Genomic DNA, 52374 nt, shown 5'->3' on the forward strand with positions numbered 1-52374 from the left:
GAGCATATTATTAAGGATTTACATGCTATTTTAATGGAGAATATTATGATTGGAGGAATATATCGGAATGTAGATGTTTATATTTCTGGTGCCTCCCATACTCCGCCGAGCCCTAACGAAATGTATCGTCAGGTAAAAGCATTTTATATGGATTTGCAGGATAGAGCAATAGAAAATGTAATTGAGCTTGCAGCCTGGACCCATGCTGAGTTTGTGAGAATTCATCCGTTTGCTGATGGAAACGGAAGAACATCCAGATTGATTATGAACTATCAGCTGATGGCTCATGGCTTTTTGCCAATATCTATCGCGAAGGAAAACCGTCTGGAATATTTTAATGTTTTGGAAGCTTATGCAGTTGAACGGGATATTACACCATTTACAAATATGATTGCATCCCTAGAGGAAGAGCAGCTTGACCGCTATCTTGGAATGGCAATTTCACAGGAACAAACACAGCAACAACAACTTTAACTAGAAAGACTTCCAGTAATGGGGGTCTTTCTCTTTACCAATTTAATATTCGGCAACCGCAATCCGTCACTTTTTAGTGGCGGTTTTTTTGATTTAAATGAAACGAAAGGAGTTTGCCCATGTCGAAAAAAAGCAATCCTGATAGTATATCGCAAAAGGATATTCGAATTCAGGAGTTTCTTGATATGATTGCGCCCTCGGTAATCAAGTTTAATACTGATCACTTTATATGCGGCAATACCTACCGATGTGTGTGGGCACTTCGCGAGTATCCAACCGCTACTGATGAACAGGCTATCCTGCGTCATCTTGGTGAAAAGGACGGCGTGACGCTGCACCTCTATACCCGTCATGTTACCCCGGTAGAGGAAAAGAAGATCATCTCAAATGCTGCAAATAAAAACCGTATGCAAAGTACCAGTACGCAGGATTTACGGCAGACGGTCACAGCGGAAAGTAATCTGCAGGATGTTGCAACTATCGTGGCGCAGATGCATCGGAGCCGGGAACCACTGCTTCATGTTGCTGTGTATATAGAGCTGACTTCCCATGACTATGACCAGCTGAAGCTCTTACAGACGGAGGTTTTAACCGAACTCATACGGAGCAAGCTCAACGTAGACCACCTGATGCTGCGCCAGCAGCAGGGATTCCAGTGTGCCATGCCATCTGGTTATAACGTGTTCGGAGATCAGTTTGAACGGGTGCTTCCTGCCAGCTCGGTCGCAAACCTGTATCCCTTTAATTACTCCGGCAAGACCGATCCCAACGGCTTCTACCTTGGTAGAGATAAATTCGGAAGTAACATTCTGGCGGATTTTAACCGCCGTGCTGATGATAAAACCAATGCTAATATCCTCATTCTTGGAAATTCCGGTCAAGGCAAGAGCTACCTTCTTAAGCTCATTTTATGTAACCTGCGGGAATCCGGCATGCATATCATTGGACTAGATCCCGAAATGGAGTATGAGGAACTGACCCTCAATCTCGGTGGCTGCTTCATTGACCTCATGTCCGGCGAATTCATTATCAATGTATTGGAGCCAAAAAGCTGGGATGAAACCGGCGACCCGAAGGATACAGAGGCACCCCAGGCATTCCGGCAGAGTAGCAAGCTCAGTCAGCACATCAGTTTTTTAAAGGATTTTTTTCGTACCTATAAGGACTTTACCGACAGAGAAATTGACACGATTGAAATCATGCTGGGTAGGCTTTATGAGAAATGGGGTATCACCGACCGAAGTAATTTTGACCGTTTAAAGCATACGGATTACCCCATTCTTTCTGATTTGTACGACTTTATCGAGACAGAATACAAGAATTTCGATGAAAGTCACCGACAGCTCTATACAGCAGATTCTCTGCGGGAAATTTGTCTTGGACTCCATTCCATGTGCAAAGGAGCAGAGTCTAAGTTTTTCAACGGCCATACCAACATCACCAGCAATGATTTTATAACCTTTGGTATTAAGGGTGTGTTAAATGCCAGTAAAAATCTGCGAAACACCTTACTGTTCAACGTATTGTCCTATATGAGCAATGAGCTTTTAACTACGGGGAACACCGCTGCCAGCATTGATGAACTGTATCTGTTCCTGACGAACCTGACCGCAATTGAATATATCCGCAACTTCATGAAACGTGTACGTAAAAAGGAAAGTGCAGTCATTCTTGCCTCGCAGAATTTGGAGGATTTTAATGTAGAGCATATTCGAGAACTGACCAAACCACTGTTCTCCATCCCGACTCATCAGTTCCTATTTAATGCAGGCTCCATTGATGCAAAATTCTACATGGATACCCTTCAGCTGGAGAGATCTGAATTTGAGCTTATCCGTTATCCCCAGCAGGGTGTGTGCCTTTATAAATGTGGCAATGAACGCTATAACCTGATGGTTCATGCACCGGAGCATAAGGCAAAGCTGTTCGGAAATGCAGGCGGTCGCTGATGACCGTCCGGAATATATGGCGAAGGGAGTATAACTCATGGACATGAAGGAACAGCGGTTTGGCATTGAAATTGAGATGACCGGCGTGACTCGTGAACAGGCAGCAAAGGTTGCCGCCGAATATTTTGGAACTGCCAGCCATTACGACGGCACTTGTTATGATACCTATTCTGCGTTGGATTCTCAGGGGCGTAAATGGAAGTTTATGAGTGATTCCAGTATTACTGCACAGAAAAAATCCGGACGTCAAATCGTTTCCGCGCCAAGTGAATACAAAACCGAGATGGTTAGCCCTATCTGTCGCTGGGAGGACATCGAAACGGTACAGGAGCTAATTCGCAAGCTTCGGGAGGCTGGTGCAATTACCAACAGCTCCTGTGGCATTCATGTGCATGTGGACGCATCACCTTTTGACGCAAACACGCTGCGCAATATCACCAATATTATGGCAGCCAAAGAGGATATGATTTATAAGGCTCTGCAGGTGACTGTCGACAGACAGCACCGATGGTGTAAGCCGGTAGAAAGCCGCTTTCTGGAGGAACTAAACCGTAGAAGACCCAAAACGCTGGATCAGGTCAGCAGCATCTGGTATAACGGCACGGATGGCAGCCATGAGCATTACCATGACAGCCGCTACCACTGCTTAAATCTGCACAGTGTATTCCAGAAGGGTACGGTGGAGTTCCGTTTATTCAACAGCACTACCCATGCCGGCAAGATTAAAGCGTACATTCAGCTATGTATGGCGATTTCGGCACAGGCCCTTAATCAGCGCTGTGCCAGCCGAACCAAGACACAGACCACCAACGAAAAATATACGTTCCGTACTTGGCTGCTGCGCCTTGGTCTTATCGGAGATGAATTCAAAACCGCAAGGCTGCATCTGTTGGAACATCTGGAGGGCTGTATTGCCTGGCGTGACCCGGCACAGGCCCAGCAGCAGAAAGAACGATTACGGCAGAAAAAAGAAAGGCATTTAGAGGAGGCGGAGCAGAGTATTTCGGCGCAGCCGGAGTCAGTAACAGAATACGAAACAAATCAGGCCGGGGAAGACGAGCAAAACCACGGTCTTACTATGTCCATGTAGAAGGAGGAATTCCTAAATGAAAAAAGAAACCTTGTATATTGCCTATGGCAGTAATTTAAACCTTACTCAAATGGCATATCGATGCCCTACTGCCGAGGTGATAGGCACTAGTGAAATGAAAGATTATGAGATGCTGTTCCGGGGGAGTCGCAGTAGTGCTGTTGCAACTGTGGAGCCTCTTATTGGTGCAAGAGTTCCGGTTCTCTTGTGGAAAATTCGTCCCCAGGACGAGCTTGCTCTTGATAGGTATGAAGGATATCCAAATTTTTACCGAAAGGAGCTGTTTCCTGTGGAGTTGGGCGGCAGATCAGTAAATGCCATGGTGTATATCATGAATGATGGGCGTCCGTTTGGAGCCCCTTCGGATTATTATCTTAAAACCATTCTGGAGGGTTATCGTTTGGCTGGTTTTGATACGGACTTTCTGGAACAGGCAGTGGAAAAATCGATCCAGTTAGCACAGAGTCAGGAACAGTATGAGCCGCAGCAAGGGAATCTGTTCGGACAGAAATGGTGGTGAAAAATAAGTTTTACTGCCCTTTGAGGATAATCCGTGTGTAAGTTTACGAAAAGGAGGTGCAGCCATGGCTGATCCCGTAACAATTACCCTAGTGGCAAAGGCAGCAATTATGGCAGCTGCAGATAAACGAACCTGGAAGGCGGTGGGTGTTCTCATTGCCGCGATTTTAACACCTTTTATCCTGATTATTGTCATGATTTCCAGTCTTTTGTCTGGAACTGCGAACCATAACAACGCCGCTGTTCAGTTATCCTTTCATGACGGAGTTATTTCAGGTCAGGTACCGGAGGATTATCAAGAATATATTGAGGACATGCGTAAAAGTTTTTCAGAGCTGGATGTGATTATTGCTGAAATCTTATTGATAATTGAGGAAGGAAGTCTTGACCCTGTACAGGTTAAGGCTATTTTTTATTCTCTGTATTTCGGCGCTGAATCTTTGCGAGGGATTGATTATCAGTCATTTACTGACTGCTTCGTTCGCTACGAGGAACGCACTCGTATTTGTTCTGATGAGGACGGAGTGGAGCATGAGGAGACCTACACTGCAGCGGTGCCGCTTACTTCCCTTCCAGTAATTTATAGAAATCTGGAAAGTACGCTCGGGCGCAGGATTTCTTACGAAAATCAGGCAAATGCTTCAGAAATTTATTACCGGGCCTTGTATGGAACCGGCGCAGCAGGCGAAGGAGACCGTTTTGATCAGTGGTCGGATTGGCTGCCGGAACAGTTTGTCAATCCGACCACTGATCTGATGGCAGGAGAAACTGGTTCCCAGGCTGTTCAGCTTGCGCTGTCCCGTCTGGGAGATCCCTACTCACAGGAGCTTCGCGGTCAGGCAGGTTATACCGACTGTAGTTATCTTGTACAGTGGATATACCGTCAGCTTCGGGTAAATCTTCCTGGTACCGCCGCCGAGCAGGGAAAATATTGTGTCAACAATGGTCTGACCGTTTCGAAAGCCAATCTTGCTCCAGGTGATCTTGTGTTTTGGAGTCACAAAGTAAACGGACGTTATCTCAATATTACTCATGTGGGTATCTATGCCGGCAATGGCAAGGTGGTGGACGCCTCATATTCCAGAGGCCGGGTTGTGTACCGGGACCTGTTTGATGCAGACAAACAGGTGCTGTATGCAAGACCTTATGCGAAAAATACGGCACAGTAAAGGCCGTATTTGCCGGAAATAGAAATTAAATTATAGGAGGAAAAGCAATGAGCATGTCAGAACTAAAGGTATCTTTTCCGTCGGAAAAACTGGAAGCACTTCGTTTTTTCATGGACAAAAAGGAACTTACCATTGAACAGGAGCTGAAGGATTATTTGGAAAAAACCTATGAAAAAGTAGTTCCTGCGCAAGTGCGGGAATATGTGGAGAGCCGCATGGAGCAGGTGTCTGCGCCGCAGGAAGGCCAGGATACATCCTCTGCAAGAGAACGACCAGAACGACCTGTCCGTCAAAATCGCCGCCAGAGGGAGCAGGCAGCTGCAGAGACACAGTCAGAACACGTACCATCCGAAACACCATCTGAGGATTCTCAGGAGGAAACTCCTGGTATGACAATGGGGATGTAACCATAAACGCAGAAAAAGAAAAAGGAGGTTCCTGCCATGATCAAGCTTGGAATAGACAATGGAAACTACAATACAAAATCCTCAGACGGGATGCTTTATGCTTCTGGTTTTACTGCAAGTGACCGGGAGTTTTTAACACCAGAGCTTCAGCTGTCCTATGAAGGTAGCTATTACGCCATCGGAGAGCGGCGCCTGCGTTTTCAACAGGATAAGACAATGGAGCAGGACACTTTTATTCTCACCCTGCCAGCCATTGCCGAAGCTATGAAACGTGTTGGTGTAACTGATGCAGATATTATGCTTGGTGTGGGGCTTCCCATCGACAGTTACGGTACACAAAAAGATGCGTTTCGGCAATATTTTCTACAAAATGTGTCCTTTGAATTCGAAGGAACAGCATACCGATGTCGTATTTCTGACTGTAAAGTGTTCGCCCAGGGACATGCGGCACTATGCCGGTATTATCCTCGTTTGCAGGAATACAGAAGCATTACCCTCGTTGACATCGGCGGTTATACGGTGGATGTTCTCACAGTCCATAATTTCAAGCTGGAGCGTGCAAGCTGTGTTAGTTTGCGTTTGGGAACTATCATCCTCTATAGCCGCATTCAGGACGCTCTGCAGAAAAGTGGCATTCTGCTTTCGGATGCTTTGATCACTGACGCAATCCGAGAGAAAATTCAACACACTGATCGTAAGAAAATTGAAGAAACAGTGGAGTATGAAGTGTCTGCCTACTGCAAGGAACTGCTGAACGCTCTGCGGGAACGAGGCTTGGATTTAAGGCTCCCTACTGTGTTTGCAGGCGGCGGAGCGGAGCTGCTGGAATCCCGGCTGCGAGGAAATGAGATTAATATTGTTGCTGTGCTGAACCGGTTTGCCAATGCGGACGGGTACAAGCTCCTGCTGGGATAAGACTATGCGAAAACGATACTATCTGTCTTTTGATATGGACGATCCCAGACACCAGGAAGCCGAGCGGTTGTTCACGCAGCAGGCCAGCCGTCACCGAACCGAATTTGTGGTGTCCAGTATTCTATCCGCTAAACAAAACGGTCATATTGAACAAATTGTTCGGCAGGCTGTTCGAGAAGAAATAAATCAGCTCTCATTGAGAGTTCCTCCTCCACAAGAGGTACAGGCTGTGGCACAACAGTTGGAGGATGTTCCTGGCAGTTTGATACATGCACTTGAAGATTTATAGCATCCTGATGTTTAACCCGGAAGAAAGGTTGCACCAACTTGGCTCAAATTCATAGCCAGTTATTTAAAATAAATGCACCAACTTGGCTTAATTAAATGGAGGTTAATTATGAAAACAACTAGAATCCAAATATATTACGAACTGGAGAAATTGGAAGCTCTGCGACAGTATCGAAATGACGCAGAACTAAAGGCAGATCTGGAGGCTGTGCTTCAGGCTCTCTATGAAAAGAATGTTCCTGCAGAGGTTCGGGAACGTATTGAATCAGCAGGCAACATATAGGAATTTATGCTTTAATCCCTAAAATATTGAAAGTGGTCAGAACCGTCAAAGCTGTGAAACGTAAAAACTACAAAAAACAGGAGGATTTGCACAATGGAATATAAAGAATTTATGGAAGAAGTAGAACGGCATATCAAGGAATATCTGCCTGAGGAATGGAAAAATGAAGAGGTATCGGTTCGTCAGCAGCTAAAAAATAATGGCATTCAGTTATATGGAATGAGTATACGGATACCCGGAAGTGATCTTACTCCGCAGATATACTTAGATAGTGCCTACCAATCTTACAGCATGGGTGTCAGTATGGAGGAAATCCTAAAGAAACTTGCGGAACAATACCTGGAGTCAGTGGAAGCAGCACCGAAGTTTGGCATACATAACTTTGACTACGAAAATTGGAAAGACAGCCTGTTTATGTGTGCGATAAATGCTGATAAGAATCGGGAACTGCTTTCCTCTGTCCCCCATCAGATAGTAGAGGATCTGGCTGTTGTATACCGCTATTTAATTGAAGAGGATGGAGGCATTTTTGGTACGGTACTAGTCAATAATGATCATTTAAAGTTGTGGAATATTGATTCAGAGATGCTGCATGAACAAGCTGAAAAAAGTATGAAGCAGCTTATGCCATATGAGTTCCATAGTATGGACTATGTAATTGCGGATATGATGGGGTGTCCCATAGAAGAGAGTCAGCTCAGCATGGAAAACAGCTTTATGTTTGTATTGAGTAATAGCAAAAAGTGGCAGGGGGCGTCTTATCTGTTCTGCCCGGATGTATTGGAATCAGTCTCAAAGGAGATTGGCGGAAACTATCTGATTCTTCCCTCATCGATCCATGAGTTAGTTTTGATTCGTGAAGAAAAGGAAAGAGGAATTGAGTATTTAAAGGATATTGTATGTGATATTAATCAAAGCCAGGTTGATGAGGAAGAACGTCTTTCTAATGAAGTTTATCGGTATGATGCGGAAACAGGAAGTATATCAATGGTATCTGACGGAGATATGCAGCAGGGTATGCATCTGGAGATGTAATGGTAAAAATAATATTTTACCCACTCAGTAAAGCATGTAACAACATGGAGAAAAGATTCCCCCTGTTGCCGCCTGTATGCCCCTGTGCCGCCTTTATCTATCAGGAGCGGAGTATTGCGCCATAAGTCAGTAAAAGCCCCCGTTGCCGCCGTTAACACCAAAATACTGGCAGTGGTAAGAACTGCCAAAACTGGGGTGAATCATGGGGGTGAAAATGATGCTGGTTAAAGGCAGGTGGTCGCTTCGCGCCCACCTGCCGCAAAACATCGCCCCGCAACGCGGGTCGTGGGCATTTTTAAGGTGCACCTAAATGGGAGAGTGGTCACCTCTTAGGTGGTCAAAACCTTCTAAAATCTGCTGCATAGCTTAGAAAACAAAGCGTTTCCCGAGGTACACCTGTCAGGTGGTTCCGGGACTTTTTAAGACAAGGAGACCAATCATGAGTGAAGAAATCAAAACACGCATCCCGCTCTGGCTCTATCCAAGCACCTTAGAAGGGCTGGATGCAATTATTCAAAAAGATAACTGTAAAAGCCGAAGTGAATTTATAGAAAATGCAATCCGTTTTTACAGGGGATATATTTCTGCAGAGGACGGTATGAAGTATCTGCCGACCTCTATCACTTCCGCCATGTCGGGAATTGTCAGCTCATCTGAAAAGCGCATGGCTAGACTGATGTTCAAGCTGTCGGTCGAAATGTCAATGATGATGAATATCCTTGCCACCACTGCAGATGTGGATGAAAATACCCTGCGCAGGCTTCGGGGCAAATGTGTGAATGATGTGAAAAAATCCGTCGGTTCTGTGACTTTCGAGGATGTTGTAAAATTCCAGAAGGGTGATTAACCATGCCGCGGATTATCTTTAAATGCGGTTATATAAAAAACGACCCGGAGCATGTAAAGAACCTGGTCGGGTACATAGGGACACGGGAGGGTGTTGAAAAGCTCCCGCTTTACCGGAAAAACCAGCCTGCCACACCTAAGCAGTCCGAGCGTATAAAGGATATTCTCAGACAGTTTCCCGATTCCAAAAGCCTATTTGAATATGAAGACTATAAAAATAAGCCGACACTTGAAAATGCCTCTGAATTCCTTACTGCCGCCATAGATCATAATCTGGATCAATTGTCGCACCAGGAGGTCTATGTCAATTACATCGCCACCCGCCCTCGTGTTGAAAAACTAAGCAGCCACGGATTGTTTACCGATGATGATCAGCCGTTGGTTCTATCTCAGGCAGCCGAAACTGTTGCCAAACATACCGGAAATATCTGGACACCTATCATATCCATGCGCCGGGAGGATGCCGCCCGGCTTGGTTATGATAATGCCTCTGCCTGGATTGCGCTCATACGTCAGCAGCGAAATATTTTTGCGGAACAGATGAAAATCGCACCGGATAACATGAGATGGTATGCAGCTTTTCATAACGAAAGCCATCATCCGCACTGCCATATGATCATTTACTCTGTCAATCCTCGTGATGGATACGTTACGAAGCAGGCTATAGAAAAAATGCGAAGCGGCTTGGCAAGAGAAATTTTTCAGCAGGACTTACTGCAGATTTACTCAGAGCAAACCATCCGGCGAAACGCACTGACAGAAGAGAGCCGGAATATCCTTCGGGAGCTTTTGAATCGGATGCAGACAGGAACCTGTGACAATCCAGTGATTGGAGAATATATGTCAAGATTGGCGGAACGTCTGAAACAGACAACTAAAAGAAAGAAATATGGCTACCTGCCGGTATCGCTTAAAGAGCTGGTGAATCAGATTGTAGATGAGCTGACAAAAGATGAGCGTGTCGCAGCGGCCTATGCATATTGGTATGAGATGCGAAATGAGGTTCTGCATACTTACAAGGACAAGCTGCCTGAACCGCTCCCTCTATCCCAGCAGAAAGAGTTCAAGCATATTAAAAATGTAGTAATTGACGAGGCTGTAAACCTTGGAAATATGATCTTTACTTTTGAAGGGGATGAAAACGCTGAGCCTCCCTTCCAAGAAGAAAGTTTTGCGGGGGAGATCCAGGAGGAGCCAGCAGTAATATGGGAACCGGTATTACTGGCAGAGGATTACGATGACAGCTTTTCCGATCCTCCGGATAGAAGTTTTGGGGCTGGTGCCAGGCAGCCGGAGTCAGGAAAACCGTACATTGCCTGGAATAACCGGTATAAGAAAGCTTGTACCTACCTATACGGCAGTGACATAACGGAACCGGATTTTGAGCAGGCACTGATCCTGTTCCAGGAGGAAGCTGTGGCCGGAAACGCCCTTGCCATGCATGACATGGGACGGATGTATACGGACGGGCTGGGCGTCGTGATAGATGGTGAAGCAGCGTTTGAATGGTATCATAAGGCTCTTTCGGCATTTATGTATATCGAGGCAGAAAAAGAAAATCGATACATAGAGTACCGGATTGGTAAAATGCATGCTGTAGGACTTGGTACGGTTCAGGACTACGAGAAAGCGGTCGGCTGGTTTGACACAGCCGTATCTAAGAATCACAAGTATGCCCAGTATTCCCTTGCCGGTCTGTATTACCGTGGGCAGGGTGTTGAGCAGGACTTTCAGAGATCCTTTGATTTATATTGCCAGGCAGCAGCACAACATGTTCCCTATGCAAGCTATGAATTGGCTAAAATGTACCGTGATGGTATTGGAACCGAAAGGAATGCAGAAAACTCAGAGCTGTACTTTGAAGAGGCTTTTTATGGATTTAAAAATCTGGAGGAACAGAGCCACGACGATAAGCTCCAGTACCGCCTGGGGCAGATGCTCTATACCGGAACCGGAACGGAAAAGAATATAGAGAAAGCTATTGGTTACTTTGAAAAATCGGCCCGACTTGGAAATGTTCACGCTCAGTACATGCTCGGAAAGCTCTATTTGGATGAAAACAATGGATATACCAATATAGAGCAGGCAATTGAGTGGCTGACCAAGGCCTCGGAAGGCGGCAATGATTTGGCGCAGTACGCCCTTGGCAAGCTCTTCCGGGACGGAAACCATGTAGAAAAGGATACACAGAAAGCAATCTCTTTGTTTACCCTTTCCGCCGAACAGGATAATTCCTGTGCCGTATATGCCCTTGGTAAGCTGTATCTTGACGGAGAAGATGTACCCTTGGATATTTTTAAGGCAGTAAATCTGTTCAGGAAAGCAGCAGAACAGAATAATTCATTCGCTCAGTATCAGCTTGGTAAGCTCTACTTGCTTGGTGAACATGTCCACAAAAATGTGGAGGATGCTGACAAATGGCTGAATGCATCTGCCGGGCAGGGAAACCAGTACGCACAATACGCCCTTGGTAAACTATATTTACTGGGCAAGGAAGTACCCTGCGACAGGGAAGCAGCCATCCAATGGCTCACCCGTTCAGCCGAGCAAGGCAATATCTATGCACAGTTTTTCCTTGACCATCTGGACTCCTTCCGTGACCCTTCCCTGTTTCTTAGCGCAACAAGGCTTTTGCGCCATTTAAGCCAGTTATTTCGAGAGGAAGAACGAAAGTTCCCAGGCGGACCGGGTATGCAGGTGGAAAGCAAGCTGCGCCGGAAAATCAGGGAGAAAAAGATTGCTCAGGGGCACGCCCGAGACGATCACGAACAGAGACTCACGACATATTAACAAAAGGAGGACGCTCATGAAGAAAAAGTATCCGATCAGGCAGAAGATAAAAGTACTGCCTGATAGAAAACCCAGCCGTCTCAAATTCAAACCACCTGCAAAACAGCGGGTGTTTTTTTTACCGCTGTGGAAAGTGCAGGCATTAAAAAGGAGGTGCCCGGGAGATGGCATATATTCATTTTACTAATGAGCAAAAACATCGTGCAAATTCGGTTGACCTGGTGGATTTCCTCGAACGCCAGGGAGAAAAGCTCACACGCTCCGGCAGGGAATGGCGCTGGAAGCGGCATGATAGTGTAACGGTACGCGGAAGCGAATGGTTCCGTCATAGCCGTAAGGAAGGCGGTCATGCTATTGATTTTGTACAAGAGTTTTATAATCTCAGTTTTCCTGAAGCTGTACAATGGCTTCTCGGTGGTGAAGCAGGCGTGGAGTGGAATCAAACTTCTAAAAGTGCACCAGCACCGAAAAAAGAATTTAAGGTACCGAGGATGAATCCTGATATGCGTCGAGTGTTTGCCTATCTGATCAAGCAGCGATTTATAGATCGTAATGTGCTGACACATTTTGCCCGTAAAAAACTTATTTTTGAGGATGCAGAATATCATAATGCTGTTTTTGTAGGGCTGGATGAAAAGGGTATCACCCGGCATGCTCATAAACGCGGTACATATACCCAGGGTGAACCCTATAAAGGCAACGTTGTAGGCAGTGATCCCAGATACAGCTTTCACTGGAACGGTAAAAGTAACAGGCTCTATGTTTTTGAAGCTCCGGTGGATATGCTGTCTTTTATCACACTGTATCCAAAGAACTGGCAGGAATACAGCTATGTCACCCTGGATGGCGTTGCAGAACATGCCATGCTTCATCAGCTCCGGCATAATTCCCATCTGCAGGAAGTCATCCTTTGCCTGGATCACGACGAAGCCGGGATCGAAGCAAACTCACGATTAAAGGACATCCTTTCAGAAAATGGATACTCAAACACAACAGTAATGCAATCCATCTACAAGGACTGGAATGAGGAGCTAAAAGAGAGACATGGAATAAATCCCATTCCCTCCAAGGAACACCCAAAGCTGATATTGCTGCCACAGATGTGTGCCATACTGCCCGGTTTGTGTGAGATTCTTGCAGTACAGTGGGATGTCAGAAAGTTTTTAACTGATTGCCTTAAGGAACTGGAGCCGCTTGTAAGAACTGAAAAGATTGTACCGGAAAAAGTGAATGTTGTCAGAGAATGTCTGCAGTGCATGGCGGCTGGTTCCCTGCTATTGGCAAAGGAACTGTGCCGCCAGATGGAGCGTTCGGTGACAGTCGATCAGCTTATCAAAAAGCTCCAGATGAATTACCGCATTCATGAGGACAGGGGCTGGATGCGAACCCGGATGGAGAATATCCGGTGGGATCTGGCTGAGATAGACCAGATGACAAATACGCCCGGCATCCGCACAGAAGCTGATCAGCAGCGGCTTGGCAGTTTATATCTTCGGTTGGCACTGGACTGTGTTAGAACGGGAATGTTTGTAGAACTGGAGCATCAAGTCATAATGCCAAAACAAGAGCAGACTGCTAATATGTTAATGCGTATGTAAGAGATGACTTTCTTTTATATATTGTATTTTGTGCTAAAATAATATATAATATTAGCATTAAATATAAAATAAGGAGGTACTCCTGTATGCATACGGAAACCTTAGAGGCGCTTCTGGAAAAAAGTGACGGTGTGCTATTTGCCAAGGATATCGCTAAAGCCGGAGTGCCAAATATTTATGTGGCAAAATTTGTGAAGGAAGGAAGGCTGGAGCGGGTGGATCACGGTGTGTACATCACACCGGATGTGCTGGAGGATCGGATGTTCATCCTGCAGAGCTGTAAAAGCCGGATTATTTACTCCCATGACACTGCCTTGTATCTTCATGATCTGACCGACCGTGATCCTCTGACATACAGCGTGACAGTCCCCACCGGCTACAACACCAAGCGCCTGGTGGAGGAAGGTCTCGTGGTGTTTTCCATTAAACAGGATTTATACGAAATCGGGGTTGAGGAAGTCAGGACGCAGTTCGGAAGAACGGTACGGACATATAATCCGGAACGAACCCTCTGTGACATGATCCGCAGCCGGAATCAGATGGACAGCGCCTTGCTTCCCGACGCAATCAAACGCTATGTACGCCGTAAGAACAAAAATATCCCGCTGCTGATGCAGTATGCCAATCAATTGCGCGTGGCAAAGCTGCTGCGGCAGTATTTGGAGGTGCTGCTATGAAAACATCAAGACAGCTCAATGCACTTATACGAAATATGTCTAAGCAAAAAAATATCAATTCGCAGATTATTTTACGAAATTATATGCTGGAACGTTTGCTGGAACGGATATCTCTGTCACCCTATAAGGAAAATCTGATATTAAAGGGCGGAATGCTGGTTGCTGCCATGGTAGGGCTGGATACCCGGACAACTATGGATATGGACACGACGCTCCATGGCTATCCAATGACAGAAGACGCTATCCGCTCCGTTTTTACAGATATACTGTCTGTTCCGGTAGATGACAGCATAACCCTGACACTGAAAAAGCTGGAGGAAATACACGACGATGCCGAGTATTCAGGGCTGCGTGTAACACTGGAAATGCTCCTCGATGAAACAAGACAGACTCTGAAGGTAGACATCACTACCGGCGATCCCATTACGCCTCGTGCAGTCAACTATGCTTTTCAACTGCTTTTTGAAGATAGAACCATAGAAATTAAGGCATATACACTGGAAACCGTACTTGCCGAAAAGCTGGAGACTATCTTTTCACGGGGGACTGCAAACACCCGGATGAGGGACTTCTACGATGTGTATATTCTTACCCATTCCAGAAAATCTGATATCAGCGATTTCGTTTTAGAAAGTGCATTTGCACGAACCGTACAGAAAAGAGGCAGTGATTTTTTACTGCGTGAGAATCTCGGACAAGCTGTCCAGATTATAAAGGACAGCCCGGAGATGCACAAGCTGTGGGAGCGGTATCAAAAAAAGTATGCCTATGCAGGCGATATCCCGTGGCAGGATGCAGTTGATTCCGTTTTGGAGCTTACCAACGGAATTTCGATGACTGAACAGCAAGATATGGATATGAAAATGGAATTTTAAATAACCCTAAATCTCTAAAGCCGTCAAGGAGTATGAAACGCTCCCTGGCGGTTTTTATTTACCCAAATATAAATTGGAGGCAGACTATGCAGGCATCTCAACTTATCACGCTGATTGTCGCAGGTGCGACAATGTTTGGCGTAATCGGCTTTTTATCCTTGCTGGCCCATTATTACACCCTTAATGGCATCAAATCAAAGACTGTGGGGGATGGACAGCATGGGACGGCAAGATGGGCCTCAAAGCAGGAAATCAAGCATACCTATACGGAAGTCCGTTTTGAGCCGGAGAAATGGCGTAAAGGTGAAAGCCTTCCAAAGGTACAGGGGCTGGTCGTTGGCTGGCAGCGGGCATCACTTTTTGATAAGACGGCTCCCAACGGCTATGCATTGATTGATGACGATGACATCCATTGTCTGATGATCGGTGCTGCTGGTGTCGGTAAGACAGCCAATTTCCTCTATCCGAATCTGGAATATTCCTGCGCCTGCGGCATGAGTTTTGTCACGACTGACACAAAAGGTGATCTCTACCGTAACTATGGCAGTATTGCAAAAGATTACTACGGCTACCATGTAGCAGTCATTGATCTTCGTAACCCCACCCGGTCGGACGGCAATAACCTTCTGCACCTGGTAAACCGATATATGGATTTATATCTTGCCAATCCTCACAGCCTGGTATATAAGGCCAGAGCAGAAAAATATGCCAAGATTACCGCTAAAACAATCATCAACTCCGGTGGTTTTGATACGGCTTCCGCAGGACAAAATGCTTTTTTTTATGACGCCGCAGAAGGACTGCTGACCTCCGTGATTTTACTTATTGCGGAATACTGTGAGCCAAAGCAGCGGCACATCGTATCTGTGTTTAAGCTAATACAAGATCTGCTGGCGCCCAGTGGAGTCAAGGGACGAACCCTGTTCCAGCTGCTGCTGTCGCATCTGCCGGATGAGCATAAGACCAAATGGTTCGCTGGTGCGGCTCTTAACAGTGCAGAGCAGGCCATGCAGAGCGTCCTCTCCACGGCACTGTCCAGACTAAATGCATTCCTGGATTCTGAGCTGGAGCAGATTCTGTGCTTTGATACTGCCATCGATGCAGAAAAATTCTGTACAGAGAAAAGTGCTATTTTCCTCGTTATGCCAGAGGAAGACAGTACCAAATATTTCATCATCAGCCTTATTGTCCAGCAGCTCTACCGGGAAATCCTCTCCGTAGCCGATGAGCATGGCGGCAGGCTTCCGAACCGGGTGATGATGTTTCTGGATGAAATCGGTACGATTCCCAAGATTGAATCTGCTGAGATGATGTTCTCTGCCAGCCGTTCCCGCCGTATGTCCATCGTCGCAATCATCCAGTCCTTTGCCCAGCTAGAGAAAAACTACGGTCGGGAGGGCTCTGCCATTATCATTGACAACTGTCAGGGTGCGAAACGTTCCTAACTGAAAAGGTTAGGCACAAGCACAAAATATAAAGGAAACTGAGAGAAGTTTCCAAAATAATGCTTGGAGAACTGATATTCCAACAGGTGAAATAAGAGGGTAACGCCTTGAAGCGCCGCCATAATACTACGATATGCGGTTTTGCCTGTATCGGCAAAACGGTATAAAGCTCGTTGAAGTCGGCTGAAAACTGCCGTATTGCAGGTTGCAACGAAAGCTGGTTAGAGGTAACCGGTGCAGTTGATAGGTCGGTGGTCTACAAAATATCTATGGTGAGAATGTGTTTGCAAAAACACTGACGAACGCTCGAATGAAAGGGTCTATAAGTTGATTGCATAGAAATGTGCAAGTGCCTTCATTGGCAGTATGCGAGGTTTAGTAAGACATTGGCTATGAAAAACCTTATACCGTTACAGGCGGTATCGTGCATACAGGCTCATAGAGAACACCTACGGATATATGTATAGATAGGAATATCGGAACGTTGTAAGGTTAGAATGCAGAGCTGATACAGGCGATGAAGCATTGGCAGGAAAGACATAACCTGTCTTAATCTAACCGAAAGTGATGGCACAGTACCGATGAAGCTATGGAAACATAGTCGAGGGAAAGCCATTAGTCGTCAAAATATTAATACGCATAACTACACAAATTCAAAGGTTCGAGTATGACTAAGAAAAGCGAAATCCATAAGGAGAGTAGCAAACTTTGACAAAAGTTAAAAAGCCAAAGAAACAAAAACTGCGCAATGCCGAATATTATAATTTCACAGTGATATTTGATGGCTTGTATTCCAAAAGTAAGGAAAAGAAAAATTTCTATGACCTCATGACAATCATTACCCATGAGGACAATATCAAGCTTGCATACAGGAATATTAAGAAAAATCATGGCAGTAAAACGGCAGGAGCAGACAACAAGACGATACTTGATTTGCAAAAATGGGAAACAGAAAAATTGGTAGAGCATGTGCAAAAGAGATTTTCACATTACACCGCCAATAAGGTTAGACGGGTGGAAATCCCAAAAGGAAATGGGAAAATGCGGCCGCTCGGCATTCCTACTATCGTGGATAGGTTAATACAGCAGGCTGTTCTACAGGTTTTAGAGCCTATATGCGAAGCGAAGTTTCATGAACGAAGCAATGGGTTCAGACCAAATCGAAGTGTGGAAAACGCACTGGCTCAGGTCTATAAAGCGATACAGCTTCAAGGTTTACATTTTGTGGTGGACATTGACATCAAAGGATTTTTCGACAATGTCAATCACGGCAAGCTTATAAAGCAAATGTGGGCAATGGGCATACGAGATAAAAAGCTGTTAAAAATCATATCAGTAATGCTAAAAGCCGAGGTTGCAGGAATTGGATTTCCTGAAAAAGGCACTCCGCAAGGAGGAATTATTTCACCGCTACTGTCCAACATTGTGCTAAATGAGTTGGATTGGTGGATAGCCTCACAATGGGAAAACATGAAGACACGCTACCCATATGTCCAAACGGTAAACAAAAACGGCTCTATCAATAAAGGCAGTACCTTCCTCGCACTCAAAAAAACAAATTTAAAAGAGTGTTTCATTATCAGGTATGCCGATGATTTCAAAATATTTTGCCGCAATAGAAAAGATGCTGATAATCTATTCATAGCTACGCAGAAGTGGCTGAAAGAACGGCTGGGATTGGAAATTAGTCCTGAAAAGTCCAAGGTTGTGAATCTGAAAAAGAAGTATTCGGATTTTCTGGGATTTCAAATCAAAGCCGTGGAAAAGAGCGGAAAATATGTTGTGGCGAGCAGATTAACTCCCAAAGCTAAATCAAAAGTATCAGAAAAGCTAAGCAATCAGATAAAGAAAATACAAAACCCTAAAAATGTAAACGATGAAAATCATGAAGTTCACATCTACAATTCCATAGTGATAGGAGTGCAGAACTATTATCGCTATGCGACTAATGTGAACATTGACCTACAAAAAATAGCTTTTCTTGTTGACCGAACCTTTAAACTCAGATTGCGAAGCAGAATAAAACGAAAATGCGAAAATCCCACAGTTGGCTTTGTCTACAATCATTACAAGCACAGCAAGCAAATACGTTTCATTAAAAATCAAGCTGTTGCGCCTATTGGTGCAGTCGTACATCGAAACCCGATGTACAAGCCTGTCAAGGTTAATAAATACACGGAAGAAGGGCGTGCACTTATCCATAAGTCACTCGAAAAGGTAAATATGGGTATTCTGCATTACCTAATGGCACACCCTGTTAAAAATCGAAGTGTGGAATATAACGATAACAGATTAGCGTTGTATTGCGCACAAACTGGGAAATGTGCTGTAACGGGAAAAATTCTTGAACTTGACAGAATACATCTTCATCATAAAACTACCATTCGAGACGGCGGTACGGACGAGTATCGTAATCTTATCATGCTTGATATTGATGTGCACAGACTTATTCATGCAACCAAAAGTGATATTGTAGAGAAATATGTTCAACTGATACAGCCTAATTACAATCAAAGGGATAAAATCAACAGGCTTCGCAACAGGCTCAATTTAGAGCCGATAACCATGTAAATGGCAGATTAACATTTGTTGTGTAGATTATGATTTCTAATATTAGACGATGGGGCGCCGTGTGAGGTGAAAGTCTCGTGCACGGTGCTAAGCGGGGGAAAAGCTGGAGATTATATCAAAGGTTTACCTATCGCAATATACGGTGTTCGGCGGTTTTGCCCCCAACAGCGAATCGGCACAGATATTATCCAAAGCTCTCGGAAGCAAGACGATCATGAGCGGTTCCGTCAGCCTTGGGAAAAACGACCCAAGCCAGTCTCTGCAGATGATTGAGCGGCCGCTTATGACACCTGATGAATTGAAGTCAATGCCAAAAGGTCATTTTGTCGTAACTAAGACAGGAGCCTATCCCATGAGAACCAGGTTGAAGTTGTTTCTCGAATGGGGAATTGTTTTCGGCAAACCTTATGAAATCATGGAGAAGTCAGCCAGAAAGGTGGACTATGCCGACCGATTCACCTTGGAGGAAGAAATTATCCGGCGTCATGCTGTCTGTGAGGAAATGCCGGAAAAGCCAGCAGCAACTGAGGCTGCATCAGAAGGAAATACGCATTCATCAGCATTCATCAATCTTGATCCATTTGTTCAAAAACAGGAATCCAAAAAGGGGTGACGCTATGGGTTACTTTACCTCGCTTTATTCCTCTGAACTGCCGCACCGTGCAAGAACTGTCTATATGTATCTTTCTGACCGGTCTGATAAGGAGGGCAGATGCTATCCGGCGATTGGCACTATCGCCAGGGAACTTAAACTGTCCCGGAGTACCGTTAAACGTGCTATTGTTGATTTAGAAAAAAATGGATATCTTACGAAAGAGCAGCGGTGGAGGGAGAGCGGCGGCAAGAGCAGCAACATGTTTTATCTGAAAAAATCGGATACCAGATAAAAGCCTGAAATATGATTCTCACACCAAGGGTAAAGTCTGCTTTTTTAGTGGACCATGGTATGGTTCACCATGGACCATGTAGGGGAACTTCTCACTTTAAGAATATTTAACAGCAGAAAAAGAACAAGGATTGGGGGGAGAGAATGGCAGAGGTATCGGGGGTAGTTAATCCTTGATTCCTCTGTTTTGCTATTAAGTACTGAAAGGATTTAAAGATTTGGATCAGTTTTTAATTCTGTGTATAGAGCTAACTCTGGTTTAGATTTCCGCCAAGATTGCAGTTGAGTTGACATAATATTACCAAAAATTACATGTAGCAGGTTAAATGTTACATGAAGCACAAATTTGACGATTTATGGTATATAATGTAACATTAGAATAGTATTACATATTGATTAATAAAAAAGTCCAAACAGATGCGAGAGGTGCTATTTTATGAATGCAGTAACATCAGGGAATCTAATAATCAGCAGCGATCTGAACATCAGTGAAATTCAGGAATTTGATATGAAAATAGAGAAAAACTGCCATACCGCTGCCAGGATCACAGGATCTGTACCGGATGAGACAGGAGAGTCTCCGGTCTTCCAGAAGCTGGAGGGAAGCAGTGTAACAATCTCAGCTGCAGATGAAAAGGGTAATAAATCCAACCCACCTATCTTTTGCGGTTTCATAAAAAATGTTGAGATATGGCAGGAAGGAAATGGGTATAAAGCAAGGATTGAGGCAATATCGCCTACGGAGTTGCTGGACCTAAAAGAGAGAAGCAGGTCATTTCAAAAGATTGATATGACTTATAAGGAATTGGTGAGAAGTGTATTATCGGACACAGAAAATGCGGATGTAATCTTTCATATCGAAGACCGGAAAATCGGCAGACCAATCTATCAATACAGAGAAACAGACTGGGATTTTTTAAAACGGATTGCAAGCCAATTAGGAACTTCTCTGCTTCCAGGAGGAGCTTCCCTAAAGCCGGAGCTGCATTTTGGCCTGCCTCTAGGAGATTCGGCAGAAGAGAAAGGAATCCTGCCTGAAAGAACGTGGTTTGATAAGACTTACTATACATTTGACCAGGATCAGTACCATTTTGCAAAACATCAGTTTATTTGTTATAAAATAAGCAGCTATGAAAACTGGAAGCCCGGAGACCATATATCTATGTCCAATGACCGGGAAATGGTGGTGCTATCAAAAAAGTGCAGGCTGGAAAATGGCCTGCTGGTTTACCATTATACGGTAGGTTCCCCAAAAGTATTCGGGACGGCGGGATATGATAATCCCAAAATGATCGGAGTTTCCCTGGCAGGAACGGTGCTGGAAACGAAACAGGAATCTGTGCGGGTTAAGCTGGACATTGACGGGGAGCAGTCAATCCGAGAAGGGTATTGGTATCCATGGATGCCGGAAACGGGTAATTTAATGTATTGTATGCCGGAGGTTGGAGAGCGAATCACGATAACATTTGATGACGGAGAAGGCACTGCCAGGGCCATCAGGAGTATCCGGAAAAACGGAGCTGGAAATGGAGAGATGGGAGATCCGTCCAAACGGTATTTTACAACAGCAAAGGATAAACGGTTGTTTCTATTGCCGGATAGTCTGGGATTTGTGGATTTAAAGCAAAAGGTTCCGTTAAAGGTAGAAATTCATGACAGGACGGGAGCGGACATTGAGAGCAGCCGGGAGGTGACAGTCCTGGCTAAAAAAGGAGTATGGCTGAAAGGCAGCCGGGTATCTTTTCAGGCTCCTCAGGAAATTTCGATTGTAAGAAGAAATAGCATGTCTCCAACGGTGATCAATATGTGCAATGGATTTGATTCCATTGGTAAATTTGGAAAAGTAAAAATGGAAGGAAGCAAAGATGCCGGATTTCCTGTTTTTGAATCTTCAGATACCAAAGGATATGATATCGGTGGGGCGGAGAATGCTGTAATGGCTTCCACTCCGAGCTCAGCCGGCTCTACCGGGTTGGAGCGACAGATAACAGGAACAAAGGTAGATATGGTAAAGATCAGATAGGAATAGTTCCTAAGGGAGGTAAAAAGATGGGTAAGACCATAAAAATCGGCGGCGTGGGGAAAAGTCCTGCAATTGAAAAGGTCAATCGATTGAATGCAATCAGCAGCAGTCTGGAGGCAGCAGCCGTGCTTGAAAAGAAGGTATTCCAGTCGGAACAGGCTAAGGCGCAGGAACGCTTGAACAAAAGAAAGCAGATCATTGAGGATTTTGCCATCAGCTTTCAGGATAAGAATGGGTAAGGTGTAGGAATGATGAACATATTGTATGATCCAGACACAGAAGGGTGTCTTCAGGAGCAGGTCATTATGGAACGGATTACATTGGCTGATGCAATGTTATCAGCAGAGATCCCGAAAGAGCTTAAGCAAATGCCTGAAAGCATGAAAGACATGCTTTACCCATATGAAGAACGCCCGGAAATGATCTTTTCAGATGCGGATGGAAAAAATCAGATGACATTCCAGTTGATTCATAAAAACCTGGGACAGGAAGAAACAAGAAAAGCAGCAGAAGCGGTCAGGGAATACATAAGCAGCAGATATCCAAGAAGTGAGCTGTCACCAGTTCATTTACATGCAGGCGGACAGTATCCGGCAAGCTGGTTCACTATGGAATTGGAGGACGCCGGAGAAATGCAGCAACATGTAAAGGCAGTCCTGTCAGTCCGCAGCCAAATGTTTCTTGCAACAGCGACTTACCCGGAGCAGGACCGCATGAAATGGGAAGTGCTGTTGAAACACTTCTTTAATACGCTGAGCGAAACAACTTAGTATATCAGGTAATGTTGGGAGGAAAACCAGATGGAAGAGGTTCAGGATGATGATATAGATAAAGTATTCCTTCAAATACAGAAGGAACTGCAAAAGATAGAACCGGATACGAAGAAGCCGGGAGGAGAACCGTCTGGCTGGTCAGAGTTTAATGGTCCTGGTTTTACAATCAAGATTCCTGGTGGTTTTGAAGAGGTAGGAAGGGAAAAAGCAGCGTCGGTTTTCTTCTCCAAGAACCGTCCGGAATTGATTTTTGTCAATCCACATGAACACGCAGGACTCACGTTCCAGAATGCGATATTGGAATGTGAAGAAACCGATACAGATCTGGAAGCTGAGAGGGAACGAATCCGCCATATACTAAAACAGGCAGACGGAAAGAACGTTTTCTATGACCAGGGAAAAGTATCTGTCACTGTCCTTGTCTTGTGGTTTGACTACAAAAGCTTTGCTGCCGATGAACGAGTCTATAACATGATGTTCCTGTTCCTTTCGGAGGGAAAATTAATCATAGGAACCTTTTACTGCATATTTAAGGATTACGACAGATGGAAGCCTAAAATCCTTACCATGCTTGGTACCATACAGACAGAGGAGGAAGAGTGTGAAAGAATACAATCTTAAAACAGAACCGTTACAGTTTATAGAGATCAGAGAACTTAAGGTAAGCAAAGAAATTAATGAACATGGTACTGCTGTGATAAGCGGATACATTGAAGATAAGGATGAAGATAGTTATATAAATCAGCTGACCGGAGACGTATGGGAGAAAATAGAAGCAATAGGAAAAGATGGTGAAGCACAGACACTTTTCTGGGGCATTGTCACTGGTTTTTCCATTGAAAGCATGATGGACCAGAAAAAGATGACCCTGGAAATAACTACGGGTACGTGTTTTATGGATTTAAAACCGCATTTCAGAACCTTTCAGGACAGTACAGTTACATATGAGATGATCTTTAAACAGATTACCGGTACGTATGAGAACTCAGGGCTCATCAAAACACGGCCTCTTACAGACTCAACAGGAAAACTGGTGCTGCAGTACAGAGAGACCGATTGGGAATTTTTAAAGCGGATGGCAGCAAGATTTCACAGCTTCCTCGTACCAAGCACCAGAACATGGGGAGTTAAATATTTTTATGATCTGCCAAAGGGGGAACGTTATGAACTTGCAGATCACATGAAATATGCAGTGAAAAAAGATCTGGGAGACTACCGCAGGAAACGGAATCAGGGGCTTTCGAAAATGCCGGAAGGAGCCTGTCTGGAATACATCCTGCAGAGTCGGGAGGAATATCAGATCGGGGATCAGCTGACAGTAAACGGACTGCAGCTTTTTGTCTGGAAAATGGAAAGCAGCTATGAGAGAGGAGAAATGCTTCATACATGCCATTTAAAATCCAGATCTGGCATGGACTTTCCAGAAACATTTCAGGAAGACAGGACCGGATGTTCCTACCGGGCAGAGGTTCTGCAGGTGAAAGAAGATAAAGTGATGGTAAAGGTCTTAAAGGATGAAAACCAGGAGCAGAATATCAATTTGTGGTATCCATACTCTACGGTTTATTCTACTCCTGACGGGACCGGCTGGTACTGTATGCCGGAAATTGGTGATGCGGTAAGGCTGCATATACCGGAACAAAGGGAAGAAGAGGCTTATGTGATCAGCTCCGTCCATCTGGATACGGAAAGCCAGGACCGGAAAAATCCGGAACACAAGATCATCAAGAATAAATACCAGAAGGAAATCCGTTTTACCCCGGATTCCATTGTAATTACCAATAACCAGGGGACGAAAATAGAACTCAACGATTCAAAAGGGGTGCAGATTGTCAGCCAGCATGACATCGTGATAAAAGCGAAGGACGACTTAACGATTTCCAGTGAGACCGGTTCTCTCATAGCGGCCGGGACTGCATCTGTAAATTTAAAACAGAAGACAACCAGCATTGACATTGATCAGGGCATCTCATTTACCGGGGGAGAACTGAAAGTACAATAGGCAGGAGGATCATGATGGACCGGTTAAAAGAATTGGAGAGAGCCGCCCAAAATGCTGAAGAAGAATTATTTGCTTCCCAGTGTAGGAGACTGGAGAGTGAATACCGGAAAAAGGAGTACAGAAAAGAAGCGGTAGATTCTTTTGCACAATTATTCAGCCAGGCAGTAGATGAGAAGAAAGAAGTATCATGGCTGGGAATCTGCTATCTCCACACCAGCCTTCAGACCGGAAGCCATGAATTCCGGTTGTCCCTGTATGACGAAGAATTCTTTTTTGATCCGGCTCCGGCAGAACTGTACTGGCGTCCTTCCTGCTTTTTTGAATGCTTTGAGGAAGACATGGAATCCGTGATGACAGTCTTACGGAGACAGTACCCCAGGATCTGGAGGTATGAGGAAGAGGCTGTCCGCAGGATATGTGTGGAATATTACTATGCGGCTGTCCGTCAGCTGTGCTTTGACCTGACAGAAGAGATCATGGAGACGGAAGCTTTTCAAAAGGCAGTAAAGGCAGAAAATTTTACTGCCTTTTTCGGAAGATATCAGGGGGAGGGGGAGATTCTTTGGCGTATGAAGGAAAGATGAAATATTTTATATTGACCAATGGAGATAAAAATCCTTTTCCGAAGATCATAAACTGGAGCCAGACCATTGATGTAAGAAAATTAACACGGGACGAGTACCAGAAGATGCCGCCTTTCATTCAGTTTAACGCGAAACTTGGAATGGACGGGATATTCCCGGATATCATTGATAAGCCATTTTTTTTGCTTTCCAGGGAAGCTATGGAGGTGACGGCTTTATATGATTTAAATATTCCATTTTTGTTTTTTGTACTATTTGATACAGAAAAAGGGGAATGTGCCTCCTATTACTGTCCTGTGCTGGAAGAAGAGGCGTGTCTGGTGAAGCAGCCCGGTCCCGGACAGAGGGAGATAATACTTGACAGAGAAAAATTTAGTGGAGCTCCTCTATTTCGTGTCAGGACAGGAACAGAAAGTACAGTAGTAATTCGTATGGATTTAGCGGAAAGTCTGCTGGAACGGGGGGTTATCGGTATGAAGCTTAAGGAGGTAAGTTTATCTGACGGAAGCATCTTGAAATATTGAAATAGGGGAAAGAGAGGATAAAAAGCAATGAGTGAGACAGGTAAATTGAATTTAGGTCTGGGAACCGGAATGCAGCTTAATCAGGCCCAGAAAGCAGCAGATAGTAAGGAGTATTTGGTAGAGGGAGCAAAGCTTTTCTGTGTTAACGGAAGCAATATTACCCAGCTTAAACTTCAAACCGGTCATGGATATACCAGTGGTGGAAAGAAAAAGGTGAACTGTAAGGATTGCAAGGCCTGTGAGAATATCCCATACTTTGGGGAGTGCCGAAAGAATGAGAAGGACCACAAGTGCGAAGGCTTCATGGATCTGGTTGATAAATGGGAAAACACGGCAGTAGGAACCGGAAAGGCGGAAACCGTAGGAGGAGAAGAGGCTATCAGCATGAGCTCTGTCCTGCTCTGCAAAAAGGGAGGAATCATTATTCCGGTCACATCCGGTCAGGGGTATGATGGAAGAATTAATTGGGATGCCTTCCTGAAGCGTTATCAGAACGTAGTTCGCTGGGCCTCAGGGAAAAATATACTTTGCCATGTTTTTGGTAAGGATCCAATCAATATGAATACGGGTAATTATATTTATGAAAAAGAAGATCTTATTATTAAAGGAATTATGCCCTTAAGTTTTAAACTGTTTTATAATGCAATGGAATGCGGAAATCAGGGAAATCTGGCAGAGGGCTGGAGCCATAATTACGGAGTGCATTTGATAAAAATTGCAGGAGAAGATTTATTAGGTATTGTTCTGGAGGATGGAAGGGAGGTCCCATACCGCCGTAAACTGGGGGGAGAGTACGCCCCGGTAATGGGTGATGGAGGAAGTCTTAAGAAATCAGAAAACGGGTATTTTTATGAGCAGGAGGATGGGACTGTTTATGAGTTCGACTGTGATGGCAGGCTGTGTACCCAAAGAGACAAAAACGGCAATCTCCGAATATTTACGTATAATGAGGCTGGCTTTCTGGAGAGTGTGGGGAACGGAACAGGCGGTCAGTTAAAATATACATATAACAAAGAAAAGAATCTGATTTATGTGGAGGACCATACCGGGCGGAAGGTGAGTTTAAGATATCAGTATGGTAAACTTCGCTGGTTTATCAATTCAAGCGGCTGTACCTATACATATGATTATAACGAGAATGGAAGGCTCAATGAGGTTGTGACACCTCGAAATATCGCGGGTGTAAAAAATGAATATGACGGGGCTGACCGTGTGGTGAAGCAGACACTCCCGGATGGGGGCGTGGTGGAACTGCGATATGATGATAAGAATAACCGCACATACATGAAAGAGCAAAATGGGAACCTGATTATATATGAGAGTGATAAGAAACTGCGTAATATCCGTACCATCTATAAAGATGGAGAGGAAACATTTGAATATAATGACAGAAATCAGTTGATTAGGCGTGTTGATAAGAACGGAAATATGATAAAATCATCTTATGATGATAAAGGAAATTTGTCTCAGATTATCTATCAAGATGGTTGTAAATATAACATGACATATGATGCGAATAACCGCTTACTGATATTATCCGTAAATGGCGTTAAGAAAATAAAACGCACATATGATAGCAAAGGTAATCTACTCCATACAGAGGATGCATTGGGAAGAGGACAGGAATTTATTTATGATACCCAAGGAAGAGTAAAGGAGATGGTTCAAACAGATAAAAGCCATATCTATATAGAATATGATGAGCATAGTAATATTTCTAAAATCATAGATGGGTCTAAGAACACAATCAGCTATGATTATGATGTATTAAACAGGGTAGTGAAAATCGTTGATGGGAATGGGAACAGGACAAATTATGAATATGATACTGGTGACAGGATAACAGGTATCATCAACGCGCAAGGGAAACGGCGAAGCTATGAATATACAAAAAGCGGTAAGGTAACAAAGGTTATAGATTTTAATGGGGCTGTTACTTGTCTGGAGTATAATAATATGAATCAGGTAAGTTCTGTCGTTACTCCAGATGGAGGAAAGGAAATATTAGAATATGACCAGATGCAGAACGTTGCCAAACGAATTACTCCTACCGGGGCAGCGTATTTATATAAATATAATAGTTTAAATAGACTAGAAAAATTAACTCTTCCGACCGGAGGATCAATTTATTATGAATATGATGCCAATGGAAATCAAACAGCAATGACAGATGGTAATGGAAATAAAACAACCATGGAATATGATGAAAGAAACCGTGTGACAGAGGTTGTTGATGCTGGTGGAGCAAGGACAGTATATGACTATGATATGGAAGGAAATTTAACAAGTATTACAAATGCCATGGGTCAGTCTATAACATACACCTATGATGAAGCAGGTCAAAAAATCAGTGAAACAGATATTCTGGGAAATATTGTCCGATATGAATATAATAATTTGGGAAAGATTTCCTGCGTAATTGATTCCAAGCAGAGGAAAATAGTCTATGAATATGGTACTGGAGGTGTTATAGAAAAGATTATTTATCCAGATGGAAGCTATGAGCAGTACTCCTATGATAAGAACGGAAATTTAACGCGTCGGGAAAATCAGAAGGGAGATTATTTAGAGTATTCTTATGACTGTCTTAATAAGATTGTAAACGTAAAAAGCAGTTTGGGTCAGAAAATATGTTATACTTATGATGCAGTTGGAAATGTAACTTCTGTGACAGATACTTTAGGAAATGTCACTAAGTATGAGTATTTCATGGGAGGGAATCTGAGCGCTGTAATAGATGCTATGGGAAATAAGACAGAGTATGGTTATGATGCTATGGATAATCTCATCACCATTTGTCAGCATGAGGGAAGCGATACTTTACTGAAATGTGGTGATTTACATATAGATAATAAGGAATATGATTCAAATAAAGTTCATTTGACAAGATATGAACGCAATGGACTGGGAATGATTGAAACCATAATCGACCCACTGGGGTTAATGGAGCATTATACTTATAACCAGACAGGTCAAATGATTGTGAAATTGGATAAAGAGGGCTATGAAACTCGCTATAATTATACAAAGACAGGTGAACTTAGTGAAATCAGCTATGCAGACAACCGAAGTGTAGTTTTTCAGTATAATGCGTTAAAACAACTTATAGAAGTGAAAGACTGGCTGGGAACGACCAAGGTGGAACTTGACGAGGCAGGTCGACCGAGAAAGATTACTGATTATAAGGGACGGGAAATTGGTTATGAATGGAGTAAGATTGGTGAACGGACAGGTATTGTCTATCCGGATGGCAGAAAGGTGTCTTATGAATATGATGAATTATCCCGTTTGAGCCGTTTGATTTATGATGGACAAGAAATTACCTATCATTATGACAAGGGAGGACATCTGACGGAGAAGCGTTTCCTTAACGGAATCATTACCAATTATCAGTACAACTCTATGGGACTATTAAGCTGTCTAACTCATAAAGCAGATGGAAATATTTTGGAAAGGTATGATTATGGGTATGATTTGGCAGGGAATAAAACAGAGATTATAAAACAGAGAGAAATTCCACTCCTTTCTAGACATTTAACAGAAGAAATGTGCAAAAACTTGAAGGAGGAAAATGGTGTCTATAGCTATCGGTATGATAAGTTAGATCGTCTGATAGAAGTGTATAAGGGCACTGAAAGACTGCGTAACTATAACTATGATGCTTTTGGAAACCGGATAAAGAAGCAGGAAGGTATGGTAATTAACTTCTATAAGTATAATGCAGCAAATCAGTTGTTAGAGGCAAGGGGATCGGAGGAAGAAAGATATCAGTATGATAGGCGCGGTAATCTGACTGGAATTATGAAAGGAGGAAAACTGGATACTGGATATCTATATGATGCTACAAATCATTTAAGCAGGGCAATAAATGAAAAAGGAGAAATAGCGATTTATAACTATTGCGGGCTTGGTTATAGGTTTGGGAAGCAAGAATATATAATAGAAAGAACATCTGATTGGTGGGAGCGAGGGAAAGAAGCAAAATATGAATATGAAACACCTCATGCTCAATTAGATTATCTGCTTGATTTAACAAAGCCGTATCATAACCTCCTTTCCAAATCAGAAACTACAGAACAGGGATCAAATACGCAGGACTATGTATGGGATTCTAATGTGGTATCTATGTTAGAAGAAAAAGCTTCTTATATATATCTTCATGATGAACTGGGAAGCCCGGTCCGTTTACTTGGTATCCAAAAGAACTGTAAAAATATATATGGATATGATGAGTTTGGGGAAGATTTACTTGGGAATCAAGTAGATGTACAGCCGTTTGGATATACAGGATATCAAAAGGATCTTGTGGCAAATACTTATTTTGCACAGGCGAGGGAGTACATGCCGAAGATTGGAAGGTACACCTCAGTAGATAAGATAAAAGGAACTATTTATATGCCAAATACATTAAATGAATACTTGTATTGTTGGGGAAATTCATTGAAGTGGGTAGATTTGGATGGAAATAGGCCAAGTACTGTTAATTATAATGAAATATGGGGAGATTATTTTAGTAAATTATATCAATCTGCAGACAAGGCTTGGAAAGAAGGCTGGCAGTCAATTATAGATGAAATTGATATAATTTTGGATGCAAATGTAGAAGGAGGAGTCGGAATTGGAGGAAAGGCTTCAGTCGGGTTAGTAAATATCAGCTTTATATTAAAAAATTATCTTGAGATGGACGAACACATGGACGTTTCTTTTAAAGGTCAAGCAGGAGGTGGTGCAGGTATACCGGATAGTTTGGAATTATCGTTGGCTGGTGAGTATAATTATGGTACATATGAGTTTACTCCAATAGTGGGTTTGAACGACGGGATATTTGATGGTCATTTAAAGTTGACGTTTGGTGTTGAGGCATACGCAGGTGTTGGAGGAGGTGGTAATGTTACCATTGATATTAGTGAGATTGGTTTATTGGCATATAAGTGGGTGAAAAGCCAGTTTGTAGAATGCGAAAGTCAAAGATAAAAGAATTGTAATAAATGATATATGGAGATTAATAAAAAATGAATAAAATTAAATTTATAAGAAGTTTATTTTTAGTCTTAGTTACATGTTTATATGCAATTATTCTAAGCGGTTTCAGCTCTAGTGAAGTTATTGCATCAGAGTTAAATACAGAAAAATCTTCTGTAGATATGACTCCAGAATACTATTTAGAGCAATATCTAGAGGCATTCAATAATCAGGATGAGGAAGCAGCTTACCGTTTATGGATTCATGGTGATAATTCAGAAAAAGCAAGAAAATCTTTTGAGGACTTATTTAGTGGACATTTGAAAATTTGGGGTATAAAAAAAGCATATACTTATACTAAAAGTGGTGAAAAATATAGACCTGCTGAGGGAAAACGACCTGCAGGAATTCTATATACCTATGAAATTAAGTGTCCCGAGGATACTTTTCAAGTTGAGTTATCAATTGATAATAATTATAATGGAAAATCTGGGCTAAACTATTTTAAATTAAAACGCCAGGAGGAGCCAACAGGAAAATTTAGTACTTGGCGAAAATTTGATTTTGCACAATGGGTTATGGCTTTTTGTGCCATACTAGAAGTGATTTTTACTTTATATACATCAGGTATTTGTATAAGAAAGAAGCAGAAACGTTGGGGATTATGGCTTCTTTTGATTATGATTGTATATGGAGGAGTATGCTTCACAGTGACAGAAAATGTTAAAGTGGGATTTTTTGTGTATACGCTATTTATGCCTAAAATAATGAAATATACAACTGGTATACAGGTGTTTTTATCGGTACCAGTTGGTGCGATTGCTTATTGGATATTTAATCATAACAATAGAATTAAAAAAGACATAAAGTAAGATGTTACTGACGGTTTAAAGTTTTTAAACAACCGACAGATTTTATTCAGTTATGTTCGATATCCCTGTCTGCCAGAGTTTTGATTGAAAAGAACTCCTGATGGATAGAAGATTATATTTTCTAAAGTTATAAAAAAGGGGGGCAATCATTTCCAAATTGCCCTCATTTTAGTTGTAGTTTCTTCTTGCATAGTTATCATCAAAGATAGTGATGGATTATGTATGCGGCTGATATGACCCAAGAGTTTTTGCAGTTTAGTATCTTCTATTCCATTTTTGTAAAGGCTGGATGCAGTGTAAAGGCGAGAGCATGTTTGAAAATGGAGGAAAGATGGGAAAGAAAAGTATAGTAATAGAAATGATGGAAAAAAGTACATCTTCCTACGGCTTTCATTATGCAGCATATGAGAGCTGACTTAGGAGATTCAGAGAGGTAAAAGGAGTGTTTCAAAGCAGAGATTTAAATATTAGAGGAAATAAAAGGTTTAAAAAGACATTGCATATAGTTATAATATGTGTAATGCTATTAACCTTAACTGGTTGTATACAAATGAAGGATTTTATCTATTCTTCTCATACATTTTCTATAACTCTAGATACAACAGAGAATATATCTAAAACTCAGCTTAAGCAAGCATGTGATGTAATAGAAAATAGAATAAAAATATTAAAAATAGATGGGACAGCAAGTGCTAAAAACCAATCTATAATTGTAAATATAAAAGGTATTGATAGATCAGATGAATTGATTGAAAAATTATGTCGTAGGGGGAATATTTGTTTTATTGATGAGAATGGTAATACAATTTTGGATAATAGTTCAAATGATTTAATTGAATCAGCTCAAATTTATTTTAAACCATTAGACGGTAAATCTAATTTTTCGTTAGAGGTTCATTTATGTAAAAAAGCTGCTGAGGAGTTTGGAAATTTTACAGAACAGAATATAGGAAAACATATAGGTATTATTATTGATCAAGAGATGTATTCCTATCCACTAATTTCGGAAAAAATTGAAAATGGCATATTTGAGATGGATAATATTAAAGACGAAGAGAATGCATTAATTATTAAATACTTATTTTTATCTGAATATTTGCCCTATGAATTTTCGCTTCGTCAATAAATTTATAAGTTGGAGGAATATGCTATGAAAAGATTTATAGCAGCTATAATTGATATTGTTTTATTTTATATTTTTAACTCCCTTGTGGTATTGTTATTATTAGCTTGTATAATAAATTCGAATTTATATATATTTATAGATTTAATATTTAATTTTTATATGGTTATAATGATGATTATATTATTTGCTTATTTTTTTATAGCAGATTATAAATTTTCTGAACTCACTGTGGGTAAAAAAATTATGAATATAAAACCTTATCAGCATGTCGATAAGATAAAATTTGAATATGCATATGTACATACGTTAATTAAAATAACAGCATCAATATTGTGGCCAATCACACTTATTTATTTTCTGACTCACAATAATACAATGTTCTATGATACGATTTTAAAAATAGAGATAGAAAATTAATAATTTTTGAAAGATGTAAACTGTAAGGAATTTGGGAATACTTCATACCTTAGAAAATGTTGATAATTTGAGGATATTTTTCAATGCAAAGGATTTGCCGTTGGATTAACGTATTACAGGAAATTATATGGAGAAGATTGGCAACCTCCGGAAACAAAATATAAAATACCACCAATGTAATTTGGTATTTTATGTACGATAATAACCGGATATAAAAAATAATTTCCTAAAGAAGCTGAAAATGATGCAATGTTATTTGTTTGAAATGGAGAGCAGTTTTTGTATGATATAATCGCTATATTATAAAGGTCAAGTACACAATTAGGCTTAATAGCAGATCATTCCGCCAAAAGAATGGTCTGCTTTTTTGATAGAATGTGCCGGAGGGTGTAATGCGCCGTAAAAGTGAACTCCTCACTCTAAAAAATACAATTGCAGAAAAAGAACAGTTAGACTGTATAAATATATTGTTAATATAACAGATATATCAGAAATATATTTATCTTTATTTGCCAGCTTAGTTTTCTTGAAAATATTCCTCAATATGATATATTTGGTGTGTTTTGCACATTAAACGACATTACTAATTGTCGTTATCTGTTGTTTCCACAATGTATACATGTTATAATTTACACAGTTACAGAAAATAACAATAGTGTTGCTTTAATATGGGTGGATCTCTCAAAGGATAGCTTTGGTTGTAACAAATATTTTGTAATTTTTAAACAGATATTAAAGAGTTCAAAGCGTATGGCTATAACATGATCCATTTAGGACAGAAGCACCCCTAGAATAGTTTTATTAACAATAAAATATGTCAAAGGCAAACCTGTTAAAAAAGGGGACGTAAAGCCGAGGGTCTAAGGTGTTTTTTGCACTATAATAGCCTAGCCGTCAGAAGAATCAATAAGGTACTTGTCCTCATTTGAGGGCAGGTTTTTGTTTTTATAACGTCTTTTATACAAGGAAGATACCAGTTTTTGCATATTGCCTAGATAAGAGGTTATCTGTATGCTTCATTCCAACATCTGTTTTTTGAGGTGGAGATAAAGACAGCCGAGTACATACATTTCAGCCACCAATAATTAAATATATTAATAAATCAGTACTGCACCTAACCTGGCGTAGTGCTGATTTTTTTGTTTCGACAATAAACCTGTTGCGGCGACCTAATATTACAAAAGAGGGCAACGCAAAAGTCACTTTTGATAGAATCCTGTCAATGCCCCAATGCAGGTCTCCACCGCTTGTTCTTCATTCTTTGATTTTGAAAATCATGAAATGGAGGACAAGCCAAATGGCAGAAAGAATCAGAAGAATTAATTATCGGGAGAGATATCCCGAAGCAAGTGATGCGGTTATTGAGGTATTGGAAAAAAGTGACCGCAAAATGGAGTATCAGCAGTATGACTTAAAGGTGGAACGTTACCATATTGACTGCGTTAGTTGTGCAATTACTCTTATTCCCAGCAGGGAGGATTCCTTTGAACGGCTGGAAGAATCAAATCACCAGTTTGCATCGGATGAAATAAGTGTTGAAGATGCCGCAGTCCAAGCGGTGTTAATTAAAAAAATGCTCTCCTGCTTAAAAATGCTTACACCAAAGGAGCAAGAACTGATAAAAGAGCTGTTTTTCATAGGAAAAAGTGAGCATCAAATATCCAGAGAAATAAATATCGCACAGAGAACCATACATGATCGAAAGGTAAGAATCCTTAGCAAATTAAAGAAACTGATGGAAAATTAAAAATTATTCCGCTCAACCCCCTCGCTGGACGTGAAAGTAAGTGAGGGGGTTTTTTTGTTCCTCTTTTTGCTCTTTGAAAATTTTATATCCAACAGCATAAATACTTGATCTGTCCAGCCGTGATGAGCGGCAGCGACATTGACAGATACGCGGAGACTGCCTGCGGATTGGTAAGGCGGCACATAAACAGCCTTACCAATCCGTCGAACCGATAGCATCGAAGGTGACGAGCGATAAGATCTGGTCATAAAACAGCCCATGGTGGGCTGTTTCGCAAAGAAACGGACAGTGATAATGCTACTTCCGCCCAGCCACAGACATCGCAATGGGGGCGGCCCGGTGAGAACCACGGGGAGGTGAGATTCCTATGAGGTCTGCTGACCACAGACCATTTAAGCTGTTGCCTGTGCTTCGGGGAGTAGTGTCGAATAGAAGCATTTAAATGAAGAACAAGCAGATTGTTTTATCTTAGAAACTACACGGCAGGACAATTCTGCCCTGCCGTGTCCTTGTAAGATTAAACACCAATAAGGAGGAAATGTAAATGAATAATCAACCACTGAGTGAATTCCTGGAAAAGGAATTGATCATTGGCTATGTTAACAGCTGTGACGGGACTCGGCAGACATTCTATTTTGAGAAGTCCTCAGCCAATATTGCAAATTTTATCATGCTGCATCAAGAAAATACAGATCATATTATTTTAACTGATTTAGCAGATCATTTCATTCTGGATACCTTTGGTGAATTTATCAACCGCTGTCCGGATCAGACCTTTCTACAGGAGGTTCTAAAGGAATTGGTGCCTATGCAGGCAGGAGAAAAGAACCCGATTGAAATCGAGGAAGCCAGCGAAAATGAATATCATAGGCTTTTATTCGAAGAAGATCAGAGAATAACAGAAATGGAGATACGGATGCTGTAGTTTTATCTGTTTTACCAATGGATAGGAGGGATTCATTATGGATAGACCGCTGAGTGCATGGTTATATTGCAGGATTGATGCACCAGAAGATGTGTATGGTGTACTGAAAAAGCAGAAAAAAGAGCTTTATGATTATGCGGATCAAAAGGGCTTCACGGTGGCGGGTACCTCTGAGGATTTGTCAGATGGTCTTACGTTTGACCGGCCAGGCTGGAAGAACTTCATGGAGGCTGTCACGGCGGGAACAGTGGATGTGCTTCTTGTTTATAGCCTTTCCTGTATCGGCAGGGATATTTGCCGGACAATGGTTTGTCTGGAGCAGCTCAGGCAGAGCGGTGTGGCGGTTTATTCCCCGCTGGAGGGGGCACTGTCATTTTCGTTCCAGAAAACTATGCAGGATGTGATTTCACATTCCGGTTTTCAGCAGAGATGAGAGGGGGATATGTAATGGAAAGAGAAAAGATTGTCAGAGAAATGCAGTATAAACTGGCTGTAAAGCTGTTGGAGGTTATGGTCAGCAGCGGCTTTTTACTGCCAGAGGAATATGAAAAAATCGATGTACTGAACAGGGAAACATTTTCTCCAGAATTAGCGGAAGTATATTCGTAAAAACACTAGCTATCTTCAAGAAGGTGTGGTAATGTGTGATGCTGACAGGGGGAAAACTTCGAAGAAAGGAGAAAAGAATGGAAAAGAAAGCAGTTAAAAAAGTAATAAAAATTGAGCCTGTCAGCACCGCTATAAGTGTGGAGAAGCCTACAGGTAAGCGAGTATGTGCTTATTGCCGGGTCAGCACAGGATCAGCGGAGCAAAACAGCTCCTTTGAAGCTCAAGTGGAGTATTATACCCGCCTGATTGAAGAGAAGGTCAACTGGATATATGTCGGTATTTATGCCGATCAGGCGCGAAGCGGCACGAAAACCAGCGGACGGGACCAATTCCAGCGGATGCTGCAGGATTGCAGGTTTGGAAAAATCGATTTGATTCTAACCAAATCCGTCACCCGATTCGCCAGAAATACAGTAGACAGCATTAAGGTCATACGGGAGCTTAAAAAATTAGGTGTAGAGATCTACTTTGAAAAAGAGCGGGTAAGTACCTTATCCGAAAAAAGTGAACAGCTCCTGACCATCCTTAGCTCCATAGCGCAGGCTGAGTCCGAGAACATATCCACCAACATTCGCTGGTCTATCCGTTATCGCTTCCAAAATGGGACCTTTATCATCGGCAGTCCGGCCTATGGATATGAAAAGGATGAAAAAGGTGAATTAATGATTGAACCGCAAGAAGCAAGGATTATCCGAAAGATTTTTGATGAGTACCTTGGCGGGAAAGGCTCATATGCCATAGCCAGGCAGCTGCGCCGGGAGGGTATCCCCACCATTCGGGACTCAAAGGGCTGGCAGGATAGTGTGGTCAAGGGAATTTTGCAAAATCCTCTGTACGAGGGCGACTTACTATTCCAAAAGACCTACACGACAGAGGGAGTACCCTTTACTAAGAAACATAACCATGGGGAGATGCCCCGATATCTGGTTACCGATAACCATGAACCGATTATCACCAGAGAAGAAGCACAGGCAGTACGCCAGCTATATGAATACCGCAGACAGAAGCAGTGTACGGAGAATCTGGAGGTTTATCAAAGCCGATACGCATTTAGCGGCAAAATTATCTGCGGAGAATGCGGCAGCACCTTTAAGCGTCAGAAGCTTTACATCGGAGAGCCTTACCAAAAGGTTCAATGGTGCTGCCGTCAGCATATTGAGGATATTTCAAAATGTAGTCAGAAATCTATCCGGGAGGACTGCATCAAACAAGCCTTTATCACCTTGTGGAACCGGCTTGCGGGTAATTATGAAGAAATCCTGCTTCCCTTGCTGGAAGTTTTAAAGGCTGTGCCGGGTGATACGGTGCAGGAGCAGGAACAGCTTGAACTGGATCTAAAAATTTGGGAATTAAAACAGCAGAGTCATATGTTGCAAAAGATCCTTTCGGACGGCAGCATAGGCTCTGTTGTTTTTATAGAGAAACGAAACCAAATCGATATGGAGCTGGAGGTCGCATACCGTAGACAGCAGGTTCTCAAGGAACAGAAGCTGTTTGAACAGGAAATCGGACAGACGGAATACCTGATTACGGTATTCAGAAATCGCCCCTCGATTATAGAGGATTTTGACGAGGAGCTTTTTCAGATGGTTATCCACAGAGTAACCGCCTATTCTGGAAGTCGGCTGGTTTTCCAATTTGAAAATGGACTGGAACTGGAAGAAGACTATGGAAAGGAGCATTAAAAATGCAGAGACATACACCCTTTGGCTATCGGATTATTGATGGGAAGGCGGAGATTATGCCGGAAACTGCAAAAGTTGTAAGGGCTGTTTTTCAAGAGTATCTTACTGGAATCGCCACCCGCCAGATTGCAAAGAACTTAACAGAACAAGGTGTATTGAATGCCAGTCATAAGCTCTCGTGGAATCACGGTTCAGTTGGAAAAATATTGGAAAATAGAAAATATACAGGAGATGAATTTTATCCGCCCTTGATTGATACAGAAATTTTCGAGCAGGTACAGTGCCGCAGGGAGGAGCAGGTAAAAAAGCTTGGCAGATACGTTCAGCCTAACAGCTTCCGAAACCAAACACTGTTAGGCGGAAAGCTGTATTGCGGCGTCTGCGGACAACCATACCGAAGATATGTGGAGCAAAGCGACAAGCCTGGCGAGAATATCAAATGGAAATGCAAGCATTACATCAAGGAAAAACGGGTTTGCTGCCGTAATATATTTCTGACGGATGCTGTAATCGAGAATGCCTTTGTCAGCATCATCAACAGGATAATAGCGGAACCTGATACGCTGGAGCGGAAGAACCGGATTAAGCCGCCGCTTCCATGCCCTGGCTATGAAAAACTGACCCTGCAGATACAGACGGCTCTTGAAACCGGACAGTATAAAGCAGAGGAAATTAAAAGGCTGGCTTTTGACCGGGCAAGGGAGCAGTATCGGTCGGCGATTATTAATGACACAGACTATCAGACTGATAAGCTAAGAATCGCAGTGTCCGGGAGAGAAGTACAGGCCAAACTTGAGGAAAAGCTTTTTCAGCAGACTGTACGGAAGATCATGGTCCACCCGGAGGGAAAGCTCCAGTTTGAATTAAGGAACGGTCTGATTCTTGATATCAGCATCAGTGAAATACAGCAGAAAGGAGAGAATACCCCATGCAAGCAGTAAAGAAGAATATTTCCGTTATTCCAGCGACTCTGGCCTATGACAGATCAGTAAGACAGCAGACGAAGGCCTTGCGGGTAGCAGCCTACTGTCGCGTCAGCACCCTGCAGGAGCAGCAGGAAACCAGCTATGAAGCGCAGGTGAATTACTACACAGAAAAGATTAAAAGTAATCTTAACTGGAAACTGGCGGGTATCTATGCGGATGATGGGAAAAGTGCAACCTCAACTAAGAAGCGAAGCAATTTTCAAGCCATGATCGATGACTGTTTGGCAGGAAAAATAGACATGGTCATTACCAAATCCATTAGCAGGTTTGCCAGAAATACGGTGGACTCATTGATGAATATTCGAAAGCTAAAGGAAAGAAATATCGCAGTGTTTTTTGAAAAAGAAGGCATCAATACACTAGAGGGGAGCGGCGAACTGCTGATTACAATCTTAAGCAGTCAGGCACAGGAGGAAAGCCGGAATATCAGTGAGAACTGCCATTGGGGAATCGTCCGCAAATTTGAAAACGGCAAGGTGATAGTCAATCACAGTAAGTTTTTAGGCTACACAAAGGATAAGGACGGAAATCTGGTCATTGTTCCGGAGGAAGCGGAGCTGGTGCGCCGGATATTCCGCCTTTTTTTAGAGGGTAACAGCAGCTATGGAATCAAGCGGATGTTGGAGGCAGACGGCATACTTACTGTCACAGGAAATACAGAGTGGCATGCTACCGTTATTGACAAAATGCTTTCCAACGAGAAGTACATGGGAGATGCCCTGATGCAGAAAACCTATACGGTAGATTTCCTGACTAAGAAAAAGGTGCTGAATAAGGGAATCGTACCAAAGTACTACATAGAGGATAACCACGAAGCAATTATCCCCAAGGAGCTGTTCAATCGCGTGCAGGAAGAAAAGGCTCGCAGAACCGCTATCTACCGGCCTGCGGCAAGGAAAAAGGATGCTCCAGTCAAGGGTAAATACAGTGCCAAATATATACTGTCGGACATTATGGTATGCGCAGAATGTGGTCAGCCCTACCGCAGGCAGGTATGGACAAAGTATGGGATAAAAAAGGCTGTGTGGCGCTGTGACAACCGCCTTAAGCATGGTTCGAAGCGGTGCAAATATTCTCCTACTCTGAAAGAAGATAGCCTTCACGAAGCTATTATGACAGCTATTAACAGCGTAGTGGAGGATCAGGGAGAATTTGTTCAGGCGTTTCGAGAAAATGTTATCCGCATTATAGGAAACTACTCTGCCCAGATTGAGCCTACACAGTATGATGAACAAATTGAACAACTTCAACAGGAAATGATGAGACTCATTGAAGACAGTGCTAAAACCGAATGTGCAGACGATGCGTTTGATAAGGAATACCGTATCATCGCTGATAAAATTAAGGAATTGAAGAAGTTAAAAACTAAGGAGCTTAAGGAAAGGCATTTGGCGGAAATTTATGAGCTGCGAATGCAGGATATTGACGGCTACATGAAAAAGGTCAACTACCTAAAGCGGGAATTTGATGATGACCTTGTCCGCAGACTGCTCCAATCGGTCAGAGTTCTCAATGGGAGCAAAATAGAAATCCAGTTTCAATCGGGTATTGCTATCAAGCAGGAAGTCTTATGCGAGGATTAAATAACGGCAGGAGACGGACGAACGACGGCTCCTGCTAACAATATAGTGCTGATAAGAGTAAAATTCTAAGACAAAGGGCTGAGGACTTTACTGTTGGCAGTACGTTTCCATCCAACCTTGACATCGTATCGGGACACCGATATAATGAGAATAGGTGATGAAAATGACAATACAACAACTTATGCAGGATTTGAATATATCCCGCTATCGTTTATCAAAAATTAGCAGGATTCCATGGGCAACTCTCGCAGATATTTATTCCGGAAAAACACATCTTGACCGTTGCGGTGCGGGAACGCTTTCCAAGCTATCCAAGGCACTTGGCCTCACCATAGAGGAGCTTCTGGAACTGGAGTCTGAACCGACAGAAAGCATATCGGATGGAAAACCAAATAGAAAGACATACTTGGAAATAGAATTATCAAGCAGTATTCAAAAGGCAATTAAGGATTATTTACAGGGTGAGAAGGAACAGGTTCTGCACCTTGACTGTTTATGGGATGAATTATATGGAGCTATTAACGCTGACCTCTGGTCCGGATTAATTACGGAAGAGCAGGCCGGCTATCTGCGTGACAAATATCTTGGTCTGGGCGGAGAGGAGGATATTCATGATTGATTTTACCTCATGTGAAGTAAATAAATTCAGAGCCTACGGTGGGGCAAACGGAAATAAGATCAACATTCTTTATGAGGGGAGCAGTTATATGCTGAAATTCCCCCCAGCTCCCAGCCGCAATAAGGCTATGAGCTATACCAATGGATGCATCAGTGAATATCTTGCCTGCCATGTCTTTGCTTCCCTTGGATTCAAAACACAGGAAACCCTGCTGGGAACCTATACCGATCCACGGGGAAAAGAAAAGGTAGTGGTAGCCTGCAAGGATTTTACCGAAGGAGGCAAGAGGCTTCTTGAGTTTGCCCACCTAAAGAATACCTGTATCAACAGCGAACAGAATGGATATGGCAAGGAACTTTCTTCTATTTTACAGGCAATTGATGAGCAGACGCTTCTACCGCCAGACCAGCTCCGGGATTTCTTTTGGGACATGTTTATTGCCGATGCATTGCTCGGCAATTTTGACAGGCACAATGGTAATTGGGGAATTCTTGTAGATGAGCAGTTAAAAATTGCTGAAATTGCTCCTGTTTACGATTGCGGCTCCTGTCTCTATCCGCAGCTTGCAGCTAGCGATATGGAATCTGTTTTAAGCAGTGAGGATGCCATTAACAAGCGTATCTATACTTTTCCTGCCTCTTCTATTGAGGAAAACGGAAAGAAGATATCCTATTTTGAATTTATTTCTTCGCTGAAAAATTCAGACTGCACCGCAGCTCTGAATAGAGTTTTAGGGCGTATTGATATGAATGAAATTAGTGCCATTATTGATGAAACGCCCACACTGCGTCCGGCGCAAAAGGAATTTTACAAGGTGATGATTTCTGAGCGGAAGGCAAAAATCCATGATTACAGCATGGAGCAGCTCATTAAACTGGCAAGACAGGAGCCAGATCAGGAAAAACTACAAAACCAGGGACAGCAGTTTACTATTTAATAGTTGTTTTAGAAGCATAAGTGATATGGTAATAGAGCTGTATCAATCGGTTTTAGGGTTGAGTAAACCATATTTAGAGATGTAACAATGACATTGTATCAGTGCTTCATCAGATTGACAGTTAGCACTATAGAATATATAATGTTATCAACAATATTGTCTATGTGTTTGTTAGAGGAGAATCCTGATGATTAATGTTAATGAACTTTTAGAGAATGCAATAAGCGAAACTGATAATCTCCGTGATGGTGAAATTTTTCTTTTGAAGGATTTATTTAAAGGATATGAATGGAACCGAATTCCTCGTAATGATAGATTATTACTTGGAACATTGTTCCTGAATTATATAAATAGTTTTGATAGAAAAGTACGAGCAATTGAGAAAACTTCATCGGGACAACAAAAATATGAAAAAGAATTAGATAATTAGACTGGGGATATGCGATGCCGAAAATTGTAATTTTCTCGTTTTTCTCTGGAGTTGGTATTTTGGATCTTGCTTTTGAGAATAGTGGATATGATATTGTTTTTGTAAATGAGTATGAAACCAGATTTATGGAAGCATATCAATATACAAGACAACAATTAAATATGAAAGAACCATTATATAGATACTCTACTAAAAGTTCTATGGTTTATACGAAAAGAAAAAATAAGAAGAAATTATTGAATATGATACAGAAGGAAAAAGACAAGGGAAATATGGTAGGCTTTATTGGAGGTCCACCTTGTCCTGATTTTTCAATCGGAGGAAAAAATGAAGGAGCAAGCGGTAAGCATGGTAGACTTACAAAAACCTATTTTGATTTGATAACAAGGTGTCAACCTGATTTTTTTATGTTCGAGAATGTAAAAGGTCTTGTGAGAACAGAGAAACACAAAAAGTTTTATCATGAAATGAAAATGAAAATAACACATAGTGGATATGTTATATCAGATAAAGTGATTAATGCTTTAAGTCATGCAGTTCCACAATCCAGAGAAAGAGTAATAATGATTGGATTTAGGGAGAATTTACTCAGAGATGCTAAAATATTTGATATCGATAAGTATAATCACTTTACTTTTCCATGGAAAAAACATGAAGCTTATGATTCTAATGAAATATTGAAAATGGATTGGCCTGATGTTGAAGAATTTGTTGAAAATATAGATAGAGATTTCATTTACAATGTTCCTGTTGAATTAACTGTGGAGTATTGGTTTCGATTAAATGATGTTGAGCATCATCCAAATCAGATTGATCAATTTGAAGTGAAAAAGGGTATAAGAAAAATTAGTGATATAGAAGAAGGAGATACTAGGAGAAAGTCCTTTAAGAGATTACATAGATGGAGATATTCTCCAACAGCTGCATATGGAAATAATGAAGTGCACCTCCACCCTTATAAAGCAAGAAGACTATCTGTGGCAGAGGCAATGGCTATACAATCATTACCGGCTAATTTTGTTTTACCAGAAAATATACCATTGACATATAAGTTTAAAATGATAGGTAATGGAGTGCCATATTTAATGGCAATTGACATAGCACTAACTCTTCATGAAGTAATTGAGGATATTATTAAAAATTTGGAGGTATGAGTATATGTTTGAAAGTATGAATTACAAACAAATAACAATTAACCCGAGGATTATTAATCATTTGGGAAAGAATCTGATTACAACTTCTGATGTAGCTGTCGTTGAATTAGTCAAAAATTCGATTGATGCAAAGTCAAGTTGCATTAATCTTTTATTGTTTGAAAATAAATCATATTTAGAGCAAGGTAACAACTTCATAACTCCGTTGTCGAAAGATGTTTTTGATTTCCTTCCGAATTATTGCTTAAATACCCCCTTTTTGATTGTTGAAGATAATGGAAAGGGTATGAATAATGAACAATTAGACAGAGGTTTTTTAGAAATCGGTACTGATATAAAGTTGGATAATACAGAAGGAATAACTTTAGGAGAAAAAGGAATAGGGAGGTTGGCTGCACAAAGATTAGGCAGATATTTATTGGTAGAGACTGCTTCTCGTGATGAAGATTATGCAACATTAACTTTTGTGGACTGGGAAAACATAGTTAATCCATCTTTGGAGAATGTTAATGGAACAAATTATAGAGTGCCTTATAAAAGAATTGATAAAATAAATTGTAGTTACACTCGATTATGGATTTTTGATATTAATATTAACGATTTCTTAGACACTCCGGCTCAGTTAGTATTAAATTTAGGTCTTAATACGAATATGGTGGTTAATAGTAATTTGAAATCTGCTCTTAATTTTTTGATATCACCTTTTTCACATGGTACTAACTTAACAAATATTCAAATGTTCTATAATAATAATAAAATTGGAATTGATTTCCCAGAGTATATGTTGAATCTTTCAGAAAGCATACATTCTTTTGTAATTGAGATTAATGAAGATAATAAGATAAAATTGAATTATAGTTTGCTATTGAAACCATGGTTCATAGAACGAGTCCATAGAGTTTTGGTTAAGCCTGAAGCGTTTAAACGATTGAAAAAAAGCCATGTTTATTATAAAGAATTACTAGAAGATAATAAAGATAAAATAAAAAAAGTCTTATCTAGAACAATTGATGAAGAAGAGTTGACAAAAATTGTCACAGAAACATATGATGAACTTTATTCTGTTAGCATAAAAAATAAACAGAATAGGTTAGATTTTGCATGCTTAAAAGCAGAAAAATGTATTCAGAATTTGAAAAGAATAATTCCAATAAAAGGTGAAATATATACCTTTAAGCAAAATAGTGCAGTCGGTCAAAATATAATTATTGATACAGTTCAAGAATTATATGAGGATACTCAGTATTCTTTAAAGCAACTAAAGAGATTTTTGGATGATTATAATGGGATAAAATTATATAGAGATGTATATAGAATTGGATTCTTAGGAGATAAAGAAAATGATTGGATAAAGTTGCAGCAGTTTCGTACTAAAGGACAACAATGGTATAGGTTTGATTTAGGCAATACATTGGGGTTTGTATCTGTCAATGATCCTGATCAGATAAATATCCAAGAGATAAGTTCGCGTTTGGATATAAGTCAGAATGAGGTGTCAGATGCGTTCAAAGATTTAATAAACATAGTTTTTAATAAATTGTTTTATGAAATAAATCGCAAGTCAAATTCGATTGTTAAATCAATTCTTGAACAAAGAGGATTATTAGGAGAAAGTCTAACAAAGAGAGTAAAGAAAAACACTTCTACTATTGATAATGCAATAAGAAGAAATAAGCAGATAATGAAATCTATGCAAAATATAACAGCACAATTAGAAAGAAATGTTAAGATAGATGGAGAGTCAGCTTTTATTCCGTTAAAAATATATAATATGGTAGAACAAGTATTTAGAGATACATCGGATCATTTTGTTGAAGATGAAAAAGCTCAGACACAAGCCGTTAATCTTTTAGCAGAAGCTGATGAGCAATTAAAAGCTATTGAGGTGGAATCGTATAATAATTATAAACTAATGGCTAATGGGTTGATTACGGAGACGATTACACATGAATTACATTCCATCAGTAAAACAGGTATAGAAAGTAATATAGATAATCACTTTGAGTATTTGAAAGGTTATTTTGTAGAAAATGGATCAATTCCTATATATAATCAGCACTTATATCCTATTAAAACAAATTATGGTATTGTTTCATGTAAATTAAATGAGGTTGGTAATTTGTACTCATTCTTAGAAAATACTTTTGTAAAAAAGGGAACTTATGATGAGTTTGTAAATCAGAAAATACAGGATATTGTTGATGATATCCAGCAAAATCTACTCAAGATAATCAAAGATAATGATATAGAAATTGATTGTATAACTAAAGATCTGACTTGGTTTGTACCTAAGGGGGTCTTAATCCATGTCTTTTATAATTTGATCAATAATTCAATATATTGGATTGATAAACGGCGAAAGTTTGCAGAGTTGGACGAATTATATAATTATGATCAAAAAGATAAAATTATTATAGAAGAATTCAATTCTGATGCTATTGTTGTCTTTGATACGGGAACTGGTATAATCAATAATATGGAAGATATACTTTTTGAACCATTGGAGTCCGGGAAACCGAGTGGTGAGGGAAGGGGGATGGGGTTATATATTGTTAGGCAATTGTTAAGATCTTTTAATGCAGATATTGAGTTGCTTCCAGATAGAAATTATTATGGAAATAGATACAAATTCTTGATAACAATAGAAACAGAGGAGATATATCAAAATGGATTTAACACTAACTTATGATAAATTGTTTAGAATTGTTAATTGTGATAGTGTAATATTCTTTGAAGATGATTTTTCTTTTAATGACAAAAAAGAAAGCTTACTCTATGGTTTCTCGAGAATGGATGTGGAACAAAGAAATAATTTACTTGCTATTACTTCAGAAATAAATGAAGAATTCACAACTAAGTTACATGCGTATATTCAATTATTTAATCATTGTTCTCTCTATATAAATTGGAAAGAGAAAGTGATTTTTGATGACATTTCTACGGCCTTTCATCATATTTCCACAATTGATGAATGCAAAGAATATTCGGATGAATTGAAAAAACTATATGATGAAATTGAAATACCCACTGATCAAAAATTATTACAGATTTTACACTACTATGGACTAGGAGTAGCTGTTCCGGATTATTTCAATAGAATTTTTGAGGAATATATATTTAAAAATAGCACTTGGAAAAACTTCAAAGTGTATGAAGACTTTTCAGCATCAATTAGTGATTTGTTTAAACAGGATTTGGAAAAAAATAAGTTATCTGGTAAAACATTGATTTGCATTATTGATAATCAATTATCTTCTGGTGAGCAACGTGCCAACGAAGTTTTAAGCTTTATAAATGATTTCAATAAGAAAACAAGAAACAATATTATTGGAGCCGTGCTGAGTTCAAAAGAACGAAAGGAAGAATTCACAGTTCAATTTTTTGCAGAATTTGTTGATAAAAAAGATAATCAAAATTTACAGACTAATTTGCAAAATGCTTTAGTAAAGAGTACTTATAGTTTGATTTTGGATCGATTAAAGAAAATATATTTATCTACATTAGAAAAATCTTTTGATGAAGCTATTTCTAATAAAGACATTGCTGCATATTTATCAATAATGGCTTCATATGAAGGAATAACAAATTATAAGGTTATAACTGATTGGATACAACTTTTATTTGGCTATAAAATTAATGGAAATAAGGAAATTATTGATATAGTAAAGTTAACACAATTAATAGATATTCTTGAAGATGAAGACACTGAATTTTCACAGGATATGTTAAAGTTAAATACATTTGAAGCATTTGATTATAATGTTAATACATATTTCCAGCCCCCTGCTGCAGGTGATATATTTGTTGATGAAAAAGGGCTGTATTACATATTAGTTGGACAAGATTGTGACATTATTACAAGTCAAACAAGAAGTGGTAATAATGCAGTAACAGAATTCGTAAAAGCTGAAATAGTTCCTCAAGATACGATTGATAAAGTTAGCTATAATTTAGAATATATGTGTGTGGATAATTTTAGACAAATGGAATCAGATATAGCAAATAGGCTGCAGATAAAGTATTCTTCTCGAATATTTATTGATAATGCTATTGTTAAGATGGCTTGTTACAATAATTCGGGTAAATGCCAATTAAATTTGTTTGATGATATAAATGAAGAGACAGAGGATTTTCTAGCACCTTATTTGATTGAGGCTCATAAAGAACTACAAAAATATTTTAGATCTATTAAAGTATTGAATGAAAATTCATCAGTTGAGATATCTACGATTTTAAATTCCAGCTATTCTCCACGATTTATTCCGCTAAATAAATACGAGATAGACGATGATGGAAAAACAATGAAATTTAAATTTCAAAGAGTTTGTAGGATGAATCGTACTTATGTATTATATTTATATAAATTGTTCTTAGAATATAGAGGGAGGCATCCTTTTGATTGTATCAATTTATCACGGCATAGTAGTTTGGAAGCTTGTGTTGTGGGTGCTGAACATATTCACCTGCCATTTGATGTAATTTTATCATCAAATAGAAAAACGAATAGAAATGCGATTAAAAAATTGAATTGGTTGGTTAAGCCCGAAGAATTAGAAAATGTGATTAAAGAAGCGTACAAAAGAGTAGTTAAATTGAAGGAAAAGGAATTGGTTATTATTGACAAAAATCCTTATTCTGTGTCTTGTGAGGATAACTCTCAAATTGTATTAGTAAAAAAAGATCATAATATGATTTCAATAAGCTTAAGTTAAGACGCTTAAATGACTTGTGGAATATCTTAAAAGGCTTAGAGGTATGATATAATGCAGGATGCAATAAAATTTGTTGAGAATATGAAGAAAAAAATATCAAAGAATGTAAAGCAGCCACTTGAAAATTTTACTGATCGAAGCAAACAGGTACTGCTTTGTGAGATGATCAGGTATATTGACTCATTATTTGAGAAAGATACAACGTATTCTAATAACATATCTTATAAAACTGCAAATCTTATTGAGTATGCGGTGCCTTTATTGATACAACTTACTACATTAAGAGACAGAAATATAATTGGAAGTCCATTGATCCCATCAACTATACAGATGAAAGCTGATATTGAAAAAATATTAGATGAGTTGGAGATTTATGGACTGCTAGATACCTGTGAAAATTATATAAGATCAGGAATGCTGGAAATTAAGACCATTAATGAAAGTCAAATGAAATTAAGTTTTGCAAATAAATACAATGATTTAGAAAGAGTTGACAGAATAAATACAGTGGCATACTCAAATAGTATGTTGTGCACTTTGATGCCATACAATATCAAGATGACAAAAGAATCTGTGATTAAGCCAATTCTAAAAAAAATGTCTAATCTGGTTTATAGCTGGCAAAAACATTTTATTGGATATGATGCAGATGAAGTAGTTGATGATTATTATATAAAGAATGCTGTAGTCGATTTGATACAAGATTCAGAATGGAATAGCTTTGAACAAAAAGACAAATTTGGAGATATAGAGTATGAGGTGTTCATTGGCGCTATATTAATGTTGGAATCTATCTCAATTAAGCATTTACAATTTGTTTATTTAGCATTGGAAAAATATTCAGGAATGGATAAACACAATATATTACCGGTGTTTGATACAAAACAAACTATTTGTGAATCGTTACAGTACATTTTGAACATAGATGAAAAAAGTGCACTAGTTGTATTGGATATGATATCTTTAAAACAAGACGAAATATCTTTATTAATGGATTCCTACCTACCACTACCGCCGTACATCGAAATTGCTAAGGACAATTTCATTCGTTCTTATGCTGGCTGTTTATATGAACCGGTAAGCTATTTATTATTTAGGCTCAAGAAAAGATTCCCAAGAGATTGGGATTTCAATATTCAAAAAAGAGAAGAACGTTTCAGAAATGATATATATGATTTGTTTCCGGATGAATTTTATACCAAATTAAGAAGAAATATTATTTTGAAAAGAGATGGAGTAGTAATTACTGACATTGATGCTTGCTTATATGATAAGGAAGCAGGGGATGTTTTATTTATACAATTAAAATGGCAAGATTCTATATATGATTCATTTAAATCAATGGCAAGTAAAAGAAAAAATTATATAGATAAGGTTGATGAGTGGATTAAAACAATGCAAAATTGGATTCAGACTACTAATGTTGAATTAATTGGTAATCATCTGCAAATGCGGCCTGATATGATAGACAAGAAAAAAATTAAATTATTAATTGTTGGACGATACAATGGTGAATACTCATCTTCAGGGAGGACATTTAAGGAAGTAGTATATTGTCAATGGTTTGAATTGCAGCGTATTCTTTTAACAAATAAAGAAAAGGTTATTAAAGGCAAATATAAGTTAGATGATGTTTATAAAGAATTAATGGAGACTATGCAGACGAGAGAGCAAGAGCGAGATGTAAAATCTGGAATAGAGTATAATGGAAAGAGTATAATCTATAATGGATTTTTCTATAACGAAGCATAATAATAAAATATTTTTTCATGGTCTCCAAGAAATAGTACTTAAGTATTTATTACTCGTAAGTATCATTATTTTGTTTGCGGCCTCGAACGCACTAGGCTCCAGCTACTCAAATAGATTATGTCATAAAAGGCATGAAGAAATGCGGTCAGATAACATATGCTTTAACTTTGGAAACATATAGATTAAAGTTAAACGATCAATCAAATGCGCTCAACTAATGTTTTGCAATTAACAACATGAAGGTATTGTCTCACCAGAGCTGCTTTTTGTTTTAGAAAATAATAAAAGAATTTCAAATTACAACAACACTTTACCATTAAGCAAATATCATATTTATAGGTAATATTAGGGAATAAAAGTGATATTATAATTAGTGAATGCTGGAAACTCTTCTTAAATAAAATGAGTTAATATGCTGTTTCAAACTACTTCTTGAGTGTCTAAGTTTTGTCTTGACATGCTTCAGTAACATTGTTATGATGGAGAAAATGATACGCCAAGAAAAGTAGGGAGGAATGAATTAATGGCAAATATAGAAAAAGATAACGCATTATCAATACCCACGCCAAAAGAAATAACAACAGGTAACCCAGATAAAGTGGAAACATATGGAGGAAAAGGCACAGCACGTGTCACTAAGTCTTATAAACAGCCGGACGGCTCCACTGTTAAAGTGACAAGAAAAATTAATAAAGATAATAGCATTTCTGATAAAATTGAGTACAAACATATGTAGCAGCTAAAAAGACCCAGATTTATAGTGTTTAACTGCAGCCCCATAAAAGCCTTGCATACCCCAAGATACCTGTCGCTTCATTGTATAATTTCACATCTTTGCCAAAACAATGAAGGCCAAGACCTTGGTTTTTTCTTGCCCGAAGGTCGTACACTTGATAAATTCAAACTTGTAGTTCTCATAACAGATAAAAAACAATAAATCGAATTTTCAATTTGGCTATGAGGGTTATTAAAATAAGGTATTTCTTATAGCTGTTATTGGGTATATGTTGAAATATGCCACCAAGGTCTCACTAGGATCTGGTGGCATATATTTTATCTCCTCAAGGCATACCGAAATTATTGTTGAAATATGTCGATATAAAATATTAAGTATGTAATATACGTATTATGTAGAATATGGTAAAATATAAATAGAATTATAAACGGCTTCTATATTTGTGAGATTTCGTATTATTTATAGATAAGCGTAATGATTTCTATTATCACTAAAGGCAATTAATATAAAGAAAGTTATAAAATAAGAAGATTATTTCGCATATCAATAGAGTACAGACTCCCAGATTTTATTATAAATAATTCTGGGAGTCTGTTTTTTGAGAATATAGTTAATTCGGTGTATTATAAACTAAAGTAATAATAGAAACAAAAAATTTAAAGATAACTTTATGAAAAAACTTTAATATCAAATGGAAAGAATAGGTATGTTTACAAAAGCTATTTTCTAAGAATTGAATTTTAATTTGGTAGATATATGGAAGTTTGTGGACGGAAACAATAATAACCCAGATTGGAGGTGAAACGTTTGGGAAAACTTACAGATGACGATATCAGGGATATGAAAAAAATCACCTTACAGATAGCTGGACAGTATCTTGGCATTGCTCCCATGGCAGTTGCATTAGGTATGAGAAATGATTTGTTGCCGATAGGATTTGCAGTACATAATGAAGAACGTTATAGAGATAGTTGGACATATACCATAGTACCACAGCGCCTTATAGCTTAAAATCACGGCAAAATTAACGAAATACAGGTACAAAATATTGAAAAGAATCTTAATACTATCATTAACCAGTTTGAAGAAATGAAACGGGATCTGGTTTTCTCGTGAACAATTATATAGTGAAATATGGGAGATTTCTGTTATGGGTGTGTCAAAAAAATATAATGCGCCATATAGTCATTTACTGAAGCTCTGTAAAGAAGTTGATATTCCTATTCCACCTTCTGGCTATTGGACAAAATTAAATTTTGGAAAATCAGTTACACAAACGCCTGTAAGTGGTAAACTATAACCAGCAGATTTAGGCAAATAAAATCCAGCAACTATTACGGAACATCATCGAATGATATACTGTCATTCGGAGGTGAAGAAAGGATGGTTAAATGGATGG

The 52374-nt window shown here is 40.1% G+C and carries 46 protein-coding genes, 2 pseudogenes and 1 riboswitch (1 of these 49 cut by a window edge); all 48 genes and pseudogenes read left to right on the forward strand.

Features of this window, described 5'->3' with window-relative positions; all coding sequences use genetic code 11:
- Positions 1-474: the 3' portion of a Fic family protein gene (locus tag CRO04_RS09625; RefSeq protein WP_097004014.1), read on the forward strand. Its footprint begins 285 nt before the window's first position; the window shows 474 of its 759 coding nt (coding positions 286-759); its start codon lies off the left edge, out of view; it ends in the stop codon at positions 472-474.
- A gap of 119 nt (positions 475-593) precedes the next feature.
- On the forward strand, positions 594-2423 hold the full coding sequence (locus tag CRO04_RS09630; RefSeq protein ID WP_097004015.1) for a VirB4 family type IV secretion system protein: 1830 nt from the start codon (positions 594-596) through the stop codon (positions 2421-2423).
- Between the two features lie 37 nt (positions 2424-2460).
- Positions 2461-3513 carry an amidoligase family protein gene (locus CRO04_RS09635; RefSeq protein WP_097004016.1) on the forward strand — a complete coding sequence of 351 codons (1053 nt, stop codon included), beginning with the start codon at positions 2461-2463 and terminating at the stop codon, positions 3511-3513.
- Between the two features lie 16 nt (positions 3514-3529).
- Positions 3530-4033 (forward strand): gamma-glutamylcyclotransferase family protein, encoded by a 504-nt coding sequence (locus CRO04_RS09640; protein WP_097004017.1) that lies wholly within the window; start codon positions 3530-3532, stop codon positions 4031-4033.
- A gap of 64 nt (positions 4034-4097) precedes the next feature.
- Complete coding sequence (locus CRO04_RS09645) at positions 4098-5201, forward strand: C40 family peptidase (protein WP_097004018.1); 1104 nt, start codon at positions 4098-4100, stop codon at positions 5199-5201.
- Between the two features lie 47 nt (positions 5202-5248).
- Complete coding sequence (locus CRO04_RS09650) at positions 5249-5608, forward strand: DUF6103 family protein (protein WP_097004019.1); 360 nt, start codon at positions 5249-5251, stop codon at positions 5606-5608.
- A gap of 36 nt (positions 5609-5644) precedes the next feature.
- Entirely contained in the window at positions 5645-6523 is an 879-nt protein-coding gene (locus CRO04_RS09655) for a ParM/StbA family protein (protein WP_097004020.1), read from the forward strand.
- A 4-nt stretch (positions 6524-6527) separates the two neighbouring features.
- On the forward strand, positions 6528-6812 hold the full coding sequence (locus tag CRO04_RS09660) for a plasmid segregation centromere-binding protein ParR (protein WP_242974413.1): 285 nt from the start codon (positions 6528-6530) through the stop codon (positions 6810-6812).
- Positions 6813-6920: 108 nt separating this feature from the next.
- Positions 6921-7094: a DUF6103 family protein gene (locus tag CRO04_RS26190; protein ID WP_166432516.1), complete on the forward strand. Its 174-nt coding sequence runs from the start codon at positions 6921-6923 to the stop codon at positions 7092-7094.
- A 93-nt stretch (positions 7095-7187) separates the two neighbouring features.
- Positions 7188-8129, forward strand: a complete 942-nt coding sequence (locus CRO04_RS09665; protein ID WP_097004022.1) for a DUF5688 family protein — start codon at positions 7188-7190, stop codon at positions 8127-8129.
- 439 nt (positions 8130-8568) lie between these two features.
- Positions 8569-8976, forward strand: coding sequence for a ribbon-helix-helix protein, CopG family (locus CRO04_RS09670; protein WP_097004023.1), 408 nt, complete (start codon positions 8569-8571; stop codon positions 8974-8976).
- Positions 8977-8978: 2 nt separating this feature from the next.
- Positions 8979-11765, forward strand: a complete 2787-nt coding sequence (mobP3, locus tag CRO04_RS09675; RefSeq protein ID WP_097004024.1) for a MobP3 family relaxase — start codon at positions 8979-8981, stop codon at positions 11763-11765.
- 16 nt (positions 11766-11781) lie between these two features.
- On the forward strand, positions 11782-11952 hold the full coding sequence (locus CRO04_RS26195) for a hypothetical protein (RefSeq protein WP_166432517.1): 171 nt from the start codon (positions 11782-11784) through the stop codon (positions 11950-11952).
- Positions 11930-13363, forward strand: coding sequence for a DUF3991 domain-containing protein (locus tag CRO04_RS09680; RefSeq protein ID WP_097004025.1), 1434 nt, complete (start codon positions 11930-11932; stop codon positions 13361-13363). Before CRO04_RS26195 ends, CRO04_RS09680 begins: the two co-directional genes overlap by 23 nt.
- Positions 13364-13449: 86 nt before the next feature.
- Positions 13450-14040 (forward strand): type IV toxin-antitoxin system AbiEi family antitoxin domain-containing protein, encoded by a 591-nt coding sequence (locus CRO04_RS09685; RefSeq protein WP_097004026.1) that lies wholly within the window; start codon positions 13450-13452, stop codon positions 14038-14040.
- Positions 14037-14915 (forward strand): nucleotidyl transferase AbiEii/AbiGii toxin family protein, encoded by an 879-nt coding sequence (locus CRO04_RS09690; RefSeq protein WP_097004027.1) that lies wholly within the window; start codon positions 14037-14039, stop codon positions 14913-14915. The genes CRO04_RS09685 and CRO04_RS09690 overlap by 4 nt, the downstream gene beginning before the upstream one ends.
- Before the next feature lie 86 nt (positions 14916-15001).
- Positions 15002-16342, forward strand: a pseudogene (locus CRO04_RS09695) (type IV secretory system conjugative DNA transfer family protein); the annotation flags it as partial.
- Between the two features lie 726 nt (positions 16343-17068).
- The gene (gene ltrA / locus CRO04_RS09700; protein ID WP_097004028.1) at positions 17069-18931 is read left to right on the forward strand and encodes a group II intron reverse transcriptase/maturase; all 1863 of its coding nucleotides are present in this window, start codon (positions 17069-17071) and stop codon (positions 18929-18931) included.
- A 133-nt stretch (positions 18932-19064) separates the two neighbouring features.
- Positions 19065-19544 (forward strand): annotated as a pseudogene (locus CRO04_RS09705) (type IV secretory system conjugative DNA transfer family protein); the annotation flags it as partial.
- 4 nt (positions 19545-19548) lie between these two features.
- Entirely contained in the window at positions 19549-19818 is a 270-nt protein-coding gene (locus CRO04_RS09710) for a helix-turn-helix domain-containing protein (RefSeq protein ID WP_097004029.1), read from the forward strand.
- 435 nt (positions 19819-20253) lie between these two features.
- Positions 20254-21840, forward strand: coding sequence for a contractile injection system protein, VgrG/Pvc8 family (locus tag CRO04_RS09715; protein ID WP_097004030.1), 1587 nt, complete (start codon positions 20254-20256; stop codon positions 21838-21840).
- Between the two features lie 26 nt (positions 21841-21866).
- Entirely contained in the window at positions 21867-22079 is a 213-nt protein-coding gene (locus CRO04_RS09720) for a hypothetical protein (RefSeq protein WP_097004031.1), read from the forward strand.
- Between the two features lie 9 nt (positions 22080-22088).
- Positions 22089-22610, forward strand: a complete 522-nt coding sequence (locus tag CRO04_RS09725) for a hypothetical protein (RefSeq protein ID WP_141400967.1) — start codon at positions 22089-22091, stop codon at positions 22608-22610.
- A gap of 30 nt (positions 22611-22640) precedes the next feature.
- Positions 22641-23234 (forward strand): hypothetical protein, encoded by a 594-nt coding sequence (locus CRO04_RS09730; RefSeq protein ID WP_097004033.1) that lies wholly within the window; start codon positions 22641-22643, stop codon positions 23232-23234.
- On the forward strand, positions 23215-24615 hold the full coding sequence (locus CRO04_RS09735; protein WP_097004034.1) for a contractile injection system protein, VgrG/Pvc8 family: 1401 nt from the start codon (positions 23215-23217) through the stop codon (positions 24613-24615). The genes CRO04_RS09730 and CRO04_RS09735 overlap by 20 nt, the downstream gene beginning before the upstream one ends.
- Before the next feature lie 11 nt (positions 24616-24626).
- The gene (locus CRO04_RS09740; protein WP_141400968.1) at positions 24627-25199 is read left to right on the forward strand and encodes a hypothetical protein; all 573 of its coding nucleotides are present in this window, start codon (positions 24627-24629) and stop codon (positions 25197-25199) included.
- Positions 25178-25723, forward strand: coding sequence for a hypothetical protein (locus CRO04_RS09745; RefSeq protein WP_097004036.1), 546 nt, complete (start codon positions 25178-25180; stop codon positions 25721-25723). The genes CRO04_RS09740 and CRO04_RS09745 overlap by 22 nt, the downstream gene beginning before the upstream one ends.
- A gap of 27 nt (positions 25724-25750) precedes the next feature.
- Positions 25751-30697, forward strand: a complete 4947-nt coding sequence (locus tag CRO04_RS09750; protein ID WP_097004037.1) for a DUF6531 domain-containing protein — start codon at positions 25751-25753, stop codon at positions 30695-30697.
- A 38-nt stretch (positions 30698-30735) separates the two neighbouring features.
- Positions 30736-31557, forward strand: a complete 822-nt coding sequence (locus CRO04_RS09755; RefSeq protein ID WP_097004038.1) for a hypothetical protein — start codon at positions 30736-30738, stop codon at positions 31555-31557.
- A 442-nt stretch (positions 31558-31999) separates the two neighbouring features.
- Positions 32000-32683: a SecDF P1 head subdomain-containing protein gene (locus tag CRO04_RS09760; protein ID WP_097004039.1), complete on the forward strand. Its 684-nt coding sequence runs from the start codon at positions 32000-32002 to the stop codon at positions 32681-32683.
- A 24-nt stretch (positions 32684-32707) separates the two neighbouring features.
- A complete protein-coding gene (locus CRO04_RS09765; protein WP_097004040.1) occupies positions 32708-33100 on the forward strand; it encodes an RDD family protein in 393 nt (130 codons plus the stop codon).
- Between the two features lie 812 nt (positions 33101-33912).
- Positions 33913-33999, forward strand: a riboswitch (cyclic di-GMP riboswitch).
- 398 nt (positions 34000-34397) lie between these two features.
- Positions 34398-34847 (forward strand): LuxR C-terminal-related transcriptional regulator, encoded by a 450-nt coding sequence (locus tag CRO04_RS09770; protein WP_097004041.1) that lies wholly within the window; start codon positions 34398-34400, stop codon positions 34845-34847.
- Between the two features lie 544 nt (positions 34848-35391).
- Positions 35392-35772 (forward strand): resolvase, encoded by a 381-nt coding sequence (locus tag CRO04_RS09775; RefSeq protein WP_097004042.1) that lies wholly within the window; start codon positions 35392-35394, stop codon positions 35770-35772.
- Positions 35773-35809: 37 nt separating this feature from the next.
- A complete protein-coding gene (locus CRO04_RS09780; protein WP_097004043.1) occupies positions 35810-36205 on the forward strand; it encodes a recombinase family protein in 396 nt (131 codons plus the stop codon).
- A gap of 14 nt (positions 36206-36219) precedes the next feature.
- Entirely contained in the window at positions 36220-36381 is a 162-nt protein-coding gene (locus tag CRO04_RS26200; protein ID WP_166432518.1) for an SHOCT domain-containing protein, read from the forward strand.
- A gap of 77 nt (positions 36382-36458) precedes the next feature.
- Complete coding sequence (locus CRO04_RS09785; RefSeq protein WP_097004044.1) at positions 36459-38066, forward strand: recombinase family protein; 1608 nt, start codon at positions 36459-36461, stop codon at positions 38064-38066.
- Between the two features lie 2 nt (positions 38067-38068).
- Positions 38069-39007 (forward strand): recombinase family protein, encoded by a 939-nt coding sequence (locus CRO04_RS09790; protein ID WP_097004045.1) that lies wholly within the window; start codon positions 38069-38071, stop codon positions 39005-39007.
- Entirely contained in the window at positions 38995-40635 is a 1641-nt protein-coding gene (locus CRO04_RS09795; protein ID WP_097004046.1) for a recombinase family protein, read from the forward strand. The genes CRO04_RS09790 and CRO04_RS09795 overlap by 13 nt, the downstream gene beginning before the upstream one ends.
- Positions 40636-40798: 163 nt before the next feature.
- On the forward strand, positions 40799-41254 hold the full coding sequence (locus CRO04_RS09800; protein ID WP_097004074.1) for a helix-turn-helix domain-containing protein: 456 nt from the start codon (positions 40799-40801) through the stop codon (positions 41252-41254).
- On the forward strand, positions 41247-42191 hold the full coding sequence (locus CRO04_RS09805) for a HipA domain-containing protein (protein ID WP_097004047.1): 945 nt from the start codon (positions 41247-41249) through the stop codon (positions 42189-42191). The genes CRO04_RS09800 and CRO04_RS09805 overlap by 8 nt, the downstream gene beginning before the upstream one ends.
- Positions 42192-42378: 187 nt before the next feature.
- Positions 42379-42621 carry a single-stranded DNA-binding protein gene (locus CRO04_RS09810; RefSeq protein WP_097004048.1) on the forward strand — a complete coding sequence of 81 codons (243 nt, stop codon included), beginning with the start codon at positions 42379-42381 and terminating at the stop codon, positions 42619-42621.
- Between the two features lie 14 nt (positions 42622-42635).
- Positions 42636-43775, forward strand: coding sequence for a DNA cytosine methyltransferase (locus CRO04_RS09815; protein WP_097004049.1), 1140 nt, complete (start codon positions 42636-42638; stop codon positions 43773-43775).
- Between the two features lie 4 nt (positions 43776-43779).
- Complete coding sequence (locus CRO04_RS09820) at positions 43780-46464, forward strand: ATP-binding protein (protein WP_097004050.1); 2685 nt, start codon at positions 43780-43782, stop codon at positions 46462-46464.
- Positions 46442-48487 (forward strand): hypothetical protein, encoded by a 2046-nt coding sequence (locus CRO04_RS09825; RefSeq protein WP_097004051.1) that lies wholly within the window; start codon positions 46442-46444, stop codon positions 48485-48487. The genes CRO04_RS09820 and CRO04_RS09825 overlap by 23 nt, the downstream gene beginning before the upstream one ends.
- 51 nt (positions 48488-48538) lie before the next feature.
- Positions 48539-50239, forward strand: coding sequence for a hypothetical protein (locus CRO04_RS09830; RefSeq protein ID WP_097004052.1), 1701 nt, complete (start codon positions 48539-48541; stop codon positions 50237-50239).
- Positions 50240-50762: 523 nt separating this feature from the next.
- Positions 50763-50975, forward strand: a complete 213-nt coding sequence (locus CRO04_RS09835; RefSeq protein ID WP_097004053.1) for a hypothetical protein — start codon at positions 50763-50765, stop codon at positions 50973-50975.
- Positions 50976-51782: 807 nt separating this feature from the next.
- Positions 51783-51986, forward strand: coding sequence for a hypothetical protein (locus tag CRO04_RS09840; protein ID WP_242974414.1), 204 nt, complete (start codon positions 51783-51785; stop codon positions 51984-51986).
- Positions 51987-52125: 139 nt separating this feature from the next.
- Positions 52126-52275: a hypothetical protein gene (locus CRO04_RS09845; protein WP_242974415.1), complete on the forward strand. Its 150-nt coding sequence runs from the start codon at positions 52126-52128 to the stop codon at positions 52273-52275.
- Positions 52276-52374: the final 99 nt, after the last annotated feature.

It is taken from the genome of Lacrimispora amygdalina (genome assembly GCF_900205965.1).
Classification (GTDB): Bacteria; Bacillota; Clostridia; order Lachnospirales; family Lachnospiraceae; genus Lacrimispora; species Lacrimispora amygdalina_A.

Coding starts and splice junctions, on each gene's coding strand:
- CRO04_RS09845 (WP_242974415.1), top strand. CDS start 52,126: ATGGGTGTGTCAAAAAAATATAATGCGCCATATAGTCATTTACTGAAG.
- CRO04_RS09635 (WP_097004016.1), top strand. CDS start 2,461: ATGGACATGAAGGAACAGCGGTTTGGCATTGAAATTGAGATGACCGGC.
- CRO04_RS09650 (WP_097004019.1), top strand. CDS start 5,249: ATGAGCATGTCAGAACTAAAGGTATCTTTTCCGTCGGAAAAACTGGAA.
- CRO04_RS09715 (WP_097004030.1), top strand. CDS start 20,254: ATGAATGCAGTAACATCAGGGAATCTAATAATCAGCAGCGATCTGAAC.
- CRO04_RS09640 (WP_097004017.1), top strand. CDS start 3,530: ATGAAAAAAGAAACCTTGTATATTGCCTATGGCAGTAATTTAAACCTT.
- CRO04_RS09815 (WP_097004049.1), top strand. CDS start 42,636: ATGCCGAAAATTGTAATTTTCTCGTTTTTCTCTGGAGTTGGTATTTTG.
- CRO04_RS09820 (WP_097004050.1), top strand. CDS start 43,780: ATGTTTGAAAGTATGAATTACAAACAAATAACAATTAACCCGAGGATT.
- CRO04_RS09680 (WP_097004025.1), top strand. CDS start 11,930: ATGGCATATATTCATTTTACTAATGAGCAAAAACATCGTGCAAATTCG.
- CRO04_RS26195 (WP_166432517.1), top strand. CDS start 11,782: ATGAAGAAAAAGTATCCGATCAGGCAGAAGATAAAAGTACTGCCTGAT.
- CRO04_RS09710 (WP_097004029.1), top strand. CDS start 19,549: ATGGGTTACTTTACCTCGCTTTATTCCTCTGAACTGCCGCACCGTGCA.
- CRO04_RS09720 (WP_097004031.1), top strand. CDS start 21,867: ATGGGTAAGACCATAAAAATCGGCGGCGTGGGGAAAAGTCCTGCAATT.
- CRO04_RS09655 (WP_097004020.1), top strand. CDS start 5,645: ATGATCAAGCTTGGAATAGACAATGGAAACTACAATACAAAATCCTCA.
- CRO04_RS09770 (WP_097004041.1), top strand. CDS start 34,398: ATGGCAGAAAGAATCAGAAGAATTAATTATCGGGAGAGATATCCCGAA.
- CRO04_RS09795 (WP_097004046.1), top strand. CDS start 38,995: ATGCAAGCAGTAAAGAAGAATATTTCCGTTATTCCAGCGACTCTGGCC.
- CRO04_RS09785 (WP_097004044.1), top strand. CDS start 36,459: ATGGAAAAGAAAGCAGTTAAAAAAGTAATAAAAATTGAGCCTGTCAGC.
- CRO04_RS26190 (WP_166432516.1), top strand. CDS start 6,921: ATGAAAACAACTAGAATCCAAATATATTACGAACTGGAGAAATTGGAA.
- CRO04_RS09835 (WP_097004053.1), top strand. CDS start 50,763: ATGGCAAATATAGAAAAAGATAACGCATTATCAATACCCACGCCAAAA.
- CRO04_RS26200 (WP_166432518.1), top strand. CDS start 36,220: ATGGAAAGAGAAAAGATTGTCAGAGAAATGCAGTATAAACTGGCTGTA.
- CRO04_RS09810 (WP_097004048.1), top strand. CDS start 42,379: ATGATTAATGTTAATGAACTTTTAGAGAATGCAATAAGCGAAACTGAT.
- CRO04_RS09765 (WP_097004040.1), top strand. CDS start 32,708: ATGAAAAGATTTATAGCAGCTATAATTGATATTGTTTTATTTTATATT.
- CRO04_RS09800 (WP_097004074.1), top strand. CDS start 40,799: ATGACAATACAACAACTTATGCAGGATTTGAATATATCCCGCTATCGT.
- CRO04_RS09830 (WP_097004052.1), top strand. CDS start 48,539: ATGCAGGATGCAATAAAATTTGTTGAGAATATGAAGAAAAAAATATCA.
- CRO04_RS09660 (WP_242974413.1), top strand. CDS start 6,528: ATGCGAAAACGATACTATCTGTCTTTTGATATGGACGATCCCAGACAC.
- CRO04_RS09685 (WP_097004026.1), top strand. CDS start 13,450: ATGCATACGGAAACCTTAGAGGCGCTTCTGGAAAAAAGTGACGGTGTG.
- CRO04_RS09730 (WP_097004033.1), top strand. CDS start 22,641: ATGGAAGAGGTTCAGGATGATGATATAGATAAAGTATTCCTTCAAATA.
- CRO04_RS09690 (WP_097004027.1), top strand. CDS start 14,037: ATGAAAACATCAAGACAGCTCAATGCACTTATACGAAATATGTCTAAG.
- CRO04_RS09630 (WP_097004015.1), top strand. CDS start 594: ATGTCGAAAAAAAGCAATCCTGATAGTATATCGCAAAAGGATATTCGA.
- CRO04_RS09790 (WP_097004045.1), top strand. CDS start 38,069: ATGCAGAGACATACACCCTTTGGCTATCGGATTATTGATGGGAAGGCG.
- CRO04_RS09645 (WP_097004018.1), top strand. CDS start 4,098: ATGGCTGATCCCGTAACAATTACCCTAGTGGCAAAGGCAGCAATTATG.
- CRO04_RS09665 (WP_097004022.1), top strand. CDS start 7,188: ATGGAATATAAAGAATTTATGGAAGAAGTAGAACGGCATATCAAGGAA.
- CRO04_RS09740 (WP_141400968.1), top strand. CDS start 24,627: ATGATGGACCGGTTAAAAGAATTGGAGAGAGCCGCCCAAAATGCTGAA.
- CRO04_RS09780 (WP_097004043.1), top strand. CDS start 35,810: ATGGATAGACCGCTGAGTGCATGGTTATATTGCAGGATTGATGCACCA.
- CRO04_RS09670 (WP_097004023.1), top strand. CDS start 8,569: ATGAGTGAAGAAATCAAAACACGCATCCCGCTCTGGCTCTATCCAAGC.
- mobP3 (WP_097004024.1), top strand. CDS start 8,979: ATGCCGCGGATTATCTTTAAATGCGGTTATATAAAAAACGACCCGGAG.
- CRO04_RS09755 (WP_097004038.1), top strand. CDS start 30,736: ATGAATAAAATTAAATTTATAAGAAGTTTATTTTTAGTCTTAGTTACA.
- CRO04_RS09805 (WP_097004047.1), top strand. CDS start 41,247: ATGATTGATTTTACCTCATGTGAAGTAAATAAATTCAGAGCCTACGGT.
- CRO04_RS09750 (WP_097004037.1), top strand. CDS start 25,751: ATGAGTGAGACAGGTAAATTGAATTTAGGTCTGGGAACCGGAATGCAG.
- CRO04_RS09725 (WP_141400967.1), top strand. CDS start 22,089: ATGATGAACATATTGTATGATCCAGACACAGAAGGGTGTCTTCAGGAG.
- CRO04_RS09825 (WP_097004051.1), top strand. CDS start 46,442: ATGGATTTAACACTAACTTATGATAAATTGTTTAGAATTGTTAATTGT.
- CRO04_RS09775 (WP_097004042.1), top strand. CDS start 35,392: ATGAATAATCAACCACTGAGTGAATTCCTGGAAAAGGAATTGATCATT.